Origin of the sequence: Streptomyces sp. NPDC016562, assembly GCF_043076955.1 — a bacterium.
Lineage (GTDB): Bacteria > Actinomycetota > Actinomycetes > Streptomycetales > Streptomycetaceae > Streptomyces.
Map to the genome: position 1 here is coordinate 284,026 of NZ_JBIBRZ010000001.1, position 57,671 is coordinate 341,696.

45 protein-coding genes (2 of these 45 only partly in view) are annotated in these 57,671 nt (G+C 71.9%); 25 read left to right on the top strand and 20 right to left on the bottom strand.

The window, feature by feature from the left end; translation table 11 throughout:
- A protein-coding gene (locus ACF059_RS01290) for a DNRLRE domain-containing protein (RefSeq protein ID WP_392049909.1) crosses the window boundary here: on the bottom strand, positions 1-2,247 show its 5' portion. It extends 540 nt beyond the left edge of the window; only the first 2,247 of its 2,787 coding nucleotides appear in the window; the start codon lies at positions 2,245-2,247; the stop codon falls past the left edge of the window.
- Between the two features lie 243 nt (positions 2,248-2,490).
- Positions 2,491-3,504, bottom strand: coding sequence for a GDP-mannose 4,6-dehydratase (gene gmd / locus ACF059_RS01295; protein WP_392049912.1), 1,014 nt, complete (start codon positions 3,502-3,504; stop codon positions 2,491-2,493).
- A gap of 209 nt (positions 3,505-3,713) precedes the next feature.
- Between gmd and ACF059_RS01300 the strand changes: the two genes are divergently transcribed.
- Complete coding sequence (locus ACF059_RS01300; RefSeq protein ID WP_392049914.1) at positions 3,714-4,658, top strand: GDP-L-fucose synthase family protein; 945 nt, start codon at positions 3,714-3,716, stop codon at positions 4,656-4,658.
- Positions 4,659-4,681: 23 nt separating this feature from the next.
- Here ACF059_RS01300 and ACF059_RS01305 read toward each other — a convergent pair whose 3' ends face one another.
- Entirely contained in the window at positions 4,682-6,157 is a 1,476-nt protein-coding gene (locus ACF059_RS01305; protein WP_392049918.1) for a sugar transferase, read from the bottom strand.
- A 443-nt stretch (positions 6,158-6,600) separates the two neighbouring features.
- Here ACF059_RS01305 and ACF059_RS01310 point away from each other — a divergent pair, with 443 nt between their 5' ends.
- Positions 6,601-8,808, top strand: a complete 2,208-nt coding sequence (locus tag ACF059_RS01310; protein WP_392052969.1) for a M4 family metallopeptidase — start codon at positions 6,601-6,603, stop codon at positions 8,806-8,808.
- A gap of 100 nt (positions 8,809-8,908) precedes the next feature.
- Here the strand turns inward: ACF059_RS01310 and glgP are convergent, their stop codons facing one another.
- Positions 8,909-11,545, bottom strand: a complete 2,637-nt coding sequence (gene glgP / locus ACF059_RS01315; RefSeq protein WP_392049920.1) for an alpha-glucan family phosphorylase — start codon at positions 11,543-11,545, stop codon at positions 8,909-8,911.
- 772 nt (positions 11,546-12,317) lie between these two features.
- On the opposite strand from glgP, the gene ACF059_RS01320 reads away from it, so the two are divergent.
- From ACF059_RS01320 to ACF059_RS01340, 5 genes are all read left to right on the top strand, one after another.
- Positions 12,318-14,312, top strand: a complete 1,995-nt coding sequence (locus tag ACF059_RS01320) for a maltotransferase domain-containing protein (protein WP_392049923.1) — start codon at positions 12,318-12,320, stop codon at positions 14,310-14,312.
- Positions 14,309-16,003 carry a maltose alpha-D-glucosyltransferase gene (treS, locus tag ACF059_RS01325; protein WP_360888609.1) on the top strand — a complete coding sequence of 565 codons (1,695 nt, stop codon included), beginning with the start codon at positions 14,309-14,311 and terminating at the stop codon, positions 16,001-16,003. Before ACF059_RS01320 ends, treS begins: the two co-directional genes overlap by 4 nt.
- A 153-nt stretch (positions 16,004-16,156) precedes the next feature.
- Positions 16,157-17,587 (top strand): maltokinase, encoded by a 1,431-nt coding sequence (locus tag ACF059_RS01330; protein ID WP_392049926.1) that lies wholly within the window; start codon positions 16,157-16,159, stop codon positions 17,585-17,587.
- A complete protein-coding gene (gene glgB / locus ACF059_RS01335) occupies positions 17,584-19,917 on the top strand; it encodes a 1,4-alpha-glucan branching enzyme (protein WP_392049929.1) in 2,334 nt (777 codons plus the stop codon). Before ACF059_RS01330 ends, glgB begins: the two co-directional genes overlap by 4 nt.
- Before the next feature lie 356 nt (positions 19,918-20,273).
- Positions 20,274-20,897, top strand: a complete 624-nt coding sequence (locus tag ACF059_RS01340) for a helix-turn-helix domain-containing protein (protein WP_392049932.1) — start codon at positions 20,274-20,276, stop codon at positions 20,895-20,897.
- A 31-nt stretch (positions 20,898-20,928) separates the two neighbouring features.
- Here the strand turns inward: ACF059_RS01340 and ACF059_RS01345 are convergent, their stop codons facing one another.
- On the bottom strand, positions 20,929-21,954 hold the full coding sequence (locus ACF059_RS01345; protein ID WP_366865009.1) for an ATP-dependent 6-phosphofructokinase: 1,026 nt from the start codon (positions 21,952-21,954) through the stop codon (positions 20,929-20,931).
- A 224-nt stretch (positions 21,955-22,178) separates the two neighbouring features.
- Here ACF059_RS01345 and pta point away from each other — a divergent pair, with 224 nt between their 5' ends.
- From pta to pyk, 3 genes are all read left to right on the top strand, one after another.
- A complete protein-coding gene (gene pta, locus ACF059_RS01350) occupies positions 22,179-24,263 on the top strand; it encodes a phosphate acetyltransferase (RefSeq protein ID WP_392049936.1) in 2,085 nt (694 codons plus the stop codon).
- 59 nt (positions 24,264-24,322) lie between these two features.
- On the top strand, positions 24,323-25,543 hold the full coding sequence (locus tag ACF059_RS01355) for an acetate kinase (RefSeq protein WP_392049939.1): 1,221 nt from the start codon (positions 24,323-24,325) through the stop codon (positions 25,541-25,543).
- 66 nt (positions 25,544-25,609) lie between these two features.
- A complete protein-coding gene (pyk, locus tag ACF059_RS01360) occupies positions 25,610-27,043 on the top strand; it encodes a pyruvate kinase (RefSeq protein WP_366865012.1) in 1,434 nt (477 codons plus the stop codon).
- A gap of 91 nt (positions 27,044-27,134) precedes the next feature.
- On the opposite strand, the gene ACF059_RS01365 is transcribed toward pyk, so the two are convergent.
- The 4 genes from ACF059_RS01365 to ACF059_RS01380 all read right to left on the bottom strand — a co-directional run bounded on the left by ACF059_RS01365 (position 27,135) and on the right by ACF059_RS01380 (position 31,370).
- Positions 27,135-28,370, bottom strand: a complete 1,236-nt coding sequence (locus ACF059_RS01365) for a hypothetical protein (RefSeq protein ID WP_392049942.1) — start codon at positions 28,368-28,370, stop codon at positions 27,135-27,137.
- Positions 28,360-29,016 (bottom strand): DUF6114 domain-containing protein, encoded by a 657-nt coding sequence (locus tag ACF059_RS01370; protein WP_392049945.1) that lies wholly within the window; start codon positions 29,014-29,016, stop codon positions 28,360-28,362. The genes ACF059_RS01365 and ACF059_RS01370 overlap by 11 nt, the downstream gene beginning before the upstream one ends.
- Before the next feature lie 113 nt (positions 29,017-29,129).
- A complete protein-coding gene (locus ACF059_RS01375; protein WP_360888579.1) occupies positions 29,130-29,771 on the bottom strand; it encodes a DUF6230 family protein in 642 nt (213 codons plus the stop codon).
- Between the two features lie 594 nt (positions 29,772-30,365).
- On the bottom strand, positions 30,366-31,370 hold the full coding sequence (locus ACF059_RS01380; RefSeq protein WP_361938364.1) for a tetratricopeptide repeat protein: 1,005 nt from the start codon (positions 31,368-31,370) through the stop codon (positions 30,366-30,368).
- Positions 31,371-31,632: 262 nt separating this feature from the next.
- Between ACF059_RS01380 and ACF059_RS01385 the strand changes: the two genes are divergently transcribed.
- The gene (locus ACF059_RS01385; protein WP_392049948.1) at positions 31,633-32,253 is read left to right on the top strand and encodes a TetR/AcrR family transcriptional regulator; all 621 of its coding nucleotides are present in this window, start codon (positions 31,633-31,635) and stop codon (positions 32,251-32,253) included.
- An 83-nt stretch (positions 32,254-32,336) separates the two neighbouring features.
- On the opposite strand, the gene ACF059_RS01390 is transcribed toward ACF059_RS01385, so the two are convergent.
- The 4 genes from ACF059_RS01390 to ACF059_RS01405 form a co-directional block, all read right to left on the bottom strand.
- Complete coding sequence (locus tag ACF059_RS01390) at positions 32,337-34,037, bottom strand: methylmalonyl-CoA mutase (protein ID WP_392049951.1); 1,701 nt, start codon at positions 34,035-34,037, stop codon at positions 32,337-32,339.
- Positions 34,038-34,125: 88 nt separating this feature from the next.
- Positions 34,126-34,455 (bottom strand): DUF3817 domain-containing protein, encoded by a 330-nt coding sequence (locus tag ACF059_RS01395; RefSeq protein ID WP_360888568.1) that lies wholly within the window; start codon positions 34,453-34,455, stop codon positions 34,126-34,128.
- Between the two features lie 75 nt (positions 34,456-34,530).
- Positions 34,531-35,040, bottom strand: a complete 510-nt coding sequence (locus ACF059_RS01400) for a MarR family transcriptional regulator (protein WP_361938368.1) — start codon at positions 35,038-35,040, stop codon at positions 34,531-34,533.
- A 20-nt stretch (positions 35,041-35,060) separates the two neighbouring features.
- Positions 35,061-36,299 carry an MFS transporter gene (locus ACF059_RS01405; RefSeq protein WP_392049954.1) on the bottom strand — a complete coding sequence of 413 codons (1,239 nt, stop codon included), beginning with the start codon at positions 36,297-36,299 and terminating at the stop codon, positions 35,061-35,063.
- Positions 36,300-36,379: 80 nt separating this feature from the next.
- On the opposite strand from ACF059_RS01405, the gene ACF059_RS01410 reads away from it, so the two are divergent.
- Together ACF059_RS01410 and ACF059_RS01415 are read left to right on the top strand one after the other, a co-directional pair.
- On the top strand, positions 36,380-37,378 hold the full coding sequence (locus ACF059_RS01410) for a DUF5937 family protein (protein ID WP_392049957.1): 999 nt from the start codon (positions 36,380-36,382) through the stop codon (positions 37,376-37,378).
- A gap of 125 nt (positions 37,379-37,503) precedes the next feature.
- Entirely contained in the window at positions 37,504-38,532 is a 1,029-nt protein-coding gene (locus ACF059_RS01415) for a glycoside hydrolase family 6 protein (protein ID WP_392049960.1), read from the top strand.
- 14 nt (positions 38,533-38,546) lie between these two features.
- Here the strand turns inward: ACF059_RS01415 and ACF059_RS01420 are convergent, their stop codons facing one another.
- A complete protein-coding gene (locus tag ACF059_RS01420; RefSeq protein ID WP_366865022.1) occupies positions 38,547-38,840 on the bottom strand; it encodes an MTH1187 family thiamine-binding protein in 294 nt (97 codons plus the stop codon).
- Positions 38,837-39,181, bottom strand: coding sequence for a DUF3817 domain-containing protein (locus ACF059_RS01425; RefSeq protein WP_360888551.1), 345 nt, complete (start codon positions 39,179-39,181; stop codon positions 38,837-38,839). Before ACF059_RS01425 ends, ACF059_RS01420 begins: the two co-directional genes overlap by 4 nt.
- Positions 39,182-39,354: 173 nt before the next feature.
- On the opposite strand from ACF059_RS01425, the gene ACF059_RS01430 reads away from it, so the two are divergent.
- The 5 genes from ACF059_RS01430 (at position 39,355) to ACF059_RS01450 (ending at position 42,693) form a co-directional block, all read left to right on the top strand.
- Entirely contained in the window at positions 39,355-39,993 is a 639-nt protein-coding gene (locus ACF059_RS01430) for an AIM24 family protein (RefSeq protein ID WP_360888549.1), read from the top strand.
- Complete coding sequence (locus ACF059_RS01435; protein WP_031150471.1) at positions 39,993-40,643, top strand: AIM24 family protein; 651 nt, start codon at positions 39,993-39,995, stop codon at positions 40,641-40,643. Before ACF059_RS01430 ends, ACF059_RS01435 begins: the two co-directional genes overlap by 1 nt.
- An 11-nt stretch (positions 40,644-40,654) precedes the next feature.
- Positions 40,655-41,458 carry an AIM24 family protein gene (locus ACF059_RS01440; protein WP_361938637.1) on the top strand — a complete coding sequence of 268 codons (804 nt, stop codon included), beginning with the start codon at positions 40,655-40,657 and terminating at the stop codon, positions 41,456-41,458.
- A gap of 64 nt (positions 41,459-41,522) precedes the next feature.
- Positions 41,523-41,999, top strand: coding sequence for a MarR family transcriptional regulator (locus ACF059_RS01445; RefSeq protein WP_361938639.1), 477 nt, complete (start codon positions 41,523-41,525; stop codon positions 41,997-41,999).
- A 118-nt stretch (positions 42,000-42,117) separates the two neighbouring features.
- Complete coding sequence (locus ACF059_RS01450) at positions 42,118-42,693, top strand: PepSY domain-containing protein (protein WP_392049964.1); 576 nt, start codon at positions 42,118-42,120, stop codon at positions 42,691-42,693.
- Between the two features lie 85 nt (positions 42,694-42,778).
- On the opposite strand, the gene meaB is transcribed toward ACF059_RS01450, so the two are convergent.
- Both meaB and ACF059_RS01460 read right to left on the bottom strand, forming a co-directional pair.
- The gene (gene meaB, locus ACF059_RS01455; protein ID WP_361938383.1) at positions 42,779-43,741 is read right to left on the bottom strand and encodes a methylmalonyl Co-A mutase-associated GTPase MeaB; all 963 of its coding nucleotides are present in this window, start codon (positions 43,739-43,741) and stop codon (positions 42,779-42,781) included.
- Between the two features lie 43 nt (positions 43,742-43,784).
- Entirely contained in the window at positions 43,785-44,993 is a 1,209-nt protein-coding gene (locus ACF059_RS01460) for an acetyl-CoA C-acetyltransferase (protein ID WP_392049967.1), read from the bottom strand.
- Positions 44,994-45,128: 135 nt separating this feature from the next.
- Between ACF059_RS01460 and mce the strand changes: the two genes are divergently transcribed.
- From mce to ACF059_RS01485, 5 genes are all read left to right on the top strand, one after another.
- Positions 45,129-45,557: a methylmalonyl-CoA epimerase gene (gene mce / locus ACF059_RS01465; protein ID WP_008738238.1), complete on the top strand. Its 429-nt coding sequence runs from the start codon at positions 45,129-45,131 to the stop codon at positions 45,555-45,557.
- A 181-nt stretch (positions 45,558-45,738) separates the two neighbouring features.
- The gene (gene scy / locus ACF059_RS01470) at positions 45,739-50,295 is read left to right on the top strand and encodes a polarized growth protein Scy (protein WP_392049970.1); all 4,557 of its coding nucleotides are present in this window, start codon (positions 45,739-45,741) and stop codon (positions 50,293-50,295) included.
- Between the two features lie 194 nt (positions 50,296-50,489).
- Positions 50,490-51,428: a cellulose-binding protein gene (locus ACF059_RS01475; protein WP_360888535.1), complete on the top strand. Its 939-nt coding sequence runs from the start codon at positions 50,490-50,492 to the stop codon at positions 51,426-51,428.
- Between the two features lie 342 nt (positions 51,429-51,770).
- A complete protein-coding gene (locus ACF059_RS01480; protein ID WP_361938390.1) occupies positions 51,771-52,886 on the top strand; it encodes an ABC transporter ATP-binding protein in 1,116 nt (371 codons plus the stop codon).
- Positions 52,883-53,716 (top strand): ABC transporter permease, encoded by an 834-nt coding sequence (locus tag ACF059_RS01485; protein ID WP_392049973.1) that lies wholly within the window; start codon positions 52,883-52,885, stop codon positions 53,714-53,716. Before ACF059_RS01480 ends, ACF059_RS01485 begins: the two co-directional genes overlap by 4 nt.
- 18 nt (positions 53,717-53,734) lie before the next feature.
- Here ACF059_RS01485 and ACF059_RS01490 read toward each other — a convergent pair whose 3' ends face one another.
- On the bottom strand, positions 53,735-54,061 hold the full coding sequence (locus tag ACF059_RS01490) for an ATP/GTP-binding protein (RefSeq protein WP_360888526.1): 327 nt from the start codon (positions 54,059-54,061) through the stop codon (positions 53,735-53,737).
- A 228-nt stretch (positions 54,062-54,289) separates the two neighbouring features.
- Between ACF059_RS01490 and ACF059_RS01495 the strand changes: the two genes are divergently transcribed.
- Positions 54,290-55,321, top strand: a complete 1,032-nt coding sequence (locus ACF059_RS01495) for an LLM class flavin-dependent oxidoreductase (protein WP_392049976.1) — start codon at positions 54,290-54,292, stop codon at positions 55,319-55,321.
- Between the two features lie 53 nt (positions 55,322-55,374).
- Here the strand turns inward: ACF059_RS01495 and ACF059_RS01500 are convergent, their stop codons facing one another.
- Positions 55,375-55,767 carry an SCO5389 family protein gene (locus ACF059_RS01500; RefSeq protein ID WP_030037139.1) on the bottom strand — a complete coding sequence of 131 codons (393 nt, stop codon included), beginning with the start codon at positions 55,765-55,767 and terminating at the stop codon, positions 55,375-55,377.
- A gap of 220 nt (positions 55,768-55,987) precedes the next feature.
- Between ACF059_RS01500 and nucS the strand changes: the two genes are divergently transcribed.
- Entirely contained in the window at positions 55,988-56,659 is a 672-nt protein-coding gene (gene nucS / locus ACF059_RS01505; protein WP_366865031.1) for an endonuclease NucS, read from the top strand.
- Between the two features lie 66 nt (positions 56,660-56,725).
- Here the strand turns inward: nucS and ACF059_RS01510 are convergent, their stop codons facing one another.
- Positions 56,726-57,671: the end of an ATP-binding protein gene (locus ACF059_RS01510; RefSeq protein ID WP_392049980.1), read on the bottom strand. The gene runs 1,583 nt beyond the window's last position; 946 of the gene's 2,529 nt are visible here — the last part of the coding sequence; the start codon falls outside the window, past its right edge; it ends in the stop codon at positions 56,726-56,728.

Consider the following 57,671-nt stretch of genomic DNA (forward strand, 5'->3'; position numbering starts at 1 on the left):
CTGGGCCTGGGTGAGCGCCGTCGGGTAGACGGCCGTCTCGTCGAGCTGCCCGGCGAAGAAGTTGCTCGTGGGGCGGTTCGGCCAGCCGGAGAGGTTGTCGCCACCGGCGTGCCAGAAGCCCGCGTAGGTGGTGTTGCTGCCGGCGTTCAGCGTGCCCTTGTTCTGGCCGTCGACGTACAGCGTGATGCCGGCGGGGCCCTGGGTGCCGACCACGTGGTGCCACTTGTTGTCGTTGTACGTGTCGAACAGACCGGTGGTGACGGCCTTGGCCGAGCCGTTGTAGACACCGAAGGCGAGCCGGCCGGTGTTGGTCATGTACAGGTGACGGTCGTACGAGCCGCTGGAGCGGGCGGTGTTGTTGCCGAAGCCGATCAGCTTGCCGCCGCGGGTGGTGTTCGTCTTGAACCAGGTCTCGATGGTGTAGGTGCTGCCGACCGTCTGGCGGTGGTCGCTGTAGACCTGCTGGCTCGTCCCGTTGAAGCCCATCGCCGTGCTGGTGCCGGAGACGGCGCCGGGCGTCTGGCGCAGGGCCGGGGCGTTGAGCTGGATGCCGCTGGTGTTGCCCGACACCGAGGAGTCGGCGGTGTACGGGCTGACCGTGTCGTCGTAGCGCCAGTACAGCTGGGCGCCGTCGGCGCGGACCTGGTTCGGGTAGGACTGGACCGAGGCCGGGACGGTCACCGAGGCGTTGGCCGACAGGGCGCTGGTGTTGCCGGCGTCGTCGGTCGCGGTCACCCGGTAGGTGTAGGTCTGGCCGGGCTTGACGGTGGTGTCGGTCCAGGAGGCCTGCGGGCGCTCCCACTCCAGCGAGCTCGCCGTGACGGTGGCCACCGGGGTCGCCGAGCCGTTGCGGTAGATGCGGTAGGTGAGCTTGCTGTCGTCCGCGTCGTAGCTGGTGCGCCAGCGGACCTGGGCCTCGCCGGGCTTGACGCTCGCGGCGCTGGCCACCGGGGTGGTCGGGGCGCCGACGTCACCGGTGGAGGCGAAGCGGGTCAGGCCCCACTGCGTCTTTCCGTTGATGAGGGTGAACTCACCGCCCACCCACATGTACTTCACGTCGTTCTTCTCGGCCACGGCCATGACGCGCGGACCGATGCCCTCGATGTCGGCCATGGCACCGTCGTTGGCGGTGGGGTGCCAGCCGAGCTTGCCCGGGCCGCGCACGAAACCGTCCACGGGCGCGGGGGCGGCGCCTTCGTGGTTGGTCGGCTGGGCGAGCAGGAAGTTGCGCTTGCCGTCGGGGAACTCCAGCTCCGTGGAGCAGTCGTGCGCGTGCGAGGAGCTGTAGAGCACTCCCTGGTACGGCAGGACGAACTGGGTGGCGCCGAGGCAGCGGTCGCGCCACTTCTCGTTGAAGTCGCTGAGGTTCAGGCCGATGCGGCCGTCGAAGACACCGCCGCCGGAGCCCTCGTTGCCCGTGTAGAAGCCGGTGTCGTCGGTGGAGATGTCCTTGACGACCGAGTTCGACGGGATGTTGGTGTAGGCCTTGGTGAGCGCGCCGGTGGAGGCGTTGACCACGGCCAGCGCGTGGCTGGTCTTGCCGTTGACGGTGAAGAAGTCACCGCCGAGCAGCACGTTCTTGCCGTCGGGGGTCACCTCGACGGCGCGGCCCGGCTCGTCGACGTTGGCGACGAAGGGCTTGAGGTCACCGGAGGTGGCGTCCACCGCGGCGAACCGCTCGCGGGTCTGGCCCTGGACGGTGGGGAAGTCGCCGCCCGCGTACAGGGTGTCGTCGGTGACGGCGAGCGCGCGCACGGTGGCGGAGAAGCCCGGGTGGAACGACGCCCTGGGGGTGCAGGCCGCGATGTCGATGGCCGCGACGTTGGAGACCGGGGTGCCGTTGACGGCGCCGAAGGAGCCGCCCGCGTAGAGGGTCTTCTGGTCCTTCGAGACCGCCAGCGACCGCACGGTCGCGGTGCCGTCGCCGATGGTGAAGGCGAGCTTGCAGGAGGTGGGGTTGCCCGTCGCGGCGTCGAGCGCGACGAAGTTCACGGCTTCCTGCTCGGCGCCGGCCGCGCCCTCGGGCGGGCGCACGGCGGAGAAGGTACCGCCGGCGAAGACGGTGCCGTTCGCCTGGGCCATCGCCCAGACCACGCCGTTCGTCTGCCAGGTGGGCAGTTCGTCGGCGGTGAATGCCACCGGCGGCGTGATGGCGGACGCCTGAGGCATCAACACCAGGCCTATACCGGTGCCGGCACCGGCCAGTGACAGGACGAGGGCAGCAGTCAGCCCTCTGGATCTACGCATGAGCCCCCCAGGGCAATTGCCCGGTTTGATGGCTGGAACTATCCGAACAGCCATATGTACTGGCGCAGACTAGGGCTCACGCGAGGACCCGTCACCTCCCTTGACCCATTGCATACCAACTTGGAATCAACGGCTCGCCGCGGAGGGGCGCACTACGGACATACGGCAGGTTTACCCCGGCCACACCCACAGGGACCTGCGGACATGGCCGGACACGGCCAATCGTAGGGGAAATATAAGCCCTCAGCGGTCGATACGGACCGTCACGCCCGCCAGTTGGTCCTGCACCTGGCGGATGTCGGCGTCCACCATGATCCGGGCCAGTTCCGCCACCAGGACCGTCGGCTTCCAGCCGAGCAGCTCATGGGCCTTGGAGGCGTCGCCGATGAGGGCGTCGACCTCGCTGGGGCGCTCGTACTTGGGGTCGTAGCGCACGTGCTCGGTCCAGTCGAGACCGGCGTGGCCGAAGGAGGACTCGACGAACTCGCGGACGGTGGCGGCCACTCCGGTGGCGACGACGTAGTCGGTGGGCTCGTCCTGCTGGAGCATCCGCCACATGGCGTCCACGTACTCCGGCGCGTAGCCCCAGTCCCGCACCGCGTCGAGGTTGCCGAGGTACAGGTGTTCCTGGAGACCGGCCTTGATGCGGGCGACCGCGCGGGTGATCTTGCGGGTCACGAAGGTCTCGCCGCGGCGCGGGGACTCGTGGTTGAAAAGGATCCCGTTGACGGCGAACATGCCGTACGCCTCACGGTAGTTCACCGTGGTCCAGTACGCGAAGACCTTCGCGGCGCCGTACGGGCTGCGCGGGTGGAACGGGGTGCCCTCGTTCTGCGGGGGCGGGGTGGCGCCGAACATCTCGGAGGAGGACGCCTGGTAGATGCGGGTGTCGACACCGCTGGCCCGGATGGCCTCCAGCAGCCGCAGCGCGCCGAGGCCGGTGACGTCACCGGTGTACAGCGGGGCGTCGAAGGACACCCGCACATGCGACTGGGCGCCGAGGTTGTAGACCTCGTCGGGGCGTATCTCGCGCAGCAGGTTCACCAGGGCCACGCCGTCGGACAGGTCGGCGTGGTGCAGGACGAAGGACCGGTTCTCGGTCTGCGGGTCCTGGTAAATGTGGTCGACGCGCTCCGTGTTGAAGCTGGAGGACCGCCGCACGAGCCCGTGCACCGTGTAGCCCTTGGAGAGCAGGAGCTCGGCGAGGTACGAGCCGTCCTGCCCGGTGACGCCGGTGATGAGTGCGGTCTTGCCCATACGGGTCCCCCTGGGATGCGTTGTTCGTGGTGCCGGGCGCGCTTCCCCTGCGCGCCCGTGACGGCCCGTGGGCCGGATGCGTACCGTACACGCCGGGCCCGCCCGGGTCCGGCCCCGGACCCCCGGGCGGGGTCGCGCCCGCCCGTGCCCGGCCCGCTGCGCCCGGACTGCCGCGTCCACCGCGGGAGCGGACTGGCATCATCGGCGGTATGACAAGTTCGCTGCCGCTCCTGCCCCCGAACGCCCGCGTCTTCGTCGCGGGCCACCGCGGCCTCGTGGGGTCCGCGGTCGCCCGGCGGCTGACCGCCGACGGCCACGAGGTGCTCACCCGGGGCCGCGCCGACCTCGATCTGCGCGACGCCGCCGCGACCGCCGCGTACCTGAAGGACGTGCGCCCGGACGCCGTCGTGCTGGCCGCCGCCAAGGTCGGCGGGATCATGGCCAACAGCACCTACCCGGTGCAGTTCCTGGAGGAGAACCTGCAGATCCAGCTCAGCGTGATCGGCGGCGCGCACGCCGCCGGCGTGGGCCGGCTGCTGTTCCTCGGCTCCTCCTGCATCTACCCCAAGCTCGCCCCGCAGCCCATCCGCGAGGACGCCCTGCTGACGGGCCCGCTGGAGCCGACCAACGAGGCCTACGCCCTCGCGAAGATCGCCGGCATCGTCCAGGTCCAGTCGTACCGCAGGCAGTACGGGGCCTCGTACATCTCGGCCATGCCCACGAACCTCTACGGTCCCGGCGACAACTTCGACCTGGAGACCTCGCACGTCCTGCCCGCCCTGATCCGGCGCTTCCACGAGGCCGCCGCCGAGGGCCGCGAGGAGGTCACCCTGTGGGGTTCGGGCACCCCGCGCCGGGAGTTCCTGCACGTGGACGACCTGGCCGCCGCCTGCGCCGTGCTGCTGGAGACGTACGACGGGGACGAGCCCGTCAACATCGGCTGCGGCGAGGACCTGACCATCAAGGAGCTGGCCGAGACCGTCGCCGAGGTCACCGGCTTCCGCGGCCGCCTCGCCTGGGACACCTCCAAGCCGGACGGGACCCCGCGCAAGCTGCTGGACGTCGGCCGCCTGACCTCGCTCGGCTGGAAGCCCGGCATCCCGCTGCGGGAGGGCGTCGCCGCCACCTACGCGTGGTGGCGCGGGCAGAGCTGAACGCACGGGCGGCCACGGCCCCCTCAGTAGGCTCCGCGACCGTCGACGACGGCGCGGAGCGTACGGCCCATCACGTCGACGTCACTGGTGAACGACCAGTTGTCGACGTACTGCAGGTCCAGCTGAATCGTTTCGTCCCAGGACAGGTCGGAGCGCCCGCTGATCTGCCACAGCCCCGTCATCCCGGGCCGCACGGTGAGCCGGCGCAGCTCGACCTCGTCGTAGCGCGCCACCTCCTCGGGCAGCGGCGGACGCGGGCCGACCAGCGACATGTGGCCGGTCAGTACGTTGATCAGCTGCGGCAGTTCGTCCAGGGAGGTGCGGCGCAGCAGCCGGCCCACCCGGGTCACCCGGGGATCGCGGCGGATCTTGAACATCAGGCCGTCGTTCTCGTTCGCCCCGCTCAGCTCCTCCTTGCGCGCGTCGGCGTCCACGACCATGGTGCGGAACTTCCACATGACGAAGGAGACCCCGTCGCGGCCGATGCGCCGCTGGCGGTAGAACGCCGGGCCGCGCGAGCCGGTGCGGATGGCCACGACGATGCCGAGGAAGAGCGGCGAGAGCAGCAGCAGCCCGGCCGCGGCCCCCACCCGGTCCAGGGCCGACTTGAGCAGGGTCTGCACGCCGCGGCTGACCGGGGGCGCGACCCGCAGCACGGCCAGTCCGCCCGCGGACAGGGTCTCCAGCCGCTTGACGGAGACCTCCACCAGCCCGGTGAAGACGGCGAGTTCCAGCCCCGCGTCGTGCAGGGCCCAGGCGACCCGTCGCAGCCGCTCCCCCGCGATCCGCACGCCCGGGGCCACCAGCACCAGGTCGGCGTGGTGGCTGGCGACGGCGCCGAGCACGGCCGCGGCGTCGCCGCCCGCGGCCGAGGGCGCCTCGGCGTCGAGCCGGGCCGCGACGGGCACGCCACTGACGAGCGACCCGCCGCCGACCGGGACCACGCCGACGACCACGTACGGGTGGTCGGTGCGGGCGGAGAGGTGGGCGATGACCTCCTCGGCCGCGTCGGGCTCGCCGACGACCAGGACCCGGCTGACGGCCTGGGCCTCGCGGCGGGCGGCCGAGAGGTGACGGTAGGTCAGCTTGTGGCAGGCGACGGTGATCAGCAGGGCGGGCAGCAGGGCCCCGAGGGCCGACAGCCGGGGGGTGTCCTCCTCGGTCACCACGCGCGCCACGGCCAGTACGCCGATCAGAATCAGCCAGTCGTGCACGACCGGCAGCACTCCGCGGGACTCCCCGAGCACACGGGACGCGTACCGGCGGCGCAGCGCCTGCACGCCGGTCCACGCCACGGCGGCGGCGAGGGCGCAGAAGAGCGGCCTGACCTGCTGCGCGGCCTCGAAGACGAGCCCTACCGGAAGGGCGGCCCCGAGGAAGTCGGCGGCGACGGCGGCCGGGCGGTACCAGCGGGCCTTGTCCCCGAGGCGCCGCACGGGCGCTGCGGACCCCACGGCGGTACGAGCCACTCTTTGCGCAGGAAAATGGACATGCCTCATGGGCCCCCCTGGCACGTGGTCAACGACTGTGGCGGGTGTCCATGGCTTCCCCAGGCAACGAACATCTGCCGCACCGGCAAACAGTACGACAAACACCAGTACGGGAAATGCCGTTCGGGGCAATACGGCCTCTCTTTGCCCAAGTGTTAGCAACCGGTATGGGCGCTTCCGAATGCCGGACGCCCCCTATCGCACACGAAGGTGAATGGTCCGCATACCGGATACGTATCTTCGAACAACGAACGATTTCCGGCCAATCCTTTGACGCGGCCCTGACATTCAGCTCCGCAAGTGGCAATCTTCGACCGTTCTTCGCACCAGCACTGTTCTGCCCGGAGGCCCTACCCAGCCATCCGGAACCCCCCTTGCAGAAGGAGTCTGCGTTGAGGTCCACCCCCCAGCGGCGTGCCACCGCGGCCGGCGCACTCGTTGCCGCGGCAGCCATGCTCGCCGTAGGCATACAGGCAGGTACCGCCACCGCCGACGCCACCGCGTCAGAGGCCCGTACGGCCGTCAAGTCCAACCCGGGCGCGGCCAACCGCACCCTCAGCGCGTCGGAGCGTGCGACGCTCCTCGCCGAGGCCAACTCCACCACCGCACAGGCCGCCAAGGCGCTCGGCCTGGGCAGTGGCGAGCAGCTCGTCGTCCGCGAGGTCGTCCAGGACGCCGACGGCACCACGCACACGATGTACGAGCGCACCTACAACGGACTCCCGGTCCTCGGCGGCGACCTCACGGTCCACGCCAAGGGCGGCGTCACCAAGAGCGTGACCAAGGCGACCCAGCACGCGATCAAGGTCGCGGACACCGAGGCCTCGGTCACCCCCGCGGCCGCCGAGAGCCAGGCCGTCGCCGCCGCCGGAGCCGAGGGCTCCAAGGAGCTCAAGGCCTCCAAGAGCGCCCGTAAGGTGATCTGGGCGGCCTCGGGCGTCCCGGTCCTCGCGTTCGAGACCGTCGTCGGCGGCCTCCAGCACGACGGCACGCCGAACGAGCTGCACGTGGTCACCGACGCCAAGACCGGCGCCAAGATCACCGAGTGGCAGGCCATCGAGACCGGCACCGGCAACACCATGTACAGCGGCCAGGTCACCCTGGGCTCCACGCAGTCGGGCAGCACCTGGAACCTGACCGACGCCGCCCGCGGTGGGCACAAGACCTACAACCTCAACCGCGGCACCTCCGGCACCGGCACGCTCTTCTCCGGCCCGGACGACATCTGGGGCAACAACACGCCGCAGAACCTGGAGACGGCCGGCGCCGACGCGCACTACGGCGCCGCGGTCACGTGGGACTACTACAAGAACGTGCACGGCCGCAACGGCCTGCGCAACGACGGCGTGGCCCCGTACAGCCGGGTCCACTACGGCAACAACTACGTGAACGCGTTCTGGAGCGACAGCTGCTTCTGCATGACGTACGGAGACGGTGACGGCAACGTCAAGCCGCTGACCTCCACCGACGTCGCCGCGCACGAGATGACCCACGGCCTGACCTCGGTCACCGGCAACATGAGCTACTCCGGTGAGCCCGGCGGTCTGAACGAGGCGACCTCCGACATCATGGCGGCGGCCGTCGAGTTCTACGCCAACAACCCGCAGGACGTCGGCGACTACCTCGTCGGCGAGAAGATCGACATCCGCGGCAACGGCACCCCGCTGCGCTACATGGACAAGCCCAGCAAGGACGGCTCGTCCAAGGACGCCTGGTACTCGGGCATCGGCTCCATCGACGTCCACTACTCCTCGGGCCCGGCCAACCACTGGTACTACCTGGCCTCCGAGGGCTCGGGCGCCAAGGTCGTCAACGGCGTGAGCTACGACTCGCCGACCTCCGACGGTCTCCCGGTCACCGCGATCGGCCGCGACGCCGCCTCGAAGATCTGGTTCCGCGCGCTGACCACCGGTCTGTTCCGGTCGAACACCGACTACGCGGCGGCCCGTGTGGCCACCCTGCAGGCGGCCGCCGACCTCTACGGCGCCGGCTCGGCCACCTACAACAACGCGGCCAACGCCTGGGCGGCCATCAACGTCGGCCCGCGCATCCAGGTCGGCGTCTCGGTCACCAACCCGGGCAACCAGAACACCGTCACGGGCAGCGCCGTCAGCCTCCAGATCCAGGCCACCAGCACCAACGCCGGTGCCCTGACCTACTCGGCGACCGGCCTCCCGGCCGGCCTGTCGATCAACGCCTCGACCGGCCTGATCTCCGGTACGGCCACCACCGCGGGCACGTCCAACGTGACCGTGACGGTGAAGGACTCGCAGAACCAGACCGGCACCGCGTCGTTCACTTGGACGGTCGGCACGAGCCAGCAGACCGTCTTCGAGAACACCACGGACTACGCGATCGCGGACAACGCGACCGTCGAGTCGCCGATCACCGTGAACCGCACCGGCAACGCGCCGAGCACGCTCAAGGTGGACGTCAACATCGTCCACACCTACATCGGTGACCTGAAGGTCGACCTCGTCGCCCCCGACGGCACCGTGTACAACCTGCACAACCGCTCCGGTGGCAGCGCGGACAACATCGTCAAGGCCTACACGGTCGACGCCTCCTCCGAGGTGGCCCAGGGCGTCTGGAAGCTCCGGGTCAACGACAACGCGAGCATCGACACCGGCAAGATCGACAGCTGGAAGCTCACCTTCTGACCCTCACCGAGGGTGCTGTGAAGGACGGCTGAGCAGATAGACACGGGGCCGCCCGGGAGAAGACCTCCCCGGGCGGCCCTGTCCCATGGGCGCCGCGGCGTCAGCGCAGCAGTACGCCGCCTCCCGCGTCCGTGTCCACCGGAGCCGCGACCAGGCCCAGCTCGGCCGGGGTGGCCAGCAGCGGGTGCGTGGGCAGGACGCGGACGGTGTAGCCGAAGGGCCCCGTACGGTCGAGGGCGAGCGGGCCCTCGTACACCCAGCGCCCGTCCAGGTCCGGCCCGGCGGCCGGCTTGAGCGGGAAGCTGCGCCCGTCCCGGATCACGTCCTGGGCGTCCACCCGCCCGGCGAAGGCCTGCACCTCCACGTCCTCGGGCGCGAGCGAGTCCAGGGCCACCTGCACCCGCAGGGTGAGCGTGGCGCCCAGCTCGGCGGTGCCGTTCACGGGAGCCGCGGCCAGCGCCTCCACGTGCTCGACCGACACCCGCGGCCAGGCCGCCCGGACCCGGCCCTTCCACCAGGCGAGGTCGCGCGCCGCCTCGGGGGTGAGGGTGCGGTGCGCGAGCGCGGCCGGCGCGTAGAGCCGTTCGACGTACTCCCGCACCATCCGCCCCGCGAGCACCTTCGGCCCCAGGGAGACGAGGGTGCGCCGGACCATCTCGATCCACCGCACCGGAAGCCCGCTGCGGCCGGCCCGGTCGTAGAAGCGGGGCGCGACGCGGTTCTCGATCAACTCGTAGAGGGCGCCGGCCTCCAGGTGGTCGCGCCGGTCCTCGTCGGCGCCGAGTCCGTCCGCCGTCGGGATGGCCCAGCCGAAGTCCGGCTCGAACCACTCGTCCCACCACCCGTCCAGGACGGACAGGTTGAGGCAGCCGTTCAGCGCGGCCTTCATGCCGCTGGTCCCGCAGGCCTCCAGCGGCCGCAGCGGGTTGTTCAGCCAGACGTCGCAGCCGGGGTAGAGCTTCTGCGCCATGGCCATGCCGTAGTCGGGCAGGAACACGATCCGGTGGCGCACCCGCGGGTCGTCCGCGAACCGCACCAGCTCCTGCACGAGCCGCTTCCCGCCGTCGTCGGCCGGATGCGCCTTGCCCGCCACCACGATCTGCACCGGCCGGTCCGGGTCCAGCAGCAGCCTGCGCAGCCGGTCCGGGTCGCGCAGCATCAGCGTGAGGCGCTTGTACGAGGGCACGCGCCGGGCGAAGCCGATGGTGAGCACGTCGGGGTCGAGGACGGAGTCCACCCAGCCGAGTTCGGCCGCGGCGGCCCCGCGCTGGCGCCACGAGGCCCGCAGCCGGTCCCGTACCTCCTGCACCAGCTGCTCCCGCAGCACGCGCCGCAGGTCCCACACGTCCTGGTCCGGGATCTCGGCGACCGCGTCCCAGCGCTCGGAGCCGCCCACCGACAGGGCGTCCTCGGTACGGCCCGCGCCGATCTGGCGGGCGCCGAGCCGCACGACTTCCGGAGCCACCCAGGTCGGGGCGTGCACGCCGTTGGTCACCGAGGTGATGGGCACGTCGGCGGGGTCGAAGCCGGGCCACAGGCCGGCGAACATCTCGCGGCTGACGGCCCCGTGCAGCGTGGACACCCCGTTGGCCCGCTGGGCCAGGCGCAGTCCCATCACGGCCATGTTGAACACCCCGGGGTCGCCCCCGGGATAGGTCTCGGCGCCCAGCTCCAGGATCCGCTCGACCGGCAGGCCGGGCAGTTCCCCGCCCTCGCCGAAGTGGCGGGCGACCAGGGCCCGCTCGAAGCGGTCGATCCCGGCGGGCACGGGGGTGTGTGTGGTGAACACGGTCCCGGCGCGGACCGCCTCCACCGAGGCGTCGAAGCCGAGCCCCTGCTCCCTCTCCAGTTCCCTTATGCGTTCGAGTCCGAGGAAGCCGGCGTGGCCCTCGTTGGTGTGGAAGACCTCGGGGTCGGGGTGGCCGGTGAGCCCGCAGTACAGGCGGACGGCGCGCACGCCGCCGATGCCCAGCAGCATCTCCTGGAGCAGCCGGTGGTCGCTGCCGCCGCCGTAGAGCCGGTCGGTCACCTCGCGGGCCGCGGCGTCGTTGTCCTCGACGTCGGAGTCCAGGAGCAGCAGCGGCACCCGGCCGACGCGGGCCTGCCAGATGTGGGCGTGCAGGGCGCGCCCGCCGGGCAGGGTCAGCGAGACGCGGGCGGGTGAGCCGTCGCCCTCGCGGAGCAGGGCGAGCGGGAGCTCGTCGGGGTCGAGTACGGGGTAGTGCTCCTGCTGCCAGCCGTCGCGGGACAGCGACTGCCGGAAGTAGCCGTGCCGGTAGAGCAGGCCGACGCCGATGAGCGGGACGCCGAGGTCACTGGCGGCCTTCAGGTGGTCCCCGGCGAGGATGCCGAGGCCGCCGGAGTACTGGGGCAGTGCGGCGGTGATGCCGAACTCGGGGGAGAAGTAGGCGATGGCGGTGGGCAGGGCGCCTTCGGACTCCTGCGCCTGGTACCACCTCCCGCCGTTGACGTAGTCGTCGAGGTCGGCGGCGACGACGGCGAGCCGCCGCAGGAACCGGCGGTCGGCGGCCAGTTCGGCGAGGCGGGCCGCGGAGGCGGCGCCGAGCAGCCGGACGGGGTCGCCCCCGGCGGCCTGCCAGCCCTCGGGGTCGACGGATTGGAAGAGTTCGCGTGTTTCGGTATGCCACGACCAGCGCAGATTGCGCGCGAGGTCGGCGAGCGGAGACAGGGGTTCCGGGAGGACGGGGCGCACGGTGAATCGACGGATAGCCTTCACGTGTTCCACCTTCGCAGGGGATGACGGGTCGGAGCGGTCGCACCACGCTGTGCGTCCACGCATCACCCCCGGAAGGCTAGCGAGCACCCCTGCCCGCGGCCACGGCGCCGCCGGTGCGCCGGGGGTACCGGGCGTCAAGGGGAGCGCTCTCCCGCGCCCCGGGGCGTGACGGCGTCAACCGGGCCCTCTCCGCCCGCGACAGGCGAACGGGTGACCCTCGCGGGAGCCCCGTGCGCCCCTCCGGGGGCGGACGGGGCGGGCGGGTCCGGCGTCGCCGCCGGGGACCTTTGTGACCATATGTTTTCAGCCTCCTCGCCCCGCGCCCTTGGCCGATTCCACCACCCGCGACGACGGGCCACTGGGTCGCGTGCGGCCCGTACGGCGCTCTCCACAGGGGCCCGAGTGGCTGGTGGGACGGGTGGTGCGCCTCTCCCCACCCCTTGGCCCCGGCGCAGTTGACGCATCCGCTCCGGATGTCGATCCGGGTCCCTGGGCGAGTCGTGCCCTACGTACGAGTAGTTGACCGACGGCGCGGATTGGGCCGGACGAGAGTGGGAAGGGCTCCCCGGGTACACGTCGTACACGCACGGCGCACCCGCTTACAAACCCTCTCCCCGCCACCCGAGTGAACGCGGACAGGAGCGGCCATGCCCGCAGCCCAGCCGTCTTCCGAGCGGCTAGAAACAGAGCGAACAGAGCGTGCACTACCAGCCGTGATACCGGTTGGCCTGTTGTCACCGAGCCCTGCGAACTGCCCCCAGGTGATCCCATCATGATCGGTCGCATTCCCGTGCTGGACGTCCGCCCCGCCGTCGACTGCGGCACCAGACCCGCCAAGGCGGTCGTGGACGAGGTCTTCGAGATCTCCGCCACCGTGTTCCGCGAGGGGCACGACGCGGTCTCCGCCCACCTCGTCCTGAGAGATCCGAGCGGGCGGCTGCGGCCCCCCGTGCCCCTGCGCGAGCTCGCCCCCGGCACCGACCGGTGGGGGGCGCGGGTGTCCGCCGACGTCGAGGGGAGGTGGACGTACGCCGTCGAGGCCTGGAGCGACCCGGTGGCCACCTGGCGCTCCCACGCCGCGATCAAGATCCCTGCGGGCATCGACACCGGGCTCGTGCTGCTGGAGGGCGCGGAGCTCTACGCGCGGGCCGGCTCCCGGATCCCCAAGCGCGACGGCCGCCAGGCCCTGCTGGCCGCCGCGGAGATCATGCGGGACGAGGACCGGCCGGCCGCGGAGCGGTACGCGGTCGCGCTCGACCCCGCGGTGGACGCGGCGCTGGCCAGGCGCCCCTACCGGGAGCTGGTCACCTCCTCCAAGCCGCTGCCGCTGGTCGTGGAGCGCAAGCGGGCCCTGTTCGGCTCCTGGTACGAGATGTTCCCGCGCTCCGAGGGCGCGGTGGTGGAGCCCGGGCGCACCCCCGTCAGCGGGACCTTCCGCACCGCCGCCGAGCGGCTGCCCGCGATCGCCGGGATGGGCTTCGACGTCGTCTACCTGCCGCCCATCCACCCGATCGGGTCCACCCACCGCAAGGGTCCCAACAACACGCTGTCGGCAGGGAGTTGGGACCCCGGTGTGCCCTGGGCCATCGGCTCGACCGAGGGCGGGCACGACGCCGTCCACCCCGAGCTCGGCACGATCGAGGACTTCGACGCCTTCGTGGCGCGCGCCCGCGAGCTGCACCTGGAGATCGCCCTGGACTTCGCCCTCCAGTGCTCCCCCGACCACCCCTGGGTGGAGAAGCACCCGGAGTGGTTCCGCCACCGCGCCGACGGGACGATCGCGTACGCGGAGAACCCGCCGAAGAAGTACCAGGACATCTACCCGATCCACTTCGACACCGACATGCCCGGCATCGTCGCGGAGACCTGCCGGATCCTGCGGTACTGGATGGAGCACGGGGTCCGCATCTTCCGCGTCGACAACCCGCACACCAAGCCGGTCGTCTTCTGGCAGAAGGTGATCGCGGACATCAACAAGACCGACCCCGACGTGATCTTCCTGGCCGAGGCCTTCACCCGGCCCGCGATGATGCGCGCGCTCGCCGCCGTCGGCTTCCAGCAGTCGTACACGTACTTCACCTGGCGCAACACCAAGGCCGAGCTCACCGAGTACCTGACCGAGCTCGCGGCCACCCCCTCGGCCTGCGTCATGCGGCCGAACTTCTTCGTCAACACCCCCGACATCCTCCACGCGTACCTCCAGCACGGGGGCCGCCCCGCCTTCGAGGTCCGCGCGGTGCTCGCCGCCACCCTCTCCCCCACCTGGGGCGTCTACGCCGGCTACGAGCTCTGCGAGAACGAGGCGGTCAAGGAGGGCAGCGAGGAGTACCTGAACTCCGAGAAGTACGAGCTGCGCCCCCGCGACTGGGCGGCCGCCGAGCGCGAGGGCCGCACCATCGCCCCTCTGATCACCACCCTCAACCGGGTGCGGCGCCAGAACCCCGCGCTCCAGCAGCTGCGCGACCTGCACTTCCATTCGACCGACAACGAACAGGTGATCGCCTATTCGAAGCACGCCGGAGCCAATTCCGTACTGGTGGTCGTCAACCTCGATCCGCACCACACCCAGGAGGCGACGGTCTCGTTGGACATGCCGGTACTCGGCCTCGACTGGCACGGGTCCCTCGCGGTGCGCGACGAGCTCACCGGCGAGACCTATCACTGGGGCAGGGCGAACTACGTGCGCCTAGAGCCGGGCCGCACGCCCGCGCACGTACTGGCCGCTCTGCGACCGTCCCCGCCCACCGGAGGGTCACCCACCACATGATGATCAACGATCCCGTCCACGACACCTTCGAGGACACCCCCGCCAAGGACCGCGATCCCGACTGGTTCAAGCGGGCCGTCTTCTACGAGGTCCTCGTCCGCTCCTTCCACGACAGCAACGGCGACGGCGTCGGGGACCTCAAGGGGCTCACCGCCAAGCTGGACTACCTCCAGTGGCTCGGCGTCGACTGCCTCTGGCTGCCGCCCTTCTTCGCCTCACCCCTCCGCGACGGGGGCTACGACGTCTCCGACTACACCTCGGTCCTCCCCGAGTTCGGCGACCTCGCCGACTTCGTGGAGTTCGTGGACGCCGCACACCAGCGCGGCATGCGGGTGATCATCGACTTCGTCATGAACCACACGAGCGACCAGCACGAGTGGTTCCAGCAGTCCCGCAAGGACCCCGAGGGCCCGTACGGCGACTACTACATGTGGGCCGACAACGACAAGCAGTACCAGGACGCCCGCATCATCTTCGTCGACACCGAGACCTCGAACTGGACGTACGACCCGCTGCGCAAGCAGTACTACTGGCACCGCTTCTTCTCCCACCAGCCGGACCTCAACTACGAGAACCCGGCCGTGGTGGAGGAGATCGTCTCCGCCCTGCGCTTCTGGCTCGACCTCGGCATCGACGGCTTCCGCCTCGACGCCGTGCCCTACCTCTACGCCGAGGAGGGCACCAACTGCGAGAACCTGCCCCGCACCCACCAGCTCCTCAAGCGGGTCCGGGCGGAGATCGACGCGCACTACCCGGACACCGTGCTGCTCGCCGAGGCCAACCAGTGGCCCGAGGACGTCGTCGACTACTTCGGGGACTACGCGAAGGGCGGGGACGAATGCCACATGGCCTTCCACTTCCCCGTCATGCCGCGCATCTTCATGGCCGTCCGAAGAGAGTCCCGCTACCCGGTCTCCGAGATCCTGGCCAAGACCCCGGCGATCCCGGACCGCTGCCAGTGGGGCATCTTCCTGCGCAACCACGACGAGCTGACCCTCGAAATGGTCACCGACGAAGAGCGCGACTACATGTACGCCGAATACGCCAAGGACCCGCGGATGCGGGCCAACATCGGCATCCGGCGCCGGCTCGCCCCGCTCCTGGACAACGACCGCAACCAGATCGAGCTGTTCACCGCCCTGCTGCTGTCCCTGCCCGGCTCGCCGATCCTCTACTACGGCGACGAGATCGGCATGGGCGACAACATCTGGCTGGGCGACCGCGACGGCGTGCGCACCCCGATGCAGTGGACCCCGGACCGCAACGCCGGTTTCTCCTCGTGCGATCCGGGCAGGCTGAACCTGCCGGTCATCATGGACCCGGTCTACGGGTACCAGGTCACCAATGTGGAGGCGGCCTCGGCTTCGCCCTCCTCGCTGCTGCACTGGACCCGCCGGCTGATCGAGATCCGCAAGGCGAACCCCGCCTTCGGACTCGGCTCGTACACCGAGCTGCCCTCGTCCAACCCGGCCGTGCTCGCGTTCCTGCGCGATTTCGGGGACGACCAGGTGCTGTGCGTGCACAACTTCTCGCGCTTCGCGCAGCCCACCGAGCTCGACCTGCAGTCGTTCAACGGGCGGGTCCCGGTGGAGCTCACGGGTGACGTGCGCTTCCCGCCGATCGGCGAGTGGCCGTACCTGCTGACGCTGGCGGGACACGGTTTCTACTGGTTCCGGCTGCGCAAGGAATAGCCGCGCGTACGGGGCGGGTCACTCGGATGGGTCAAGCGCCCGCCCCTGTACGGATCATCCTGACCCGACACTCGCACATGCCGGATAAGCAACTGCCGCGCATCCGGGACACTCTGCGCATTCTGTGACGGCCCGGGGAAAGGACGCGACGCCATGTCGGAGGCTGCATCCGCCCGGAGCCGGCTCACGGCCGACCGGGCCGCCGGGATCGGCCCGCTGGAACCGATGCTGAGGGCCTGGCTGCCCGCCCAGCGCTGGTTCGCGGGCAAGGGCCGCGCGATCGAACGGCTCAGGACCGTCTCGGCGGCCGAGCTGCTGCCGCCGGGCTCCACCCCCGGACTGCTGCACCTGCTCCTCGACGTCGACGGGGACTGCTACCAACTGCTGCTCGGGATCCGCCCGTCCCTGCCGCCCGCGCTCGCCCCCACCCTGATCGGGCAGGCCGAGCACGGACCCTACGCCGGCCGGGTGGTCTACGAGGCGCTGGGCGACCCCCGGCTCGCGGCCATGCTGCTGGAGCGGCTGCGCTCGCCGGGCGCACTGGGCCCGCTGCGCTTCGACCGGGACCCGGGCACGGAGATCCCGGCCGCCCTCACGCCCCGGCCGCTGTCGGGCGAGCAGACGAACTCCTCGCTCATCTACGGAGATTCGTTCATCCTGAAGGTGTTCCGCCGGGTCGGCCCCGGGGTCAACCCGGACCTGGAGCTGCCCAGAGCGCTGGCCGCCGCCGGCTGCACCCGCGTCCCGGCGCCCGTCGCCTGGTACGAGGCCGAGCTGCCCGGCAGCGAGCCGCTGACCCTGGGAGTGCTCCAGCCGTATCTGCGCGGCTCCGACGACGGCTGGCAGCTCGCGCTGCGCCGGCTCGACGCCGGTGGCGATTTCACCGCCGAGGCGCACGCGCTCGGCCGGGCCACCGCCGAGGTGCACAGCGCGCTCGCCGCGGCCCTGCCCACCGTCGCGCTCGGCGCCGAGCAGACCGCCCGGCTGGCCGCCGGGATGACGGCGCGGCTCGCCGCCACCGCCCGGGAGGTGCCCGCGCTGCGGCCCTACGAGGCGGGGCTGCGGGGGGCCTTCGACGCGCTGGCGGCCTCCCGGGGGGCGGGGGTACCGGCCCAGCGGATCCACGGGGACCTCCATCTGGGTCAGACCCTGCGCACCCTCGACGGCAGCTGGTCGTTGATCGACTTCGAGGGCGAGCCGGCCAGGCCGCTGGCCGACCGGCGCCGTCCGGAACCGGCGGTCCGCGACATCGCCGGGATACTGCGCTCCTTCGACTACGCCGCCCGCTCCCACCGGCCGTTCGCCCCCGCCTGGGCGGACGACTGCCGGGCCGCCTTCTGCGAGGGCTACGCCCGCACCACGGGCCGCGACCCCCGCGAGGACCCCGTACTGCTGCGCGCGTACGAGACCGACAAGGCGGTGTACGAGGCCCGGTACGAGTTCCGGCACCGCCCCGACTGGCTGCACGTCCCGATGGCCGCGATCCGGCGGCTCTCGGAGCCGCAGCGCCCCGCCCACCGCATGCCCCCGTCCACCCCGGGGGTCACCCCCCGACCGAAGCCCCCGAGGAGGCCGCTCGCGTGAGCGCCGCACGACAGCCGTCACCGACCGTCCGCGCCGAAGCCGCAACCGTCCCGGCCGCCCCGGCCGACCCGGGCCCCGCGGCCGACCCGGCGGGAGCGTCCGCCCCGAAGAAGGCCCGCGCGCCCCGGGCCCGCAGCGCCGCCCCGTCCCACGGGGTCCGGCGGGCGCCCGCGCTCGGCGGGGAGGAGCGGGCGCGCCTGCTGGAGGGCCGCCACCACGATCCGCACGCCGTGCTGGGCGCCCGCACCCAGCGCGACGGGGTGATCTTCCGCGTGCTGCGCCCCTACGCCAAGGCGGTCTGCGTCGTCGCCAAGGGGCTGCGGGCCGAGCTGTTCGACGACGGCGACGGGCTGTTCTCCGGCCTGCTGCCACTGAGCGCGGTCCCGGAGTACCGGCTGCTGGTGACGTACGACGGCGCCGAGGTGGAGGTGCACGACCCGTACCGGTTCCTGCCCGCCCTCGGCGAGCTGGACCTGCACCTGATCGGCGAGGGCCGCCACGAGCAGCTGTGGAAGGCGCTGGGCGCCCAGCCGATGGAGCACCAGGGCGTGGCGGGGACCCGCTTCACCGTCTGGGCGCCGAACGCGCAGGGGGTGCGGGTCGCCGGGGACTTCTCGTACTGGGACCCCACCGCCCACCCGATGCGTTCGCTCGGCGCGACGGGCGTGTGGGAGCTGTTCCTGCCCGGCGTGGAGGCCGGCGCGCTCTACAAGTACGACATCGCACGCCCGGACGGCAGCCACACCCTGCGCGCCGACCCGATGGCCCGGTCCGCGGAGGTGCCCCCGGCGACCGCCTCGGTGGTCACCGCCTCCCGGTACGAATGGCAGGACGCGGCGTGGATGGAGCGGCGCGGCGACCGGCCCCCGCACCAGGCCCCCTTCTCGGTGTACGAGGTGCACCTGGCCTCCTGGCGGCCCGGGCTCTCCTACCGCCAGCTCGCCGAGCAGCTCCCGGCGTACGTGAAGGAGCTGGGCTTCACGCACGTGGAGCTGATGCCGGTCGCCGAGCACCCCTTCGGCGGCTCGTGGGGCTACCAGGTCACCGGTTTCTACGCCCCGACCTCGCGGATGGGCTCCCCGGACGACTTCCGCCTCCTCGTGGACTCACTGCACCAGGCCGGGATCGGGGTGATCGTCGACTGGGTGCCCGCGCACTTCCCGCGTGACGAGTGGGCGCTCGCGGAGTTCGACGGGCGGCCGCTGTACGAGCACCAGGACCCGCGGCGGGCCGCGCACCCGGACTGGGGGACGCTGGAGTTCGACTACGGGCGCAAGGAGGTCCGCAACTTCCTCGTCGCCAACGCCGTCTACTGGTGCGAGGAGTTCCACATCGACGGGCTGCGCGTGGACGCGGTGGCCTCGATGCTCTACCTCGACTACTCGCGCCAGGAGGGCGAGTGGAGCCCGAACGAGCACGGCGGGCGGGAGAACCTGGACGCGGTGGCCTTCCTCCAGGAGATGAACGCCACGGTCTACCGGCGCTGCCCGGGCGTCGTGACGATCGCGGAGGAGTCCACGGCGTGGACGGGCGTGACGCTGCCGACGGACGCCGGCGGGCTCGGCTTCGGCCTGAAGTGGAACATGGGCTGGATGCACGACACGCTGCGCTACCTGTCGAAGGAGCCGGTGCACCGCAAGTACCACCACCACGACATGACCTTCGGCATGGTCTACGCCTACAGCGAGAACTTCGTCCTGCCGATCTCGCACGACGAGGTGGTGCACGGCAAGAACGCGCTGGTGTCCAAGATCCCCGGCGGGGACTGGTGGCAGCAACGGGCCTCGCACCGGGCCTACCTGGGCTTCATGTGGGCCCATCCGGGCAAGCAACTGCTGTTCATGGGGCAGGAGTTCGCCCAGGGCTCGGAGTGGTCGGAGCAGCACGGGCCGGACTGGTGGGTGCTGGACGACTCCTACGTGGCGGCCGGTGACCACCGGGGCGTGCGCACCCTGGTGCGCGATCTGAACCGCGCCTACGCGGCGGCGCCCGCACTGTGGGAGCGGGACAGCGTGCCGGAGGGCTTCGCGTGGGTGGAGGCGGACGCCGCGGAGGACAACGTCTTCGCCTTCCTCCGGTACGCGCAGGACGGCTCGCCGCTGCTCGCGGTGTCGAACTTCTCGCCGGTGGTCCGCCACGGCTACCGGCTCGGGGTTCCGCAGGAGGTCCCGCAGTGGCGGGAGGTCCTCAACACCGACCTGGAGGTCTACGGGGGCAGCGGCATCCACCACGCGCAGCCGCTGCGGCCCGAGCCGGTGCCGGCGCAGGGCCGCCCGGTGAGCCTGCGCCTGACGCTTCCGCCCCTGGCGACGCTCTGGTTCAGGCCGTAGCGTCCGCCGCGGGCGCGAGCGGGGCCCCCGCCACCCCCGTATGCGGGGGCCCCTTGAAGGTGCACGGACGGGAGAGGTGTCCGGTTCACATCGTGTGGAAGGTGTGACGGCTCTTGCGTCGGCGGGCATTGGCTGGAACCGTACCCATGGAAAGGATCTTCGAGCGCACCGGTTACCGGACAGTCGCCGCAGAACCCGGCGAAAGCCCCCACGCTTCCTAGGACGTTCCTACGAGGTATGGGCTTGTTTGTTTGGTCTGTAGGCGCCGCAGCCCGGCCACTCCTACCGTGTGCCCTGTGCACTCCAGCCCACCTTTCAATGCCCCCGCCGCGCGTCGTCTCCGCGCGGCCCTGGGCATGGCTCCCGGACATGTCGCCTACGGCCTGCGCGCCCAGTACGGACTCGTCGTCGCGCCCGAGACCGTGCTGGCGTGGGAGCGTGGCGAGATATCGCCCTCCTCCGTCGAGCTCACGGCGCTCGCCGGCGTCCTGTGGTGCTCTCCCGGGGAGCTGCTCGCCGAGCCGGTCACCCTGCGGGAGCACCGGATCTCGCGGGGGCTGGCAGCGGACGAGCTGGCCCGCAGGATCGGGCTGGACACGCCCTCGTACCAGAAGATGGAGGACACCGGCCGCTGGCGGGGCAACGAGCGGCAGTCCGCCGCCCTGGCGAGCGTGCTGGGTCTGACGCTGGCCCAGTTCGTGACGGCGACCGGCAAGCACGAGGAGCTGGCCGACCTGCTGCGCAGTGCGGTGACCACGCGCTGGCAGGCGTACGTGAAGCCGCTGGGCAAGCTGCTGCCGATCCCCAAGGCGCACCTGGAGCGGGTGCTGGAGCAGCTGCACGGGGAGTACCAGTCGCGGATGGTCGCGACGCTCAGCTGGGGCGGCGGCCAGGGCGAGGCCGGCAACGGCGACTCGGGCCGGGAGTTCCTCGGCGGGATCGTGGACCGCTTCTGGCACGTGGCGGGCGGTGCGGCGTAGGCCGCGTCGCGGCCTGGAACGCCGACGCGGCCTAGAACACCGACTCGGCCTCGTACATGCGGTTCTCGGGGACGGTCTTCAGCTCGGTGACCGCGTGGGCGAGGGGGGCCATCACGATGTCGGTGCCGCGCAGGGCGGTCATGTTGCCGAAGTCGCCGCGGTGGACGGCCTCGACGGCGTGCCAGCCGAAGCGGGTCGCCAGGACGCGGTCGTACGCGGTGGGGGTGCCGCCGCGCTGGACGTGGCCCAGGATGACGGGGCGGGCCTCCTTGCCGAGGCGGTGCTCCAGCTCCACCGCGAGACGGTTGCCGATGCCGGCGAAGCGTTCGTGACCGTACTGGTCGATCGCCCCCTTCTCGTACGGCATGGAGCCCTCGGCCGGGTGCGCGCCCTCGGCGACGCAGATGACGGCGAACTTCTTGCCGCGCGCGAAGCGTTCCTCCACCATCTTCACCAGGGCGTCCACCTCGAAGGGGCGCTCCGGCAGGCAGATCCCGTGGGCGCCGCCGGCCATGCCGGACTCCAGGGCGATCCAGCCCGCGTGGCGGCCCATGACCTCGACGACCATCACGCGCTGGTGCGATTCGGCGGTGGTCTTGAGGCGGTCGATGGCCTCGGTGGCGACCATGACGGCGGTGTCGAAGCCGAAGGTGCGGTCGGTGGAGGAGATGTCGTTGTCGATGGTCTTCGGTACGCCGACGACCGGCATCCCGGCGTCCGACAGCATCCGGGAGGCGGTCAGGGTGCCCTCGCCGCCGATCGGGATGAGGGCGTCGATGCCGTAGCGCGTCGCCAGCTCCTGCGCGTTCTCGGCGGCTTCGTGGAGGCGGGCGCGCTCCATGCGGGCCGAACCGAGGATGGTGCCGCCGCGGGCGAGGATGCCGCTGACGGCGTTGATGTCCAGGGGGCGGTAGTGGCCGTCGAGCAGGCCCTTGAACCCGTCCTCGAAACCGATGACCTCGTCCCCGTGGCCGACCAGGGCGCGGTGTACGACCGACCGGATGACAGCGTTGAGGCCCGGGCAGTCGCCTCCTGCGGTGAGTACTCCGATACGCATCGTCCTGTGTCTCCTGCCGTACATATGAAGGGCGTATTGGTGAAGCGTGTCCGATTCTTCCACGGGGCAGGGGGGCCGCGCGCTTTCCGCAGCTCCGCCCCGCGGGCCTTTCGGCCCTCCCGGGCGGGCCTTTTCCCGGGCGGCGCCCTAGCTACTGGCAGAGGTATTGTCAAGGGGTCGGGCGAGATCAAACAGACATTCACACCACGGGACGGAGAGCGGGCGTGACGCGCAGCGTGTACGTGACCGGTATCGAGCGGGGGGACGGCCGGCAGGTCGTCGAACTGGGGATCATGGAGCTCCTGACGCGGCAGACCGGCCGGGTCGGTGTCTACCGTCCGCTGCTCCACGACGCCCCCGACCGGCTCTTCGACCTCCTCAAGGCCCGCTACCGGATCGACCAGGACGCCGCGACGGCCCACGGGATGGACTACCAGGAGGCCTCGACGATCCTGGCCGAGAAGGGTACCGACGAGCTCGTCTCCCGCCTCGTCGACCGCTACCACCGGGTGGCCCGCGACTACGAGGTCATGCTGGTCCTGGGCACCGACTACGCGCACACCAACCTCCCCGACGAGCTGGCGCTCAACGCCCGCATCGCCAACGAGCTGGGCGCGGTCGTCGTCCCCGTCGTGGGCGCCACCGCGCAGCCGGCCGAGGCCGCGCGCGCCGAGACCCGCAACGCCTACCGGGCGTACGAGAGCCTGGGCTGCCACGTCGTCGCGATGGTCGTCAACCGGGTGGCCGCCCAGGACCGCGAGGACATAGCCGGGCGGCTGGCCGTCCAGCTGCCCGTGCCCTGCTACGTGCTGCCGGACGACAAGTCGCTGTCCGCCCCGACCGTCGCCGAGATCACCCGGGCGCTCGGCGGCGAGGTGCTCCTCGGCGACGACGCCGGGCTGGCCCGGGACGCCCTGGACTTCGTCTTCGGCGGCGCCATGCTGCCGAACTTCCTGAACGCCCTGACCCCCGGCTGCCTGGTCGTCACCCCCGGGGACCGCTCCGACCTGGTCGTCGGCGCGCTGGCCGCGCACGCCTCGGGCACCCCGCCGATCGCCGGGGTGCTGCTCACCTTGAACGAGCGCCCCACCCGGGAGGTCCTGACGCTGGCCTCCAAGCTGGCGCCGGGCACCCCCGTGGTGTCGGTCGCCGGGAACAGCTTCCCCACCGCGGCGGAACTCTTCGCCCTGCAGAGCAGGTTGAACTCCGCGACCCCGCGCAAGCTGGAGACGGCGCTCGGCCTGTTCGAGCGTCACGTGGACACGGCCGAACTGCGCGACCTGCTGTCGGTGGCCCGCTCGGAGCGCGTCACCCCGATGATGTTCGAGCACGAGCTGCTGGAGCGGGCCCGGGCGGAGCGCCGGCGAGTCGTCCTGCCCGAGGGCACGGAGGAGCGCGTGCTGCGCGCCGCGGACGTGGTGCTGCGCCGCGGCGTCTGCGAGCTGACCCTGCTGGGCGAGGAGCAGGCGATCCTGAAGAAGGCCGGCGACCTCGGCGTCGACATCTCGGGCGCCCAGATCATCGACCCGGCGACCTCGCCGCTGCGGGAGGGTTTCGCCGAGTACTACGCCCAGGTCCGCGCCCACAAGGGCATGACCGTCGAGCTGGCGGCCGACGTGGTCACCGACGTCAACTACTTCGGCACCCTGATGGTCCAGCGGGGCCTGGCCGACGGCATGGTCTCCGGCTCGGTGCACTCCACCGCCGCCACCATCCGCCCCGCCTTCGAGATCATCAAGACCAAGCCGGACGCCTCCATCGTCTCCTCGGTCTTCTTCATGTGCCTGGCCGACGAGGTCCTCGTCTACGGGGACTGCGCGGTCAATCCGGACCCGGGCGCCGAGCAGCTCGCCGACATCGCCGTCCAGTCGGCCGCCACCGCCGCCGCCTTCGGCGTCGAGCCGCGGATCGCGATGCTCTCGTACTCGACCGGCACCTCGGGCAGCGGCGCGGACGTGGACAAGGTCCGCAAGGCCACCGAGATCGTCCGCGAGCAGCGCCCCGACCTGGCCGTCGAGGGGCCGATCCAGTACGACGCGGCCGTGGAGCCCTCGGTCGCCGCGACCAAGCTGCCCGGGTCCGAGGTGGCCGGGCGGGCCACCGTGCTGATCTTCCCCGACCTCAACACCGGCAACAACACGTACAAGGCGGTGCAGCGCTCGGCCGGCGCGGTCGCCGTCGGACCGGTCCTCCAGGGCCTGCGCAAGCCGGTCAACGACCTCTCGCGCGGTGCGCTCGTCCAGGACATCGTCACCACCGTGGCGATCACCGCGATCCAGGCACAGGGCGCGCCGGCGCCCACCGCCTGACCTCCCTCCCCTCCCCCTGCCCCTGCCCCTCCCCGTCCGTGAAAGGGAAAGACCCCACCGTGACCGCATCGCGCGTACTCGTCCTCAACTGCGGCTCCTCGTCGCTCAAGTACCAGCTCCTCGACATGGCCGACCGGTCCCGTCTCGCCGTCGGCCTGGTGGAGCGCATCGGCGAGGAGGGCTCCCGGCTGGTGCACGAGCCGCTGACCGGGCCGGGCGCCGAGGGCGGCAAGCGGGAGACGCCGACCCCGATCGCGGACCACGCGGACGCGCTGCGGGCCGTGGCGGCGGAGCTCGCCGCCGACGGAACGGGCCTGGACTCCCCCGACCTGGCGGCGGTGGGCCACCGGGTCGTGCACGGCGGGACGCGGTTCACGCGGCCGACGGTGATCGACGACGAGGTGCTGGCGGAGATCCGCGCGCTGATCCCCCTGGCTCCGCTGCACAACCCGGCGAACGTGACGGGCATCGAGGTGGCGCGCTCGCTGCGCGCGGACCTCCCGCAGGTCGCCGTCTTCGACACCGCCTTCCACGCGACGATCCCCGAGTACGCGGCGCGGTACGCGATCGACGCCGCGACCGCCGACAAGTACGCCATCCGGCGGTACGGCTTCCACGGCACCTCCCACGCCTACGTGTCCCGGGCGACGGCCGCGCTGCTCGGCAGGCCGGTGGAGGACGTGAACGTGATCGTCCTGCACCTGGGCAACGGCGCCTCCGCCTCGGCCGTCCGCGGCGGGGTGTGCGTGGAGACCTCGATGGGGCTGACGCCCCTGGAGGGTCTGGTCATGGGGACCCGTTCGGGCGACCTCGATCCGGCGGTCGTCTTCCACCTGGCGCGGGTGGGCGGCCTCTCAGTGGATGAGATCGATTCGCTCCTGAACAAGAAGAGCGGTCTGCTGGGCATGTGCGGCGACAACGACATGCGCGAGGTGCTGCGGCGGGCGGGCGAGGGGGACGAGGCGGCGAGCCTCGCCTTCTCGGCGTACGTGCACCGGCTGAAGAAGTACATCGGGGCGTACTCGGCGGTGCTCGGGCGGGTGGACGCGGTGGCGTTCACGGCCGGGGTCGGCGAGAACGCCCCCCGGGTCCGCGAAGCCGCGCTGGAGGGCCTGGCCGAGCTGGGCCTCGTACTGGACCCGCAGGCCAACGCGGCGCGCTCCCCGCGGCCGCGGCTGGTCTCGGCGGACGGTGCGCGGGTGGCCGTCGCGGTGGTCCCGACCGATGAGGAACTGGAGATCGCCACCCAGGCGTACGCGCTCGTTACCGAGACCCCGTAGCCACATCTTGGACTTTCCACCAGACGGAATATTCCACTGCGAAACAAACCCGATAGGATCCGCTCCATGCGCCGTTCCAAAATCGTCTGCACGCTGGGCCCCGCCGTCGACTCGTATGAGCAGCTGAAAGCGCTCATCGAGGCAGGTATGAACGTGGCCCGATTCAACTTCAGCCACGGATCCCAGGCAGAACACCAGGAGCGGTACGACCGCGTCCGGAAGGTCTCCGAGGACACCGGGCGCGCCGTCGGCGTCCTCGCCGACCTCCAGGGCCCGAAGATCCGTCTGGAGACCTTCGCCGAGGGTCCCGTCGAGCTGGTGCGCGGTGACGAGTTCACCATCACCACCGAGGACGTCCCGGGCGACAAGTCCATCTGCGGAACCACCTACAAGGGCCTGCCCGGCGACGTCGCCAAGGGGGACCAGGTCCTGATCAACGACGGCAACGTCGAGCTGCGGGTGACCGAGGTCGAGGGCCCCCGGGTCAAGACCATCGTCATCGAGGGCGGTGTCATCTCGGACCACAAGGGCATCAACCTGCCGGGCGCCGCCGTCAACGTCCCCGCCCTGTCGGAGAAGGACGTCGACGACCTGCGCTTCGCCCTGCGGATGGGCTGCGACATGGTCGCCCTGTCCTTCGTCCGCGACGCCAACGACGTCAAGGACGTCCACAAGGTCATGGACGAGGAGGGCCGCCGGGTCCCCGTCATCGCCAAGGTGGAGAAGCCCCAGGCCGTCGAGAACATGGAGGCCGTGGTCGCGGCCTTCGACGCGGTCATGGTGGCCCGCGGCGACCTCGCCGTCGAGTACCCGCTCGAAAAGGTCCCGATGGTCCAGAAGCGGCTCATCGAGATGTGCCGCCGCAACGCCAAGCCGGTGATCGTCGCGACCCAGATGATGGAGTCGATGATCACCAACTCCCGCCCGACGCGCGCGGAGGCCTCCGACGTGGCCAACGCGATCCTCGACGGCGCGGACGCGGTCATGCTGTCGGCCGAGTCCTCGGTCGGCGCCTACCCGATCGAGACCGTCAAGACGATGTCGAAGATCGTCACGGCGGCCGAGGAGGAGCTCCTGTCCAAGGGCCTGCAGCCGCTGGTCCCGGGCAAGAAGCCCCGTACCCAGGGCGGCTCCGTCGCCCGCGCGGCCTGCGAGATCGCGGACTTCCTCGACGGCAAGGCGCTCATCGCCTTCACCCAGTCCGGAGACACGGCCCGCCGCCTGTCGCGCTACCGCGCCACGCAGCCGATCCTGGCCTTCACCACGGACGTCAACACCCGCAACCAGCTCACGCTGAGCTGGGGCGTCGACTCGTACGTGGTCCCCCACGTGGACACCACCGACGCGATGGTCGACCTGGTGGACGGTGAGCTGCTGAAGCTGGGCCGCTACGACCAGGGCGACACCATGGTCATCACGGCCGGCTCGCCCCCCGGCGTCCCGGGCACCACCAACATGGTCCGGGTCCACCACCTGGGCGGCGACGCCCCGCAGGCCTGACCGACCTCTGCCGCACAGAGACCGAGGGCGGCGCCCCGCATCACTGCGGGGCGCCGCCCTCGGTGTTTCGCCTGTGGTGGGCCGTACGGGACTACTCGGGCGGGCCGATGTAGTTCTTCAGGCCCGGCACCGTGAGGGTGCCGCCGAACTGGCCGGCCTGGACGACCTTGACGTCCGTGAAGAACGCGAAGGGGACGTTCAGGGGCGGCGGGCTGTTCGGGGTGAACTCGATCGGGATCAGACCGAACAGGTTGCCCTTGAGGCTCTCGGTGTACATCGTCACCGTGCCCCCGCGGATCTTGGACGTGGAGCCCGGGCGGGACTTCAGGTGGGCGACGTGCCCCTCCTTGCCGACCGTCTGGTACAGGTCCTTGATGTCCAGCGAGTCCGCGGTGAACTTCAGGACCTTCTTGATCTTGCCGCTGCCCGTCTTGACCTCGACGATGCCGTGGTAGTCCAGGCCGTAGAGGGTCAGCATCGAGCTGTCGAGGTACCAGGGCTCGTCCGGCAGGAGCGGGACGCCCTGCTCCAGTTCGGCGTCGGCGAGCGCCTTGGCGTCGTAGGTCGGGCAGGGGAAGGGCTGCTTCCCGTCCGGGTCCTTCTTCGCCTCGTCCTCGTCCTCGGCCGCCTTGCCCGTCTCGTCCTTCGGGGTCTTCGCGGTGTCCTTGACCTCGTCGGACAGGTCCGCGACGTCGACGCCCGCCTTCTTCGCCGCGTCACGGATCGCGTCCGCGGTCGGGTCGGGGGTCGGCGTGGCGGTCTTGGAGGCGGTGGGCGTCGGCGTCGGCGTGGGCGTCGGCGTGGCCTTCGGGTCCTGGAGCGGGCGGCCGAGTTCGTCGACGAGCCCCTTGAGCGCGTCGCCGAGGCCCAGCGGGTCCAGCGGGTTCACGGTCTTGGTGGGCGACGGCGAGGCGGCCGGGGCCGTCTGGTTCGTCGTCGCGGGCTTGGTCGCCGACGGGGACGTGCTCGGCTGCGGCTTCGCGGACGCGGACGGCGAGGGGGTCGCGCTGGGCGACGCACTCGGCGAGGACGTCGTCGAAGGCGTCGGGGACGGCGACTTGGACTCGCTCTGCGCGGGTTCGTCGGACCGCGTGACGCACGGTCCGGGCGCGAAGGGTATCTCCGTCTCGTCGGCCATCGCCAGCTTCGGCGCGATGCCCATCCCGACGAACACCGCGGTCGGCATCGCCGCCAGGGCCATCGTCTTGCCGACGGGTATCTGGAACTTGTTCAGCAGCGACTTCTTCGGCGCCGCGTGGCGCGGCCCCTTGATCTCACGGGACTCTGCGCCGGGGGCCACGCCCCGCTGCGTCTCGTCACCCCGCACTGTTCCTCCCGCCATCGGCGTGGGCAGTCGTCTCGCTCGCGTGTGCAGGCGTTTCCGTGTCGCGCTGTCCCGGGAAGCCCTGGGGACCGGCCGCGGCGGTCATGCCGTCGTTCATGCCGTGCATGCCGTTCATGCCGTGCATCCCGGCCATGCCCGGGCCCGCCATGCCCGCCATCGCCTCCGTCTTGCCCAGGCCGGCCGCGGCCGGCTGACGGTCCGCGGGCTCCTCGTCCGCCGGCGGCGCCGGGACCCACGACAGCGCGAGGGCGCCGCCGATCAGGGCGGGTACGAAGCCGAGGCCGAAGCCGCCGAGGTTGGACACCGGCAGGGACACCAGGGCCAGCAGGATCGAGGCGACCCCGGCGAAGACGCGGATGCTCTGCTGGAACCAGAGGGCCAGGCCCAGGGTGATGAGCAGGACCCCGATGATCAGGGCTCCGGCACCACCGGTGGTGGCCATGGCGAGGCTGAGGTTGCCCAGGCGGAGGTCGGCGTACGGGAAGTACGCGATCGGGAAGCCACTGACGAACGTGAACAGCCCGGCCCAGAAGGGGCGGTGTCCGCGCCAGGCACGGAAGTGGTAGTACACCACGGTGAGCCAGGCGTCGTCTTCTGCGCGAACGTAAACCGGGGCCTGGGGGTTCATGGACAACAGCTCCCTGGAAACGGTGGTACTTGAGAACTCGGTGGAGCCCGGCCGGGCGGGCGGCGACGAGGGTCGGCGTCGCCCGCCCGGCCGGTCACGCGTCAGGACGGACGTCAGTCCTTGATGTCCTGGTAGCACGGCTGGTCGCCGCCGAGCAGACGCAGCTTCAGGTCGGGAAGCTTGAACGTGCCCGCCGTGGTCGCCCACGCCTTCTGGCGCACGTTCGTCAGGATCGCCTTGTCGGCGCGCTGCGAGAACGCGTACGGGCTGGCGACCGTGCCGGCCTGCGGCTTGGTCTTGTGGCTCGGGTCACCGACCGCGACACCGATGTCCAGGTTCTTGAACTCGGCGTCGGTGTCGAGCTCCGCGACATCCAGGTAGATGTTGTCGGCGACGGCCGGCTTGCCCTTGTGACCGGTGCGCAGCTGCAGCGTGATGTTGCCCAGCGGCGTGGGCGTCACCAGTGACTGGCACATGTTGGTGATTTCCGCGTGGCTGAACCCGGAGATGGTGACCGGGTGCTTCTGCGGGTTGCCCTTGAGGTCGTGCCCCTCGGCGATACCGCCGTACTGAATGAGGTTGTCACCGTCGAGCTTGTCGGCCGAGACCTTGAAGTCCTGGCCGGAGACGCTGAAGGACGCCGCGAGGGCACCCTGCGCCAGACCCACACCGACCGCGGCCGTGGCCGCGATGCTCGGCACCATGACGAGCGCGAAGCGCTTCCATCTGGTCCCACCACGAACCTGAGAACTCATTTCGTTCCTCCTTCTCGGACGTACATCTCCGGTCCGGGCCGTGCCCGTCCTGGGATGGGAGAAGTGCTACGTCCTCGGGAAGGAGCGCAGGCGGCCGAGCCGCGGCTGTGCCACGTCCGGTACACCGGCGATCACCCCCGAGCGACAACCACTGGGCCACGCGTTCGCGCAACCTGAGGACAGGCCCCGCCGCTGTGGCGGAGACCCCCCTGTCCCACGGCCGGTGCCACTGCCACCGGCCGGCTCGGTGGGGACCCTTCACCGCGGCTCCGAGTGAGCGGCTCTGCGGGAAGGACCGAGCGTGGCCGATCGTGGTCCATTCCCGGCCAGGGCACAAGGGGGTTCGTTACTGGCGGGTAACGGCCAGATAACCGGGGGACGACCCACTGCCGTCGGGCAGCGACACAGTGTGTCACCAAGGGCCACGACAGACCGGTGGAAGAGTGAACACACCGGACAGTTCACGGGGTTCGATTTACTGCGAGTAACAGCGGCCGCGATTGCCAAGTTTTGGCAAAGTGCGGCCGCTGTTTATCTCCGTGTCAACAGATCGGGTGCTTTGCGGCCCCCTTGCCGGGGCCCGTTCCCGTCGCTCTAGAAGAGCACCCGCGCCAGCGCCGTACGCGCCGCGGACACCCTCGGGTCGTCCGCGCCGATCACCTCGAACAGCTCCAGCAGGCGCAGCCGCACGGCGTCCCGGTCCTCACCGAACGTCACGCGCACGGTGTCCACCAGACGCCCGAAGGCGTCCTCCACGTGACCGCCGGCCAGGTCCAGGTCGGCCGCGGCGATCTGGGCCGCCGGGTCGCGCGGGTTCTCGGCCGCCGCGGCACGCACCGCCTGCGGGTCCATGTGCTGGACGCGGGCGAGCAGTTCGGCCTGGGCCAGACCCATCGCGGCCTCGGTGTTGCCCGGGTCGTCCGCGAGGACGTTCTTGTACGCCTGCACGGCGCCGCCCAGGTCACCGGCGTCGAGCGCGTCGACGGCCGCCTCCAGCAGGGCGTCGTGCGGGCTGACCGGAACCGGGGCCTCGGCGTCGGAGACGGCGGCGGTCCCGGTGGCGTTCGCGTCCACCTCGATGCCGAGGATCCCGAAGCGCTCCTCGGCGACCTGGACGAGCTGCGCGAAGGTCTCGCGGATCTGCTGCTCGGGGACGGCGCCCTGGAACAGCGGCAGCACCTGCCCGGCGACCACGGCGAAGACGGCCGGAATGCCCTGGATGCCGAACTGCTGCATCAGCATCTGGTTGGCGTCGACGTCGATCTTGGCCAGCACGAGGCGGCCGTTCGCCTCGATCGTCAGGCGCTCCAGCAGCGGTCCGAGCTGCTTGCACGGCTGGCACCACTCGGCCCAGAAGTCCAGGACGACCGGGACCTCGGCGGAGAGCTGGATCACGTCGCGTTCGAAACCGGCCTCGTCGACGTCGATCACGAGGGCGGACGGCGGCACGGCGCCGGCGGCCGGAACCGCCCCGCCACCCTGGCCGGCCTGGCGCGCCGCTTCGGCGCGGGCCTGCTCGGCCTTGGCCTTGGCCTCGCCGGCCGCCTTCACCGCGGCGAGGTCGACGACGCCGCTCATGGACATGTTTCTGGGCTGCATGCGTACATCCTCCCCCGTGTGCGCGCGCCGACGAAAAAGATCGCGTGAATTGGCCGTACTCTCGCGTTGGCCGGATCGTGCTGTGGAACGGCGGCGCCGGGTCCCCACCTGGCGCCTGTAGCTCTTCGCGTGGTTGTCGCTCTTACGCTACGACCCGTAGCGTAACTCGCGGCGGCCCTCGGCGCTCCCCCCTTGGTCCGTACGCGCCGCGTGATCTGAACCACAGACGCCGCGGGTGCTACTGGCGGGTATGGTCTCGGCCATGCACAGCCCCAGCCCCGGCCGCACCGGTCGCCCCCGCAGCGCCGCCGCGGACGCCGCCATCCTCGCCGCGACGCGGGACGCACTGGTCGAGCTGGGCTGGTCGAAACTGACGATGGGCGACGTGTCGGCTCGCGCGGGCGTCGCCAAGACCACCCTGTACCGCCGCTGGGCGGGCAAGAACGAGCTGGTCGTGGACGCGGTCGCGGAGCTGTTCGACGAGCTCGAACTGCCGGACCGCGGCTCCCTCGAAGCCGACGTCGAGTACGTGGTGCTGCGCTTCGCGGAGCTGCTGCGGCGCCCGGAGGCCCGTACCGCGCTGATGGCGGTCGTCGCCGAGTCCACCCGCGACGAGGCCCTGCGCGACCGGATCCGGTCGGCGATCGTGGACCGGCAGAAACGTCTCGTCGTACTGGGCCGCGCGCGGGCGCAGGCCCGCGGCGAACTCCCGTACGAGGCGGACGAGTTGCTCGCGGGCCGCACCACGGACCTGATCTTCGACGTGATCGCGGGGACGGTGGTCCACCGCGCCCTGGTCAGCTCCGAGCCGGTGGACGAGCTCTGGGTGGCCACCTTCACCGCCCTGCTGATGCACGGACTGCGCGGTCCCGCGGCGGGCTGACGCGCCCCGCGCACACAGGAAAGCCGGCCACGGCGCCTCGCGGGCACCGTGACCGGCCTTCCCCCGGGGGGACCGTGGCCGGGTCAGAAGCCCGGCGGCTCGGTGTACGTGCCCCACTCCTCGCGCAGCACGTTGCAGATCTCGCCCAGCGTGGCCTCGGCCCGCACGGCGTCCAGCATGGCCGGGATCATGTTCGATCCGTCGCGGGCGGCGTCGAGCATGGTCTTCAGCGAAGCCGTCACCTTGGCGTCGTCGCGGCGGGCCTTGCGCTCGGCCAGCTCCCGCACCTGGACGGTCTCCACCTCGTGGCTGACCCGCAGGATCTCCAGGTCGCCGGTGACCGAGCCGTGGTGGACGTTGACGCCGACGACCCGCTTGTCGCCCTTCTCCAGGGACCGCTGGTACTGGAAGGCCGACTCGGCGATCTCGCCGGTGAACCAGCCGTCCTCGATGCCGCGCAGGATGCCCGAGGTGATCGGCCCGATGGGGTGCTGACCGTCGGGGTGGGCGCGCAGCCCGCGCTCCTTGATCTGGTCGAAGATCTTCTCGGCCTCGGCCTCGATGCGGTCCGTGAGCTGCTCGACGAACCAGGAACCGCCCAGCGGGTCCGCCACGTTGGCGACGCCGGTCTCCTCCATCAGCACCTGCTGGGTGCGCAGGGCGATCTCGGCCGCCTGCTCGCTCGGCAGCGCGAGGGTCTCGTCCAGGGCGTTGGTGTGCAGGGAGTTGGTGCCGCCGAGGACGGCGGCGAGCGCCTCCACGGCGGTCCGTACGACGTTGTTGTACGGCTGCTGCGCGGTCAGGGAGACCCCGGCGGTCTGGGTGTGGAAGCGCAGCCACATGGACTTCTCGCTCTTCGCCCCGTAGACCTCCTTCATCCAGCGGGCCCAGATGCGGCGGGCGGCGCGGAACTTGGCGATCTCCTCGAAGAAGTCGAGGTGCGCGTCGAAGAAGAAGGAGAGCCCGGGCGCGAAGGCGTCGACGTCCATGCCGCGCGAGAGCCCGAGCTCCACGTAGCCGAAGCCGTCGGCCAGGGTGTAGGCGAGCTCCTGGGCGGCCGTCGCCCCCGCCTCGCGGATGTGGTAGCCGGAGACGGACAGCGGCTTGTAGGCCGGGATGCCCTTCGTGCAGTACTCCATGAGGTCGCCGATGAGGCGAAGGTGCGGCTCCGGCTCGAAGAGCCACTCCTTCTGGGCGATGTACTCCTTGAAGATGTCGGTCTGCAGCGTGCCGTTGAGCACGGCGGGGTCCACGCCCTGCCGCTCGGCGGCGACCAGGTACATGCAGAACGCGGGGACCGCGGGGCCGGAGATCGTCATGGAGGTCGTGACGTCGCCGAGCGGGATGTCCTTGAACAGGACCTCCATGTCGGCGGCGGAGTCTATGGCCACCCCGCAGTGCCCGACCTCGCCCAGGGAGCGCGGGTCGTCGGAGTCGCGTCCCATGAGGGTCGGCATGTCGAAGGCCACGGAGAGCCCGCCGCCGCCGGCGGCCAGGATCATCTTGTAGCGCTCGTTGGTCTGCTCGGCGTTGCCGAAGCCCGCGAACTGCCGGATCGTCCAGGTCCGCCCGCGGTAGCCGGTGGCGTGCAGCCCGCGGGTGTACGGGTACTCGCCGGGCCACCCGATCCGCTCGAATCCCTCGTACGTGTCGCCGGGCCGGGGCCCGTAGACGGGATCGACGTCATCCCCGGAGAGCGTGGTGAAGTCTGCCTCGCGCTTGCGGGCCTTGTCATAACGGGCCTGCCAGCGACGGCGGCCTTCCTCGATGGCGTCAGCGTCCATACCCATGAATTTACTAGGACGTCCTAGTAAATGTCGATGGGCAACCCCCGGGGAGTCGTCCCCGGGGGTGGGCGACGCGGGCCGGGTCCTAGGCGTCGGCGGTGGCGAAAGAGCGCCTGACCAGCGGTTCCACCTCGGCGCGGACCTTGCGCTCGACGAAGAACGCGGCCAGCGGAATCGTGCCCGACACGAGGACCCACAGGAGCTTTCCGAAGGACCACTTGGCCTTGGAGCCCAGGTCGAAGGCGAAGACCAGGTAGATCATGAAGAGGACGCCGTGGGCCTGCGAGACCGCGAAGGTCAGGTCGGCGCCGGTGTCGAAGCCGTACTTCGCCACCATGCAGGCACAGAGGATCAGGAGCATGACCGCGGTCACGTAGGCCATGACGCGGTAGCGGGTCAGCACGCTTGGTTTCATGCGGACGAGCCTAACCGTCCGTTTTGCGAGATCTTGACGCGGCCCCGGGCTCTGCGCGGACCGCGAGGGTCCGGCTCAGGGCTCCACGAAGTCGGCGGCGGCCACCCGCAGCGGGCGCAGCAGCGCGAAGATCTCCGCGCACTCCTCCGCGTCGTAGACGCCGAGGCCGAAGTCGATCTCCATCAGGTCCTTCGTGGCCGCCTCGACGACCTCGCGGCCCTTGTCCGTGATGGAGGCGAGGGTGCCGCGGCCGTCGTTGGGGTTGGGCCGTTTGTCGACCAGCCCGGACCTCACCAGCCGGTCCACGGTGTTGGTCACCGAGGTCGGGTGGACCATCAGCCGCTCGCCGATCTTCGACATCGGCAGTTCGCCGGCCTTGGAGAAGGTGAGCAGCACCAGCGCCTCGTAGCGCGCGAAGGTCAGTCCGTACGGCTTGACCACCGCGTCGACCTCGCCGAGCAGGATCTGGTGCGCGCGCATGATCGAGGTGATGGCGGCCATCGAGGGCACCGGCCCCCACCGCTGCTGCCAGAGCTCGTCGGCGCGGGCGATGGGATCGAAGGGAAGACTGAGCGGCTTGGGCACGCACCGACCCTACCGGGCCGTCACTTCACGGCGAGGGCCGTCTCATTCCTCAGTCCTTCCTCCTCCCGGACCGCCGCGCGCAGTTCGGCCAGGAGCAGCAGGACGACGGCCGTGCCGAGGATCGCGGATCCGGTGACGACCGCGTGCACGGGGAAGAACTCGGCGGCGAGGCCGGCCAGGGCCATGCCGCCGCCCTGGAGGGTCATCAGACCGGCGCCGAGCAGGGTCATCGCGCTGCCGCGCAGCTCGTCGGGGACGGCGTCGACGTACCACTGGTCCAGGCCGAGGGTGTACGCGTGGGCCAGGCCGGCGAGCAGGAGCGCGGCGAGGACGAGGAGCGCGCCCGGGCGGACGGCGTAGAGCAGGAGCGGCAGCAGACCGGCGGCGGCGAGCGGGGCCACGATCCGCGATCGCGTTCGGGCGGTGAGGACCGAGCCGGCCACGAGTTCGCCCGTGATGGTGCCGACGGGCATGGCGCACATCAGCAGGCCGAGGGTGGCGGTGCCGGCGCCGATGCCGGCGCTGTACGGGGCGAGCAGCGCCTCGGGCACGACGAGGAACACGGGCGGCAGCCAGAACAGCAGGGTGAGCGCCCGCAGCCGGCGCCGGCCGAGGACGGCGCGCGCTCCGGCGAGCGGCGAGGTGCGCGCGCTCGTGCGGGCGGGGCGGCTGCGGGTGCCCAGGCGCAGCAGGAGCGCGGATCCGAGGAAGCCGGCCGCGGTGATCGCGATGGCCCCGCGCGGTGCGACGACGGCGAGCAGCAGCCCGCCGAGGCCGAAGCCCACGAGCTGGGCGCTCTGGGCCACCATGCGCAGCAGGGAGCGGCCCAGGACGAAGGCGTCGCCGGTGCCGACGATGTCGGCGAGGGAGGCGTTGCGCGTGCCCTCGAACAGCGGGGCCACGAAGGCCAACGCACAGCGCAGGACGAGGAGCAGGGCCACGGGCGTGCCCGGCAGGACCATGGCCGCCGCGCACGCCGCGCAGACGAGGTCGCAGGTGACGAGCACCCGCCGGGCGGGGTGCCGGTCGGCGATCGGGGCGAGCAGGACGCCGCCGAGGACGTACGGCAGGAAGCCGAGGGCGAACGTGAGCGCGCTCATCAGGGGGGAGCCGGTGGCGCGGTAGACGAGGACGGTGAGCGAGATCTCGGCGACGACGAGGCCGAGCACGGACATCAGGTGTGCGGCGAAGACGGGGCGGAACTCCCGGATCCCGAACACCGAGCGGTACCCGCCGGGGGCGGGGGTGAGGGTGGGCATGGCGTGAGCTTCGCGGGCCTAGGCTGGCGGGCGTAGAGATTCGGTCCGGGCCGAATCTTCCGGCGCGAGGGGCGGGCGGCATGGCGTTGCACCACCGGTTCGGACACAGGGACCTGCTGCGGTGCCGGTTCGCGCTGTCGCCGGCGTGGGAGACGCAGGAGGCGATCCGCACCCTGAGCCGCCCCGACCGGCAGGGCTACCACCTGCCCTGGCTCCAGCGGATCCGCGCCGCCGCCGCCGGGCTGGACCTGCGGCCGCTGTGGCTGCTGATGCCGCGGCGGGGGCACAGTACGGACTTCATCAGCCCGCCGCCGAGCGGACCCGGTGTCTCCTTCGAGGAGGAGATCGCCCTGATCCGCGCGTCGGATCCGGCCGTGGCCCGCGAGGACATGCGCAGGTCGCTGGCCTGTACGCCGGGCGCGCTGGACAGCGACACGGGCCGGGCCCTGCTCGCCGATCCGGCGCGCGCGGTGCGCGAGCTGGCCGATCTGCTGGAACGGGCGTGGAGCGTCCTGATCGAGCCGCACTGGCCCCGGCTGCGGGCCCTGCTGGAGGCGGACGTCCTCTTCCACTCGCGCCGCCTCGCCGACGGCGGGCTGGAGTCGCTCTTCGACGGGCTGCACCCGGACCTCTCCTGGGACTCCGCCTCGCTCACCCTGACCATCGAGCGGCCCAGCGCGCACGAGCGCGTCCTGGGCGGTCAGGGCCTGCTCCTCATGCCGAGCGCCTTCATCTGGCCCAGCATCGCGGGAGGCTTCGACCCTCCCTGGCAGCCGACCGTCGTCTACCCGGCTCGCGGCATCGGCGCGCTGTGGACCCCGGCCCGGGAGGACACCCCGGCCGCGCTCGCCCGCCTGATGGGCCGCGCCCGGGCCGACGTGCTGTGCGCGCTGGAGGAACCGGCCACCACCAGCGCGCTGGCCCACCGGCTGGGGCTCGCGCCCTCCACCGTCTCGGCCCACCTGAAGGTGTTGCACGCGGCGGGCCTGCTGATCTCCGCCCGCCACGGCCACCAGGTCCGCTACGAGCGCACGCCGCTGGCCATCGCCCTGACGACCGGGGGGCCGCCGGCGTCATGAGGGCCGACGGTGTCGTGAAGGCCGACGCCGCCGTGAGGGCCGACGGTGTCGTGAGGGCCCGTCACCTGGCCGTTATGTCACGATATCCCGGTTGGCTGCCCGTCCCTTCGTCCCGAGGAAGCCGGATGCACCCCGCCGCTCGACGCCGCCGCCTCCGGGCCTGCCTCGGCCTCCTCCTGCTCCTCGCCTCCGCCCCCGCGTGCACGGACGCGTCCGCGCCGCAGGCGGGAGCTCCCGCCGCCCATGGCCCCTCCCCCGTCGCCGCCGGCCCGGACGGCTCCCCGTACTGGGTGGACCCGCGCAGCGAGGCCGCCCGCCAGGTCACCGCCTGGGAGGCCGCGGGCCGTTACGACGACGCCCAGGTGCTGCGCAGGATCGCCGAGCGGCCGACGACCCTGTGGCTGACGGGAGGCGACGTGGGCCCCGAGGTCCGCCGGGCCGTGGCGGGCGCCCGGGCCACGGGCCGCACGCTCCTGCTCGCCGCACACCACATCCCGCACCGCGACTGCGTGCCCCGTCCGGCCGGCGGCGCCGCGGACGCCCGCGCCTACCGCGGCTGGATCGGTGCCCTGGCCGACACGCTCAAGGACACCAAGGCCGTCGTCGTCCTGGAGCCGGGCGCGCTCGCGCACCTCGTCGACGGCTGCACGGCGGCCGGACACCACGCCGAGCGCTACCGGCTGCTCTCCGAGGCCGTCGACCGCCTCAAGAGGAACAAGAACACGAAGGTCTACCTGGACGCGGGCGATCCGGCCCGGATCCCGCGCCCCAAGGACCTGGTGGAGCCGCTGCGCAAGGCCGGCCTGGAGCGCGCGGACGGCTTCGCCCTCAACGTCTCGGGCTTCCAGGGCGACGCGGCCGTCCGGGCGTACGGCGCCGCGATCTCCCGGGCGAGCGGGAACAAGCACTTCGTGGTGGACACCGGCCGCAACGGCGAGGGCCCGCTGCCCGGCGAAGGGGAGCAGGCCCGCTGCAATCCCCCGGGCCGCGCGCTGGGCACCCCGCCGACCGACCGGACCGGCGACCCGCTCGTCGACGCGTACCTGTGGATCGGGCGGCCCGGCGTCTCCGACGGAACCTGCCGCGGCGGGCCGGCGGCGGGCAGGTGGTGGCCGGACTACGCCCTGGGCCTGGCCCGCCGCGCCCGGGAGTGAGGGAACAGGAAGGTTTAGCCCGCGAGGTGGCGTTCCACCGTCTCGACCTTGGAGGTGAGTCCGTCGACGACCCCGGGGCGGATGTCGGCCTTCAGGATGAAGGACACCCGGGGCGCCCGCGCCTCCACCGCGGCCACGGCACGCCGGATCACGTCCATGACCTCGTCCCACTCGCCCTCAAGGGTGGTGAACATGGCGTCGGTCCGGTTCGGCAGGCCGGACTCACGGACCACCCGCACCGCGTCGGCGACGTACTCGCCGACCTCTTCACCGACGCCCAGCGGGGTCACGGAGAACGCGACGATCACGCCTCGGCCGCCTCACGCGCGCGGGCCGCTATCACGCTGTCGGCCTCGTCGCGCTTGAGCAGCTTGTCGCCGTACAGCCCGCCGAAGGGCACCAGCGCGAGGACGAAGAACAGCAGGGCCTTCTTGAACGGCCACTTCGCCTTGGTCCAGACGTCCAGCAGGAAGACCGCGTAGATGACGAACAGGAACCCGTGCAGGACGCCGAGCGGCATCATCAGGTAGTCGATGTCCGAGATCCGGCTCAGCAGCGAGCCGAAGATCAGCAGGGCCGGGAACGACAACGCCTCCGGGACGGAGATGAGGCGCAGCCGGTGCAGGGCGGAGGCGGTCTTGATGTCCACGTGGAACCTTCGGGGTCTCTGGCGGCCTGGTCCGGTCCAGTGTCTCAGCCGCTTTGCGGGAGCTTGACCGGCCCCCTCCCCTTCCTCCCCGGCCAGCCCCCAGGACCACCTGTGGGGCACATATCGGCCAGGGGGCACTGTTCGGGCTCGCCCGCTGCCGATAACGTCATCCCGTGGCTCAGTTCCGACTCCAAGGCAGCAAGGTGCTGGCCGTCGACCTGACCGGGGACGCCGTGAAAGCGAAGAACGGCTCCATGGTCGCGTACGACGGGCAGATGGCCTTCAAGAAGATGTCCGGCGGCGGCGAAGGCCTCCGCGGCATGGTGACCCGCCGGTTGACCGGCGAACAGATGACGGTGATGGAAGTGCAGGGGCACGGCACCTGCTTCTTCGCCGACCGCGCAAGTGAGATCAATCTGGTCAATCTGCGCGGCGAGAAGCTCTACGTCGAGTCCAGCAACCTGCTGTGCACCGACGCCGGCCTGCGCACCGGCACCACCTTCACCGGCCTGCGCGGTGCGACGACCGGAAACGGCCTGTTCACGACGACCGTCGAGGGCTCCGGGCAGGCGGCGATCATGTCCGACGGCCCGGCGGTGGTGCTGCGCGTGAGCGCCCAGTACCCGCTCTCCGTCGACCCGGGGGCGTACATCGCGCACACGGGCAACCTCCAGCAGTCCTTCCAGTCGGGCGTGAACTTCCGCACGCTGATCGGCGAGGGCTCGGGCGAGTCGTTCCAGATCCGCTTCGAGGGCGAGGGCCTGGTGTACGTGCAGCCCAGCGAGCGCAACACCATCGGGGGCGACGTCTGATGCCGTTCCGCGAGATCAACTCGAAGATGGTCGAGGCCCAGGTGGTCCCGGGCCAGAAGATGTACAGCCAGCGCGGCGCGATGCTCGCGTACCGCGGCGAGGTCTCCTTCACCCCGAGCCTGACCGGCGGTCAGGGCGGGGTGATGGGCATGATCGGACGCCGCGTGGCGAACGAGCAGACCCCGCTGATGACGGTCGAGGGCAGCGGCACGGTGATGTTCGGCCACGGCGGCCACCACATCCAGGTGATCAACCTGACCGGTGAGACCCTCTACGTCGAGGCCGACCGGCTGCTCGCCTTCGACGGCACCCTCCAGCAGGGCACCATGTTCATGGGCTCCCAGGGCGGGGTCATGGGCATGGTCCGCGGCCAGGTGACGGGCCAGGGCCTGTTCACCACCACCCTCAAGGGCCACGGCTCGGTCGCCGTGATGGCCCACGGCGGGGTGATCGAGCTGCCCATCACCCCCCAGCGGCCGGTCCACGTGGACCCGCAGGCGTACGTGGCCCACCACGGCGAGGTCCGCAACAAGCTCTCCACCGCGCTCGGCTGGCGGGACATGGTGGGGCGCGGCTCGGGCGAGGCGTTCCAGCTGGAGCTGTCCGGCCAGGGCGCGGTGTACGTACAGGCCTCGGAGGAGAAGCTGTGAACTTTGGCCCTGTGACCGGCGGACCGGGTGGCCCGACGGTCTTCGACCCGTACACGCTGCCCTCCGACGACAACGTGAACCCGTACACCTTCTGCGTGGAGCTCAAGGGGAGCCAGTGGTTCCTCCAGAAGGGCAAGATGATCTCGTACTACGGGAGCATCGAGTTCAACGGCATCGGAAACGGGCGCTTCGACCGCCTGCTGCGCACCAGCTTCCACTCGCCGCTGCACGCCGCGGACTGGGTGGTGGCCGAGGGGCAGGGCAAGATGCTGCTCGCCGACCGCGCCTTCGACGTGAACTCGTACGACCTGGACGAGGGGAACCTGACGATCCGGTCGGGCAACCTGCTCGCCTACCAGCCCACCCTGGCGCTGAAGCAGTCGATCGTGCCGGGTTTCCTCACGCTGATCGGAACCGGGAAGTTCGTGGCCGCGTCCAACGGACCGGTGGTGTTCATGGAGCCGCCGCTGCGCGTGGACCCGCAGGCGCTGGTGGGCTGGGCCGACTGCCCCTCCCCCTGTCACCACTACGACCACGGCTACATGTCGGGCGTGATGGGCGGGCTGCGCTCGCTGACGGGCATCGGGGGCACCTCGGGCGAGGAGCACCAGTTCGAGTTCGTCGGCGCGGGCACGGTGCTGCTGCAGTCCTCGGAGATGCTGATGGCGGAGCAGAACGTCGGGGCCGTCGGCGCCGGCGCGGCGACGGGCAACGCGCAGGGCGTCCCGGGGGCCGGCCAGGGTCCGCTGGGGCAGCTGGGCGTACCGCGGATGCCGGGGCAGCTGGGTGATCTCCAGCGGCGCTTCGGACTGTGATCCTCAGACCATCCGATTTTTGTACGTAATTCAACTTTTTAGGTAGAGTTCATTCATGGAGACCATGGAGACCGAGACGGCCACGCGCTGGCTGACCGACGCCGAGCAGTGCGCCTGGCGCACCCACCTGGACGTCAGCAGACTGCTGATGCACCAGCTGGAAAAGGATCTCCAGCCCTTCGGACTCACCAACAACGACTACGAGATCCTCGTGAACCTCTCGGAGTCGCCGGACCACCGGATGCGGATGAGCGATCTCGCGACCGCCACCCTGCAGTCCAAGAGCCGGCTGTCGCACCAGATCACGCGCATGGAGACGGCGGGCCTGGTCCGCCGGGTGAACTGCGAGTCCGACCGCCGCGGCCTGTACGCGGTGCTCACGGACGACGGCATGGAGACGATGCGCAAGGTCGCCCCGCACCACGTGGCGTCCGTGCGCCAGCACTTCATCGACCTGCTGCCGCCGGAGGCCCTGGCGGCGCTGCGCGCCTCCCTGACCCCGGTGGCCGAGCACCTGCGCGAAAACCGCGGCAAGGGCTGAGCCCCGGGCGCCCGACGCGCCCCGCGCGGCGGTCGGCCGGACAATGGGCAGTATCCGCCCGCTGCCGGCCGCCGCCGCGCACAGCAAGCGCCGTGGCCGGCCTGAGGAGGTCGAACCCATGAAGCGCACTGCGTACATCTCCGCGGCCGCATCCGTCGTCCTGATGGTGGGAGGCCCGGTGGCGGCCGCGACAGCGGCGTCCGCCGACACGGCGAGAAGCGTCGGCGCGACCGCCGCCGTCCGCGCCGACGTGACGGCCGAAGCCGCCGCCGCGGCGGCCGTGAAGAAGTATCCGGGCGTCGTCGAGTCCCTCGACAAGGACGGCGACACCTGGCACGTGGACGTGATCAGCAAGGACGGCAAGGAGCACGCCGAGCTGGAGGTCGCCGCGAACGGCGCGGTCACCGAGCGGAACCGCGAGAGCGAGGACAGCACCGAGAACGAGGAGCTGCTCGAAGCCAAGGTCACCGCACAGCAGGCCATCAAGGCGGCCCTGACCAGCCATCCCGGAGCGGTCGAGTCGGTCGGCTGGGACGACGACGGCGGCGCCAAGTACTGGGAAGTCGAGGTCAAGGGCGCCGACGGCAAGACCTGGACCGGCCACGTGGACCCCGGCACCGGCAAGGTCACCGAATCCACCGACTCCGGCGACTCGGACGACGACTACGGACCCATCCCGAACCCCGCCGGATGACGCGGTCTCCGGCCCGGCCGGCGCACGGCGCGGGGGCCGGGGCGGCGCCCCGAAGGGCGGCCGCACCCGCGCCCCCGCGCCCGCCTCAGCCCTCCGTCAGCGTCGCCAGCAGCGCGTCGGCCGCCGCGTACGGGTCCAGCTCGCCCACGGCCACCCGCGCGGCCAGCGCGTCGAGGTGCGCGTCCCCGTGCAGATCGGCCATCCGCGCCCGCAGCGCCGTCACGGCGATGGTCTCCACCTCCCGAGCGGCCCGCGCCGCGCGCCGCTCGGCGAGCACGCCCCGCTCGTCCATCCACGCCCGGTGCTTCTCCAGCGCCTCGACCAGCTCGTCGATGCCCTGGGCCCGCGCCGCGACCGTCTTGACGATCGGGGGCCGCCAGTCCTCGCGGCCCCGCGCCTCGCCCAGCCCGAGCATGTGGTTCAGCTCGCGGGCGGTCGCGTCCGCGCCGTCCCGGTCCGCCTTGTTGACCACGTACACGTCGCCGATCTCCAGGATCCCCGCCTTCGCGGCCTGGATCCCGTCGCCCATCCCGGGCGCCAGGAGCACCACGGAGGTGTCGGCCTGCGAGGCGATCTCCACCTCCGACTGCCCGACCCCGACCGTCTCGACCAGGATCACCTCGCAGCCGGCCGCGTCCAGGACCCGGATCGCCTGCGGGGCGGCCCACGCGAGTCCGCCCAGGTGCCCGCGGGTGGCCATGGACCGGATGTAGACGCCCGGGTCCGAGGCGTGGTCCGACATCCGCACCCGGTCGCCGAGCAGCGCCCCGCCCGAGAAGGGCGAGGACGGGTCGACGGCAAGGACGCCGACCCGCTTGCCGGCCTTGCGGTAGGCAGACACGAGCGCCGAGGTCGACGTCGACTTGCCGACGCCCGGCGACCCGGTCAGGCCCACCACGTACGCGTTGCCCGTGAGGGGGGCCAGCGCCGCCATCACCTCGCGCAGCTGCGGGGACGCCCCTTCCACCAGCGAGATCAGCCGGGCCACCGCTCTCGGCCTGCCCTCACGTGCCTGGGCCACCAGCTGGGGGACGTCCACCGCCGTCATACGTGCTGCGCTCCTCGGGTTCTCGTACGGTACGGAGGTGCTGTCAGGCCTGGGCGCCGGGCACCCGGACGATCAGCGCGTCGCCCTGGCCGCCGCCGCCGCACAGCGCGGCCGCGCCGACCCCGCCGCCGCGGCGCTTGAGCTCCAGCGCCAGGTGCAGCACCACACGGGCTCCGGACATGCCGATCGGGTGTCCCAGGGCGATGGCGCCGCCGTTGACGTTCACCTTTTCCGGGGTCACGCCGAGGTCCTTCATTGACTGCACGGCGACCGCCGCGAAGGCCTCGTTGATCTCGATGAGGTCCAGGTCGGAGACCTCCAGGCCCTCCTTCTTCAGGGCGTGCAGGATCGCGTTGGACGGCTGCGACTGGAGGGAGTTGTCGGGGCCGGCCACGTTGCCGTGGGCGCCGATCTCGGCGATCCACTCCAGGCCGAGCTCCTCGGCCTTCGCCTTGCTCATCACGACCACGGCGGCCGCGCCGTCGCTGATCTGGGAGGAGGTGCCGGCGGTGATCGTGCCGTCCTTGGCGAAGGCGGGACGCAGCTTGCCGAGGGACTCCGCCGTGGTCTCGGGGCGGATGCCCTCGTCGGTGGAGAAGATCACCGGGTCGCCCTTGCGCTGCGGGATCTCGACCGGGGTGATCTCGGCCTCGAAGACACCGTTCTTCTGGGCAGCGGCGGCGCGCTGGTGCGAGGTGGCGGCGAACTCGTCCTGCGGGGCGCGCTCGATGCCGAGGCGCGTGTTGTGCTTCTCGGTGGACTCGCCCATCGCGATGTTCTCGAAGGCGTCCGTGAGGCCGTCGTAGGCCATCGCGTCCAGCATCTCGATCGCGCCGTACTTGAAGCCCTCGCGGGACTTGGGCAGCAGGTGCGGGGCGTTGGTCATGGACTCCTGGCCGCCCGCGACCACGATGTCGAACTCACCGGCGCGGATCAGCTGGTCGGCCAGCGCGATGGCGTCCAGGCCCGAGAGGCACACCTTGTTGACGGTCAGGGCGGGCACGTTCATCGGGATGCCGGCCTTGACCGCCGCCTGGCGGGCGGGGATCTGGCCCGCGCCGGCCTGGAGCACCTGGCCCATGATCACGTACTGGACCTGGTCGCCGGAGATCCCGGCCCGCTCCAGCGCGGACTTGATGGCGAAGCCGCCGAGGTCGGCGCCCGAGAAGGACTTCAGCGAGCCGAGCAGCCGCCCCATGGGCGTGCGGGCCCCGGCGACGATCACGGAAGTGGTGTTGTTCGATCCGGACATGAGGCACAGCCCCTTGGATGAGGAGTGAACGAGGGTTTACGTGAATGTACTGGGCGGTACCGCAGCGGTCACCGGGGTGCCGGTGTGATCGCGCGCACGTTGCGTGACGACCCCCTTCGGGAGTGCACTGTCCCCATGCTGACAAGAATCGACCACATCGGGATCGCCTGCTTCGACCTGGACAAGACCGTCGAGTTCTACCGTGCCACGTACGGCTTCGAGGTGTTCCACTCCGAGGTCAACGAGGAGCAGGGCGTCCGAGAGGCCATGTTGAAGATCAACGAGACGTCCGACGGCGGCGCCTCCTACCTCCAGCTCCTGGAGCCCACCCGCGAGGACTCCGCGGTGGGCAAGTGGCTGGCCAAGAACGGCGAGGGGGTCCACCACATCGCCTTCGGCACCGAGGACGTCCAGGGCGACTCGGAGGCCATCCGCGGCAAGGGCGTCCGCGTCCTCTACGACCAGCCCCGCACCGGCTCGATGGGCTCCTCGATCACCTTCCTCCACCCCAAGGACTGCCACGGCGTCCTGACCGAACTGGTCACCAGCAACCCTGAGCACTGATGCCGCCATTCCCCGGCCGGTAGAGTGGCCATGGCTCGGCCGGGGTTCGGTGCGGAGACGGGGTCGGGGCCTGTGACCCCTGCCCCGGTATCTGACACCATTCCCCCGGGGGCGTCGTTCAGCGGGCGAGCGATGCTCATTGGGAGTGAGCTTGCGACCAGGGGACGGATGGGACCGCGCTGTGCGGGGCTACGAAAGCCAGGAGAGCCATCAGGCCGAGGCCGACCATCTCTCGCGCTTCGAGGCCGAGATGGAGCGGCTGAAGAAGGAGCGCGGGAAGGCCGTCCAGCACGCTGAGGACCTGGGATACCAGGTCGAGGTGCTGCGCGCCAAGCTCCACGAGGTACGCCGGTCTCTGGCGTCCCGCCCCGCCTACGACGGCGCGGACATGGGGTACCAGGCGGAGCAGCTGCTCCGCAATGCCCAGATCCAGGCCGACCAGATGCGCTCCGACGCCGAGCGCGAGCTGCGCGACGCCCGGGCGCAGACCCAACGCATCCTCCAGGAGCACGCCGAGCACCAGGCGCGGCTCCAGGCCGAGCTGCACGCCGAGGCCGTCAACCGCCGCCAGCGTCTGGACCAGGAGCTCAACGAGCGCCGCCAGACCGTCGAGGCGCACGTCAACGAGAACGTGGCCTGGGCCGAGCAGCTGCGCGCCCGTACGGAGTCCCAGGCGCGCCGGCTCATGGAGGAGTCCCGCGCCGAGGCCGAGCAGTCCCTCAACGCCGCCCGCGCCGAGGCCGCCCGGGTCGCCGAGGAGACCCGGCGCCGGATTGCCGCCGACGCCGAGGCCGCCCGCGCGGAGACCGAGGCCACCCTGCTGCGCGCCCGCAAGGAGGCCGAGCGGCTGCTGACCGCCGCCTCCGCGCAGGCCCAGGAGGCCAGCGAGCACGCGGCGCGGCTGCGTTCGACCACCTCCGCCGAGGCCGAGCAGACCCGTCAGCAGACCATGAACCTCGGCCGGGTGGCCGAATCCCGCGTGCAGGAGGCCGAGTCCGCGCTGCGTGAGGCCCGCGCCGAGGCCGAGAAGGTGCTCGCCGAGGCCAAGGAGAGCGCGGCCCGCCAGCTCGCGTCGGCGGAGTCCGTCAACGAGCAGCGCACCCGCACCGCCAAGGAGCAGGTCGCCCGGCTGGTCGGGGAGGCCACCAAGGAGGTCGAGGTCCTCAAGGCCGAGGCCGAGCAGGCCCTGGCCGACGCCCGCGCCGAGGCCGAGCGGCTGCGCACCGAGGCCGGCGAGCAGGCCCGTACGGCCGCGGCCGAGGACATGGCGGCCCAGCTGGCGAAGGCGGCCCGCACCGCCGAGGACGTGCTGAACAAGGCCTCGGAGGACGCCCGGGCCACCACCCGGGCCGCGTCCGAGGAGGCCGAGCGGATCCGCCGCGAGGCCGAGGCGGAGGCCGACCGGCTGCGCCTGCAGGCCGCGGCCACGGCCGACGAGCTCAAGGGCGCCGCGAAGGACGACACCGAGGAGTACCGGGCCCGGACGGTCGAACTCCAGGAGGAGGCCCGGCGGCTGCGCGGGGAGGCCGAGCAGCTGCGCGCGGAGGCCGTCGCCGAGGGCGAGCGGATCCGCGGTGAGGCCCGCCGCGAGGCGGTCCAGCAGATCGAGGAGGCGGCCCGGACCGCCGAGGAACTGCTCGGCAAGGCCAAGGCCGACGCGGACGAACTGCGCGGCGGGGCGAACGCCGAGAGCGAGCGGGTCCGCGCCGAGGCCGTCGAGCGGGCCGGCACGCTGCGCAAGCAGGCCGAGGAGACCCTGGAGCGCACCCGCGCCGAGGCCGAGCGGCTGCGCGCCGAGGCCGAGGAGCAGGCCGAGGCTGTTCGGGCCGAGGCGGACGCGGCGGCCCTCGCGCGGCGCGCGGAGACCGAGCAGGCCCTGGCCGCCAAGCGCGCCGAGGCCGACGAGGAGCTCGTACGGCTCCACACGGACGCCGAGAGCCGGCTGACCACGGCCGAGCAGACCCTGCGCGACGCCCGCGCGGCGGCGGAGAACATCCGCCGCGAGACCACGGAGGAGACCGACCGCCAGCGCGCCGAGTCGGCGGAGCGGATCCGCGCCCTCCAGGCGCAGTCGCAGGCGGAGGCCGAGCAGCTGCGCACCGAGGCGGCCGAGGACGCCGGCCGGGTGCGCGCGGAGGCCGAGCAGGTCGCCGTACGGCTGCGCGGCGAGGCCGAGGCCGAGGCCGAGCGGGTGCGCTCCGAGGCGCAGGAGACCGCGGACCGGCTGCGCGCCGAGGCGAAGGGCGCGGCCGAGCGGGTCGCGGCGGAGGCCGCGGAGGCCCTGGCCGCCGCACAGGAGGAGGCGGCCCGGCGTCGCCGGGAGTCCGAGGAGACCCTGGCGTCCGCGCGGACGGACGCCGAGCAGGAGCGGGCGCAGGCCCGCGAGCAGAGCGAGGAGCTGCTGGCCGCGGCCCGCCGCCGCTCGGAGGAGGCGCAGGCCGAGGCGGCCCGCCTGACCGAGGAGGCCGAACGGCGCGCCTCGGAGCTGGTGTCGGCGGCCGAGGCCACCGCCCAGCAGGTGCGCGACGCCGTGGCCGGGCTGCACGAGCAGGCCGAGGAGGAGGTCGCCGGGCTGCGCAGCGCCGCCGAGCACGCGGCGGAGCGTACGAAGACGGAGGCCGAGGAAGAGGCCGGACGGGTCCGTTCGGACGCCTACGCGGAGCGGGAGCGGGCCACCGAGGACGCCAACCGGATCCGCACCGAGGCGCGCGCGGAGACGGACGCGGCGAAGGCCCTGGCGGAGCGCACCGTCGGCGACGCGATCGCCGAGGCGGAGCAGCTGCGCAGCGACACCGCCGAATACGCGCAGCGGGTGCGTACGGAGGCCACGGACGCCCTGGCCGCGGCCGAGCGGGACGCGGCGCGCACCCGGGCCGACGCCCGCGACGACGCGAACCGCATCCGCGGCGAGGCGGCCGAGTCCCTGGAGGCCTCGCGCGCCGAGGGTGCCCGGATCACCGCCGAGGCGACGGCGACGGCCGAGCGGCTCACCGAGGAGACCCGCGCGGCCAACGAGGCGACCGTCGGCGAGGCCGCGGCCGAGGCCGAGCGGATCACCCACGAGGCGCAGGAGGCCGCCGAGGCCACCCGCGCCGAGGCCGCCGGCGCCCTGGACGAGGCGCGCGCCGAGGGCAACCGGCTGCGCACCGAGGCAGCGGAGCAGGCGGACCGGCTCATCACCGAGGCGGCGGCCGAGGCCGAGCGGCTCACCGAAGAGACCCGCGCGGCCAACGAGGCCACGGTGGGCGAGGCGGCCGCGGAGGCGGAGCGGCTGCGCACCGCGGCGGCGCGGCTCAAGACGCAGGCGGCCGAGACCCTGGCGAGCGCCGAGCGGGACGCGGCCAAGATCATGGTCGATTCGCGTGCCGAGGGCGACCGTCTGATCGAGGAGACCCGCAAGGCGAACGAGGTCACGGTCGGCGAGGCCGCGGCCGAGGCCGAGCGGCTGCGCGCGGAGGCGCACCGCGCCCTCGACGACGCCCGGGCGGAGGGCGGCCGGATCATCGGCGAGGCCACCGCGGAGGCGGAGCGCGTCACGGCCGCGGCGAACGAGACGCTGGAGAGCGCGGAGCGGGAGGCCGAGCGGACGCTGGACGAGGCGCGCGCCGAGGGCAACCGGCTGCGCACCGAGGCGGCCGAGCAGGCGGACCGGCTCATCACCGAGGCGGCGGCCGAGGCCGACAAGCTCACGGCCGAGACCCGCAAGGCCAACGAGCGCACGGTCGGCGAGGCCGCGGCCGAGGCCGAGCGGCTGCGCGCGGAGGCTTCGGAGGCGCTGTCCTCGGCGCAGGAGCACGCGACCCGTACCCGCTCGGAGGCCGAGCGCGTCAAGGCGGAGGCGGCGGCCGAGGCGGAGCGCCTGCGCAGCGAGGCCCGCGCGGAGTCCGAGCGGCTGCTGGACGAGGCCCGCGAGGCGGCCAACAAGCGCCGCAGCGAGGCCGCGGAGCAGGTCGACCGGCTCATCACCGAGGCCTCGGCGGAAGCCGAGAAGCTCACGAGCGACGCGCAGCAGAAGGCCCTCGCCGCCACCACGGCGGCCGAGGAGCAGGCCGACGCGATGGTGGACGCGGCCCGCAAGGAGGCGGCGCGGATCACCTCGGAGGCGACCATCGAGGGCAACTCCATGGTGGAGAAGGCCCGTACGGACGCGGACGAGCTGCTGGTCGGCGCGCGCTCGGACGCGGCCGCCATAAGGGAGCGGGCGGAGGAGCTGCGCGGCCGCGTCGAGAGCGAGGTCGAGGAGCTGCACGAGCGGGCCCGCCGGGAGTCGGCCGAGCAGATGAAGTCGGCCGGTGAGCGCGTGGACAAGCTGGTGCGCGCGGCGACCGAGCAGAGCGTCGAGGCCGAGGCGAAGGCCAAGGCGCTGGTGTCGGACGCGAGCAGCGAGGCGAGCAAGGTCCGCATCGCGGCGGTGCGCAAGGCGGAGGCGCTCCTGAAGGAGGCCGAGCAGAAGAAGGCCGAGCTGGCCCGGGAGGCCGAGAAGGCCCTCGCGGAGGCCAAGGCGGAGGCCGAACGCCTCGTCGACGAGGGCCGCCGCGAACTGGAGGTCCTGGTCCGCAGGCGGCAGGACATTCAGGGGGAGATCTCCCGTGTCCAGGACGTTCTTGAGGCGTTGGAATCATTCGAGGCGCCTTCGGGTGGCGGAAAGCCCACGGTCGGCGGCCAGGGCGCGGGGGGCGCGAAGGCCGGCGCGACAGCGGGTTCCACTCGTTCGGGTGGCAAGTCGTCGGAGGGGTAGTCGGCGCCCAGGGATGTGTGCTCCTGATGGAGGTTCAGGCGAACGAGTGACAAGCATTCTGCCGCCTTGCCACTCAAAAGGGGTGTCATTGTCCAGATCAATCGCCGATTGACTCGAAGACACGCCGCCTTGGCGCCTAGGATTCCCCTAACACCTCACGCAGTACCTCATCGGTCTCATTCGACAGGAACCCCATGAGCGACCCTTCCTCCCCCTTCGGCTTCGAGCTCGTGCGGCGCGGTTACGACCGCGGTCAGGTGGACGACCGCATTACCAAGCTGGTCTCCGACCGCGACAGCGCCCTTGGACGCATCAACTCTCTGGAAAAGCGGATCGAGGAACTGCACCTCGAAACGCAGAACGCCCAGGCCCAGGTGAACGACGCCGAGCCGTCGTACGCCGGCCTCGGCGCCCGGGTCGAGAAGATCCTGCGACTGGCCGAGGAGGAGGCGAAGGACCTGCGCGAGGAGGCCCGTCGCGCGGCCGAGCAGCACCGCGAGCTCGCCGAGTCGGCCGCCCAGCAGGTGCGCAACGACGCCGAGTCGTTCGCCGCCGACCGCAAGTCGAAGGCCGAGGACGAGGGCGTCCGCATCGTCGAGAAGGCCAAGGGCGACGCCTCCACCCTGCGCGCCGAGGCCCAGAAGGACGCGGCGTCCAAGCGCGAGGAGGCCGACGCGCTGTTCGAGGAGACCCGCGCCAAGGCCGCCCAGGCCGCCGCGGACTTCGAGACCAACCTGGCCAAGCGCCGCGAGCAGTCGGAGCGGGACCTGGCGTCGCGTCAGGCCAAGGCCGAGAAGCGGCTCGCGGAGATCGAGCACCGTGCCGAGCAGCTGCGCCTGGAGGCCGAGAAGCTGCGTACGGACGCGGAGCGCCGGGCCCGCCAGACGGTGGAGACCGCGCAGCGCCAGGCCGAGGACATCGTGGCCGACGCCAACGCCAAGGCGGACCGCATCCGCAGCGAGTCCGAGCGCGAGCTGGCGGCGCTCACCAACCGCCGCGACTCGATCAACGCGCAGCTGACCAACGTGCGCGAGATGCTGGCGACGCTCACCGGCGCGGCCGTCGCGGCGGCCAACCCGATCGTCGACGACGAGCCGGTCACCCGCGGCGTTCCGGCGCAGCAGAGCCGCTGAGCTCCCGCTCCGCCTGATCGAGCTGCCTGATCGAGGGCCCTATGTCACCCCTGAGGCGACGTAGGGCCCTCGGGCGTTCCCGCGTCGGCTCATGCCCGTCGACGGGATTTTCTCCTGGAAATCACCTTCATGATCTTGGCCGTTGGAGGAAATCCGGAGGAAGCCCGGAGGAAATCCTCAAGAAGAGCGACGCCCGCACCCTCCTCGGGAACTACGGGAGATGCCCGGGTCGGTCTCAGGGGCGGCTCAGGGATCCGGCGGGGGACGGAACCGCAGGAGGGTCGATATCCTCTTAACCCTTACGCGGGCGAAAGTCGTCCCGGCCTGGTAAGGGGCAGCAAGATGATCGAGGCAGTCGGCCTGACCAAGCGCTTCGGCGCCAAGACCGCCGTCGACCAGTTGTCCTTCCAGGTCAAGCCGGGTCACGTCACCGGTTTCCTGGGGCCCAACGGCTCCGGCAAATCCACCACCATGCGGATGATCCTCGGCCTCGACCGGCCCACGTCCGGCCGGGTCACGATCAACGGCCACCCGTTCCGGGAGCTGCCGAACGCCCAGCGTCACGTCGGCGCCCTGCTCGACGCCAAGGCCGTGCACGGCGGCCGCCGGGCCCGCACCCACCTGCTGTCGATCGCCCAGCTCTCGGGGATCCCCACGCGGCGCGTGGACGAGGTGCTGGGCGTGGTCGGCCTCCAGGACGTCGCCCGGCAGCGTACGAAGGGCTTCTCGCTCGGCATGGGCCAGCGGCTCGGCATCGCCACCGCCCTGCTCGGCGACCCGCAGGTGCTCCTGTTCGACGAGCCGGTCAACGGGCTCGACCCCGAGGGCATCCTGTGGGTGCGCAACCTCATGCGCCGGCTCGCCTCCGAGGGCCGCACCGTCTTCGTCTCCTCGCACCTGATGAGCGAGATGGCGCTGACCGCGGACCACCTGATCGTCATCGGCCGGGGCCGGCTGCTGGCCGACATGGGCACCCAGGAGTTCATCGCGCACAACTCGGCCGGATTCGCTCGGGTGCGCGCGGCCGACACTGATCCGGATGGCTGGGACACGCTGGGTGCGGTCCTCACGCAGGCGGGCGGACGGGTCCTCCAGGAGCCCGACGGTGCACTGCGCGTGACCGGGCTGGACCTCCCCCGCATCTCGGACCTCGCCCACGGGGCCGGCGTACGGCTCTGGGAGCTCTCCCCCCACCGGGCCTCGCTGGAGGAGGCGTACATGCGGATGACCCAGTCCGCCCTCGAGTACACCTCCACCGACGACCCGCGGGCCGAGCTGTGGGAGCCGGAGCCGCTCACCGTCCCGGCCTGGGAGGAGGAGCCGGCGGTCCCGGAGGTCCCGCGGACGGGCTTCTTCGCGCCCCCGCCTCCGGCGGCGGGCGGCCGGCCCTTCCTGATGCCAAGCAAGCCCGGCGAGCTCGCCGGCGCCCGCGAGAACGACCCCGAGGAAGCCAAGTGACCAGTCCCCGCGGCGCGCAGCCCGTCCTGCCGTACAGCTCGCCGCTGCCCACGCCGCGGCCGCATCTGGGACACGCCCTGGCCTCCGAGTGGACCAAGATGGTCTCGGTCCGCTCCACGCTGTGGACGCTCGGCTCGCTCGTCCTGACCGTCGTGGGCATCGGGCTGCTCTTCGTCGTGCAGACCGACGACCAGGACTACGACCAGATCTCCTTCGTCACGCCGGCCCTCTTCGGCCTGCTGATCGGGCAGATCGCGGTGATGGTCCTGGGCGTGCTGACGATCAGCTCGGAGCACGCCACCGGCCTGGCGCGGACCACGTTCACCGCCGCCCCCGACCGCTACCGGGTGCTCACCGCCAAGTACCTCGTCTTCAGCGTCACGGCCTTCCTGACGACCGGGGCGGCCGTCTTCGTGATCGGGGTGGCGGCGCGGATCACGCACAGCGGGGCCGCCGCCGGACGCCATGCGACGAGCGAGTGGCTCGGCGCCCTGGCGGGCAGTCTCTACGTCACGCTGCTCGGGGTGCTCGGGCTCGCCGTCGGCGCGCTGGTGCGGCACTCGGCCGGGGCGATCGCCGTGATGCTCGGCGTCGTCACGCTGCCGCCGGTGATCGGGGCGATGCTCAGCATGTGGCAGGCCATGGCGTCCGTCGGACGGGTGATCATCCAGTACAACGCGCCGGTGGCCCTGATGCAGCTGTTCGGCCTGCCGAACGGTGACGAGACGGGCGGGACGCCCAGCGCCCTGTCCCACATGGTGCTGATCGTGCTGGTCGCGGGAGCCGCGGTGGCCGCCTCGTACGTCTCGGTCGGCCGCCGGGACGTCTAGCCGACTGCCGGGAGACCCCTAGTACCGGGGTGCGTTGCGGGACCGCTGCACCTTGGAGGTGCGGCGGTCCTTCGCGTTCCAGCAGGCCTTGTGCCAGTGCCGCCGGTCGTCGACGCCGCCGTACTCCGGCCACGCCACCAGGTGCGGGGTGCCGGAGGGGATCTCCTGGTCGCAGCCGGGGCAGCGGTAGCGCTTGCCCGCCGCGCTCGCGCCCGCGACGTGCCGGACCTTCCAGTCCTCGCCCTGGTACTCCTCGGTGCGCTCCAGCCCGTAGCGGTCGAGGCCGGTGCTGGGGCGTTCGTCCGGAGTCTCCCCGCCTTTGGGGCGGTTGTTGCGCGGTGACACGTATACCTCACGGATGGGCGGACGGCAGTGACTTTCTCCCAGACTACGCGCAGCGAGGCCGGGTAACCGCAGGGTTGCGGGTAGCGGCTGCCGTACGCAGAGGGATGGCCCGACAATCCCAATAACTTTCCTGACAGACCGTGCCTTTGGCACGTGTCAGACGTTGTTGCCATAGGAAGAACCGGTCCACCTGGGGAGGCCGCGTCAGCCGCGAGGAGGCTAAAGGCGATGCGCGTAGGAGCGTTTGTACTGGCGGCCCAGTTCCCGGGTCAGGGACAGGGAGAGGCACTGCACCGGGCGGTGCGGACCGCCGAGGTGGCCGAGGAGGCGGGGCTCGACTCGGTGTGGCTCGCCGAGCACCACTTCGTCCCGTACGGGGTCTGCCCCTCGGCGGTGACCCTGGCCGCCCTGCTGCTGGGCCGCACGCGGCGGCTGCGGGTGGGCACGGCGGTGAGCGTGCTGCCGAGCACCCACCCGGTGGTCCTCGGGGAGCAGGCGGCCCTGCTGCACGTGACCTCGGGGGGCCGTTTCTCGCTGGGGGTGGGCCGCGGCGGGCCGTGGGTCGACCTGGAGGTGTTCGGGGGCGGCCTGGACGCGTACGAGAACGGCTTCCCCGAGGCCCTGGACCTGCTGCGGCGCTGGTTGACGCAGGCCCGGGTGGGAGCCGACGGCGAGCGGTACGGCTTCCGCGAGGTGCCCGTCGTACCACGGCCGTCGGAGGCTCTGGACGGGGACGGGACGGGCCCGGAGGTGATCGTGGCCTGCACCTCGCCGGCGTCGGTACGGCTGGCCGCTCGGCGGGGGCTGCCGATGCTGCTCGGCATGCACTGCGGGGACGAGGACAAGGCGGAGATGGTCGCGCTGTGGCGCGCCGAGGCGCGGGCGGCGGGGCACTCGCCGGAGCACGTGGCCGGCGCGGGCCACGTCTCGGCCGGGGTGTGCCAGCTGGCGGACAGCACGGCGGACGCCCGCGAGGCGCTGCTGAAGGCGATGCCCGGCTGGCTCAAGCAGGGCCTGGACGCGCATGTGACGGTGGACGGCCGGGAGCGCGCGATGCGCGATCCCCACGCGTACACGGAACTGCTGTGCGACCTGCACCCGGTGGGCACCCCGGAGTGGGCCGCGGACCGGCTGGCGGCCACCTCGGAGCGGACGGGCATCACGCGCTTCGCACTCCTGACGGAGGGCTCCGGCGATCTCGCCGCGACGGAGGAGAACGTACGACGACTCGGCGCCGAAGTCCTGCCCCGTCTCGGCTGAGATCCACCGGCGGCGCTCCGTACCTGACCGACCGGACAGGTCCCCGACAGGGTTTAGCAGTCGCGCAGTTCCGGCGACTGGTTGAGCAGCTGACCGCGGATCGAAGTGAACTTGGCCAGCCGGTCGTCCACCGAGGGATCCAGCGGGAAGACCGCCACCCGGTGACAGTTCTGGAACGCCAGGCGCACTCCGAAGTGCCGCTGCAGGGCACCGCGTATCGCGTCACTCGCGAGGGCGCGCAGCAGCTGCCCGCGCGCCTGCTCGTCGGGCGGCGGCGTCTGGTTGTCGGCGAACTGTCCGCCGTCCACCTTCAGCTGGGCCACCAGCGAGCTGATCATCTCCCATGCGAAGGGCAGGGAGGTCCGGACGCAGTCGACGAAGGCGGCTTCGTCGACCTCGCCTCGCTCGGCCTGTTCGAGTAGGGCCGGTGAGACGTCGAGCGACATGGGTTCTCCTCTCGCGACCCCGGCTGTTTGGGTTGCCGGAGCCTTACGGGCAGGGAAGGAGATCGCGACGCAGCGTGCACGCTTCGCAACCTCCCGCTCACCACGGTAGGCGCCCCATGGGTGGCGCACCAGGAGAATGCGCATACAACGCGCCATCGGCGAAGGGGGCTTTCAGGGGCGAATCGCGTGGAGGGCTGTCGGTCGAGTAGCGTTGCCGACCATGCGTCTCGTCATTGCCCGCTGCTCCGTCGACTACGCGGGCCGGCTCACCGCCCATCTGCCCTCGGCACCCCGTCTGATCCTCGTGAAGGCCGACGGCAGTGTCTCGATCCACGCGGACGACCGGGCGTACAAACCGCTCAACTGGATGTCGCCCCCGTGCACCCTCAAAGAGGGGAGCGGTGACGAGGCCGGTGTGTGGACGGTCGTCAACAAGGCGGGCGAGAAGCTCATCATCACCATGGAGGAAGTCCTCCACGACTCCTCCCACGAGCTCGGCATCGACCCGGGGCTCATCAAGGACGGCGTCGAGGCGCACCTCCAGGAACTCCTCGCGGACCGCATCGAGACGCTGGGCGAGGGCTACACCCTCATCCGGCGCGAGTACATGACGGCGATCGGCCCGGTGGACATCCTGTGCCGGGACGCCTCCGGCGCGACGGTGGCGGTGGAGATCAAGCGCCGCGGCGAGATCGACGGCGTCGAGCAGCTGACCCGTTACCTGGAGCTGCTCAACCGCGACCCGCACCTGGCGCCGGTCCGCGGGGTGTTCGCGGCTCAGGAGATCAAGCCGCAGGCCAAGGTGCTGGCGACGGACCGCGGGATGGACTGCGTGGTCCTGGACTACAACGCGCTGCGCGGCATCGAGGACGACAAGCTCCGCCTGTTCTGACCCTCGGCCCGCCCGGGCCCCACGAAACGACGGCTCCGTCCCGCGAGGGACGGAGCCGTCGGCGTTCTACGGGGCGGTGGGCGTGGAGGGCCCGGTCGCGGTGGCCGTGCCCGGACCCGTGGCGGTGTCCGTCGGCGTCGGCGCGGTGCTCTCCGTGGGCGGCACGGACGGGCCGGCCGTCGTCGGCGGGGGCGAGACGGGCGAGGACGCCGGCGCGGAGTTCTGCGGCGTCGTGGAGGGTCGGCGGGAGGGGGTCTTGCCGGGCGTGCGGCCGGGGCTCGGGGCGACGCTCTCCCCCGGCGCCGTGGACTGCGACGGCGACCCCGAGGCGGGCGGCTCCGGTGCAGGATCGTTCCCTCCGGTTCCCGTCGTGGACGACGGGGTCGTCGCCCCCGGGGTCGAGGACACCGCGGGCGCCTTCGCCGGCGGCGAGGTGTCCGAGGAGCCCAGCGCGAGGCTCACGACGGTGCCCAGCGCCACGACCGTCAGCGCTCCGGCTCCGGCCAGCAGGACCAGCCGCCGCCGGCGGGGATCCGGGGCCGGCCGGGCGGCGGGCGCGGGGGCGGGGGCCGGGGAGGGCTTGGGCGACAGCGGGAAGGCGTCCTCGAACACCTCGGACAGCGTCGTGGGCGGCTCCGTGGAGCGGTTGACCGGCACCACCGGCGTCATCCGCGTCACCGCCTCGGCGGAGACGGGCACGCGGACGGGGACGGCCGGGGCGGTCCGACCCCCCGGGGCGGCGGAAGCGGCAGGAGTGGCGGGAGCCGCGGGGGTCAGCGGCGCAGCCGAGGCCGGCGGGAGCGCCGCCCGGGCGGCCGGCCCGGCCTCCAGGGCCACCGTCGGCGCCTCCCCCGAGGCGGCGGGCAGGGCCGGCAGCCCCGGGGCCTCCAGCCGCAGGGGCGGGGACGCCGCCACGGCCGCGGCCTCCCGGTCCACGACGAGCGCCAGCGCCCGCCGCCCGGCCACGGTGCCGCGCTTGTCCGCGAGCGCGCCGCGCAGTCCGATCGAGGTC

Coding starts and splice junctions, on each gene's coding strand:
- gmd (WP_392049912.1), bottom strand. CDS start 3,504: ATGGGCAAGACCGCACTCATCACCGGCGTCACCGGGCAGGACGGCTCG.
- ACF059_RS01300 (WP_392049914.1), top strand. CDS start 3,714: ATGACAAGTTCGCTGCCGCTCCTGCCCCCGAACGCCCGCGTCTTCGTC.
- ACF059_RS01305 (WP_392049918.1), bottom strand. CDS start 6,157: ATGAGGCATGTCCATTTTCCTGCGCAAAGAGTGGCTCGTACCGCCGTG.
- ACF059_RS01310 (WP_392052969.1), top strand. CDS start 6,601: ATGCTCGCCGTAGGCATACAGGCAGGTACCGCCACCGCCGACGCCACC.
- ACF059_RS01320 (WP_392049923.1), top strand. CDS start 12,318: ATGATCGGTCGCATTCCCGTGCTGGACGTCCGCCCCGCCGTCGACTGC.
- treS (WP_360888609.1), top strand. CDS start 14,309: ATGATGATCAACGATCCCGTCCACGACACCTTCGAGGACACCCCCGCC.
- ACF059_RS01330 (WP_392049926.1), top strand. CDS start 16,157: ATGTCGGAGGCTGCATCCGCCCGGAGCCGGCTCACGGCCGACCGGGCC.
- ACF059_RS01340 (WP_392049932.1), top strand. CDS start 20,274: ATGGCTCCCGGACATGTCGCCTACGGCCTGCGCGCCCAGTACGGACTC.
- ACF059_RS01345 (WP_366865009.1), bottom strand. CDS start 21,954: ATGCGTATCGGAGTACTCACCGCAGGAGGCGACTGCCCGGGCCTCAAC.
- pyk (WP_366865012.1), top strand. CDS start 25,610: ATGCGCCGTTCCAAAATCGTCTGCACGCTGGGCCCCGCCGTCGACTCG.
- ACF059_RS01370 (WP_392049945.1), bottom strand. CDS start 29,016: ATGAACCCCCAGGCCCCGGTTTACGTTCGCGCAGAAGACGACGCCTGG.
- ACF059_RS01375 (WP_360888579.1), bottom strand. CDS start 29,771: ATGAGTTCTCAGGTTCGTGGTGGGACCAGATGGAAGCGCTTCGCGCTC.
- ACF059_RS01380 (WP_361938364.1), bottom strand. CDS start 31,370: ATGCAGCCCAGAAACATGTCCATGAGCGGCGTCGTCGACCTCGCCGCG.
- ACF059_RS01385 (WP_392049948.1), top strand. CDS start 31,633: ATGCACAGCCCCAGCCCCGGCCGCACCGGTCGCCCCCGCAGCGCCGCC.
- ACF059_RS01390 (WP_392049951.1), bottom strand. CDS start 34,037: ATGGACGCTGACGCCATCGAGGAAGGCCGCCGTCGCTGGCAGGCCCGT.
- ACF059_RS01395 (WP_360888568.1), bottom strand. CDS start 34,455: ATGAAACCAAGCGTGCTGACCCGCTACCGCGTCATGGCCTACGTGACC.
- ACF059_RS01405 (WP_392049954.1), bottom strand. CDS start 36,299: ATGCCCACCCTCACCCCCGCCCCCGGCGGGTACCGCTCGGTGTTCGGG.
- ACF059_RS01410 (WP_392049957.1), top strand. CDS start 36,380: ATGGCGTTGCACCACCGGTTCGGACACAGGGACCTGCTGCGGTGCCGG.
- ACF059_RS01415 (WP_392049960.1), top strand. CDS start 37,504: ATGCACCCCGCCGCTCGACGCCGCCGCCTCCGGGCCTGCCTCGGCCTC.
- ACF059_RS01435 (WP_031150471.1), top strand. CDS start 39,993: ATGCCGTTCCGCGAGATCAACTCGAAGATGGTCGAGGCCCAGGTGGTC.
- ACF059_RS01445 (WP_361938639.1), top strand. CDS start 41,523: ATGGAGACCGAGACGGCCACGCGCTGGCTGACCGACGCCGAGCAGTGC.
- ACF059_RS01450 (WP_392049964.1), top strand. CDS start 42,118: ATGAAGCGCACTGCGTACATCTCCGCGGCCGCATCCGTCGTCCTGATG.
- meaB (WP_361938383.1), bottom strand. CDS start 43,741: ATGACGGCGGTGGACGTCCCCCAGCTGGTGGCCCAGGCACGTGAGGGC.
- ACF059_RS01460 (WP_392049967.1), bottom strand. CDS start 44,993: ATGTCCGGATCGAACAACACCACTTCCGTGATCGTCGCCGGGGCCCGC.
- mce (WP_008738238.1), top strand. CDS start 45,129: ATGCTGACAAGAATCGACCACATCGGGATCGCCTGCTTCGACCTGGAC.
- ACF059_RS01475 (WP_360888535.1), top strand. CDS start 50,490: ATGAGCGACCCTTCCTCCCCCTTCGGCTTCGAGCTCGTGCGGCGCGGT.
- ACF059_RS01480 (WP_361938390.1), top strand. CDS start 51,771: ATGATCGAGGCAGTCGGCCTGACCAAGCGCTTCGGCGCCAAGACCGCC.
- ACF059_RS01495 (WP_392049976.1), top strand. CDS start 54,290: ATGCGCGTAGGAGCGTTTGTACTGGCGGCCCAGTTCCCGGGTCAGGGA.
- ACF059_RS01500 (WP_030037139.1), bottom strand. CDS start 55,767: ATGTCGCTCGACGTCTCACCGGCCCTACTCGAACAGGCCGAGCGAGGC.
- nucS (WP_366865031.1), top strand. CDS start 55,988: ATGCGTCTCGTCATTGCCCGCTGCTCCGTCGACTACGCGGGCCGGCTC.